The 57,671-nt window shown below is 65.9% G+C and carries 45 protein-coding genes and 1 pseudogene (1 of these 46 running past the window's edge); 20 read left to right on the top strand and 26 right to left on the bottom strand.

What is annotated here, in order from left to right:
• The 6 genes from GJ700_RS28315 to GJ700_RS28290 form a co-directional block, all read left to right on the top strand.
• On the top strand, positions 1 to 2,193 hold the 3' portion of the coding sequence (locus GJ700_RS28315) for an ATP-binding protein (RefSeq protein WP_229507305.1). It extends 1,746 nt beyond the left edge of the window; the window shows 2,193 of its 3,939 coding nt (coding positions 1,747–3,939); the start codon falls outside the window, past its left edge; its stop codon occupies positions 2,191 to 2,193.
• Positions 2,194 to 2,280: 87 nt separating this feature from the next.
• Positions 2,281 to 3,525, top strand: a complete 1,245-nt coding sequence (locus GJ700_RS28310; RefSeq protein WP_154380358.1) for an efflux RND transporter periplasmic adaptor subunit — start codon at positions 2,281 to 2,283, stop codon at positions 3,523 to 3,525.
• Positions 3,522 to 4,253: an ABC transporter ATP-binding protein gene (locus GJ700_RS28305; protein ID WP_154380357.1), complete on the top strand. Its 732-nt coding sequence runs from the start codon at positions 3,522 to 3,524 to the stop codon at positions 4,251 to 4,253. Before GJ700_RS28310 ends, GJ700_RS28305 begins: the two co-directional genes overlap by 4 nt.
• 5 nt (positions 4,254 to 4,258) lie before the next feature.
• Positions 4,259 to 5,416: an ABC transporter permease gene (locus GJ700_RS28300; protein WP_154380355.1), complete on the top strand. Its 1,158-nt coding sequence runs from the start codon at positions 4,259 to 4,261 to the stop codon at positions 5,414 to 5,416.
• A complete protein-coding gene (locus GJ700_RS28295) occupies positions 5,416 to 6,594 on the top strand; it encodes an ABC transporter permease (RefSeq protein ID WP_154380353.1) in 1,179 nt (392 codons plus the stop codon). Before GJ700_RS28300 ends, GJ700_RS28295 begins: the two co-directional genes overlap by 1 nt.
• A gap of 132 nt (positions 6,595 to 6,726) precedes the next feature.
• Entirely contained in the window at positions 6,727 to 8,388 is a 1,662-nt protein-coding gene (locus GJ700_RS28290; RefSeq protein WP_229507304.1) for a diguanylate cyclase, read from the top strand.
• A 29-nt stretch (positions 8,389 to 8,417) separates the two neighbouring features.
• Here the strand turns inward: GJ700_RS28290 and GJ700_RS28285 are convergent, their stop codons facing one another.
• From GJ700_RS28285 to GJ700_RS28255, 7 genes are all read right to left on the bottom strand, one after another.
• A complete protein-coding gene (locus tag GJ700_RS28285) occupies positions 8,418 to 9,593 on the bottom strand; it encodes an FAD-dependent oxidoreductase (RefSeq protein ID WP_154380351.1) in 1,176 nt (391 codons plus the stop codon).
• A 12-nt stretch (positions 9,594 to 9,605) separates the two neighbouring features.
• Positions 9,606 to 11,375 carry a flavin monoamine oxidase family protein gene (locus GJ700_RS28280; RefSeq protein ID WP_154380348.1) on the bottom strand — a complete coding sequence of 590 codons (1,770 nt, stop codon included), beginning with the start codon at positions 11,373 to 11,375 and terminating at the stop codon, positions 9,606 to 9,608.
• Positions 11,376 to 11,454: 79 nt separating this feature from the next.
• Positions 11,455 to 13,107 (bottom strand): methyl-accepting chemotaxis protein, encoded by a 1,653-nt coding sequence (locus GJ700_RS28275; protein ID WP_154380346.1) that lies wholly within the window; start codon positions 13,105 to 13,107, stop codon positions 11,455 to 11,457.
• A gap of 48 nt (positions 13,108 to 13,155) precedes the next feature.
• Positions 13,156 to 13,611: a cache domain-containing protein gene (locus GJ700_RS28270; RefSeq protein ID WP_154380344.1), complete on the bottom strand. Its 456-nt coding sequence runs from the start codon at positions 13,609 to 13,611 to the stop codon at positions 13,156 to 13,158.
• 261 nt (positions 13,612 to 13,872) lie between these two features.
• Entirely contained in the window at positions 13,873 to 14,514 is a 642-nt protein-coding gene (gene maiA, locus GJ700_RS28265) for a maleylacetoacetate isomerase (RefSeq protein WP_154380342.1), read from the bottom strand.
• Position 14,515: 1 nt separating this feature from the next.
• Positions 14,516 to 15,538 (bottom strand): fumarylacetoacetate hydrolase family protein, encoded by a 1,023-nt coding sequence (locus GJ700_RS28260; RefSeq protein WP_154380340.1) that lies wholly within the window; start codon positions 15,536 to 15,538, stop codon positions 14,516 to 14,518.
• The gene (locus tag GJ700_RS28255) at positions 15,535 to 16,080 is read right to left on the bottom strand and encodes a VOC family protein (RefSeq protein ID WP_154380338.1); all 546 of its coding nucleotides are present in this window, start codon (positions 16,078 to 16,080) and stop codon (positions 15,535 to 15,537) included. Before GJ700_RS28255 ends, GJ700_RS28260 begins: the two co-directional genes overlap by 4 nt.
• 102 nt (positions 16,081 to 16,182) lie before the next feature.
• Here GJ700_RS28255 and GJ700_RS28250 point away from each other — a divergent pair, with 102 nt between their 5' ends.
• From GJ700_RS28250 to GJ700_RS28240, 3 genes are all read left to right on the top strand, one after another.
• Positions 16,183 to 17,091 carry a LysR family transcriptional regulator gene (locus GJ700_RS28250; RefSeq protein ID WP_154380336.1) on the top strand — a complete coding sequence of 303 codons (909 nt, stop codon included), beginning with the start codon at positions 16,183 to 16,185 and terminating at the stop codon, positions 17,089 to 17,091.
• Positions 17,092 to 17,191: 100 nt separating this feature from the next.
• Positions 17,192 to 17,803: an FMN-dependent NADH-azoreductase gene (locus GJ700_RS28245; protein ID WP_154380334.1), complete on the top strand. Its 612-nt coding sequence runs from the start codon at positions 17,192 to 17,194 to the stop codon at positions 17,801 to 17,803.
• Positions 17,804 to 17,883: 80 nt separating this feature from the next.
• The gene (locus tag GJ700_RS28240; RefSeq protein ID WP_154380332.1) at positions 17,884 to 18,465 is read left to right on the top strand and encodes a gamma-glutamylcyclotransferase; all 582 of its coding nucleotides are present in this window, start codon (positions 17,884 to 17,886) and stop codon (positions 18,463 to 18,465) included.
• Here GJ700_RS28240 and GJ700_RS28235 read toward each other — a convergent pair.
• Positions 18,462 to 19,592: a PA0069 family radical SAM protein gene (locus GJ700_RS28235; RefSeq protein WP_154380330.1), complete on the bottom strand. Its 1,131-nt coding sequence runs from the start codon at positions 19,590 to 19,592 to the stop codon at positions 18,462 to 18,464. The genes GJ700_RS28240 and GJ700_RS28235 overlap by 4 nt on opposite strands.
• 171 nt (positions 19,593 to 19,763) lie before the next feature.
• Between GJ700_RS28235 and GJ700_RS36320 the strand changes: the two are divergent.
• From GJ700_RS36320 to GJ700_RS28205, 7 genes and pseudogenes are all read left to right on the top strand, one after another.
• A pseudogene (locus GJ700_RS36320) lies at positions 19,764 to 20,798 on the top strand (MCP four helix bundle domain-containing protein); the annotation flags it as partial.
• A 15-nt stretch (positions 20,799 to 20,813) separates the two neighbouring features.
• Positions 20,814 to 22,217 (top strand): methyl-accepting chemotaxis protein, encoded by a 1,404-nt coding sequence (locus GJ700_RS36315; RefSeq protein ID WP_371868180.1) that lies wholly within the window; start codon positions 20,814 to 20,816, stop codon positions 22,215 to 22,217.
• 83 nt (positions 22,218 to 22,300) lie between these two features.
• Positions 22,301 to 22,504, top strand: a complete 204-nt coding sequence (locus GJ700_RS28225; protein ID WP_154380326.1) for a type II toxin-antitoxin system VapB family antitoxin — start codon at positions 22,301 to 22,303, stop codon at positions 22,502 to 22,504.
• Entirely contained in the window at positions 22,501 to 22,881 is a 381-nt protein-coding gene (locus GJ700_RS28220; protein WP_371868169.1) for a type II toxin-antitoxin system VapC family toxin, read from the top strand. The genes GJ700_RS28225 and GJ700_RS28220 overlap by 4 nt, the downstream gene beginning before the upstream one ends.
• Positions 22,882 to 23,060: 179 nt before the next feature.
• Positions 23,061 to 23,648 carry a DUF2760 domain-containing protein gene (locus tag GJ700_RS28215; protein ID WP_154380324.1) on the top strand — a complete coding sequence of 196 codons (588 nt, stop codon included), beginning with the start codon at positions 23,061 to 23,063 and terminating at the stop codon, positions 23,646 to 23,648.
• Positions 23,645 to 25,495, top strand: a complete 1,851-nt coding sequence (locus GJ700_RS28210) for an Hsp70 family protein (protein ID WP_371868168.1) — start codon at positions 23,645 to 23,647, stop codon at positions 25,493 to 25,495. Before GJ700_RS28215 ends, GJ700_RS28210 begins: the two co-directional genes overlap by 4 nt.
• Positions 25,496 to 25,506: 11 nt before the next feature.
• The gene (locus GJ700_RS28205) at positions 25,507 to 28,320 is read left to right on the top strand and encodes an Hsp70 family protein (protein ID WP_154380322.1); all 2,814 of its coding nucleotides are present in this window, start codon (positions 25,507 to 25,509) and stop codon (positions 28,318 to 28,320) included.
• Here the strand turns inward: GJ700_RS28205 and GJ700_RS28200 are convergent.
• The 9 genes from GJ700_RS28200 to GJ700_RS28160 all read right to left on the bottom strand — a co-directional run bounded on the left by GJ700_RS28200 (position 28,317) and on the right by GJ700_RS28160 (position 37,949).
• Positions 28,317 to 28,970, bottom strand: coding sequence for a tRNA-uridine aminocarboxypropyltransferase (locus GJ700_RS28200; RefSeq protein WP_154380320.1), 654 nt, complete (start codon positions 28,968 to 28,970; stop codon positions 28,317 to 28,319). The two genes, GJ700_RS28205 and GJ700_RS28200, sit on opposite strands and share 4 nt — an antisense overlap.
• A gap of 28 nt (positions 28,971 to 28,998) precedes the next feature.
• Positions 28,999 to 30,600, bottom strand: a complete 1,602-nt coding sequence (locus GJ700_RS28195; RefSeq protein WP_154380318.1) for a methyl-accepting chemotaxis protein — start codon at positions 30,598 to 30,600, stop codon at positions 28,999 to 29,001.
• Between the two features lie 84 nt (positions 30,601 to 30,684).
• On the bottom strand, positions 30,685 to 31,725 hold the full coding sequence (tssA, locus tag GJ700_RS28190) for a type VI secretion system protein TssA (RefSeq protein WP_154380316.1): 1,041 nt from the start codon (positions 31,723 to 31,725) through the stop codon (positions 30,685 to 30,687).
• Positions 31,726 to 31,736: 11 nt separating this feature from the next.
• Entirely contained in the window at positions 31,737 to 34,361 is a 2,625-nt protein-coding gene (gene tssH / locus GJ700_RS28185) for a type VI secretion system ATPase TssH (RefSeq protein WP_154380314.1), read from the bottom strand.
• On the bottom strand, positions 34,358 to 34,816 hold the full coding sequence (gene tssE / locus GJ700_RS28180; protein WP_154380312.1) for a type VI secretion system baseplate subunit TssE: 459 nt from the start codon (positions 34,814 to 34,816) through the stop codon (positions 34,358 to 34,360). The genes tssH and tssE overlap by 4 nt, the downstream gene beginning before the upstream one ends.
• A gap of 26 nt (positions 34,817 to 34,842) precedes the next feature.
• A complete protein-coding gene (locus GJ700_RS28175; protein ID WP_154380310.1) occupies positions 34,843 to 35,334 on the bottom strand; it encodes an Hcp family type VI secretion system effector in 492 nt (163 codons plus the stop codon).
• A 27-nt stretch (positions 35,335 to 35,361) separates the two neighbouring features.
• Positions 35,362 to 36,852: a type VI secretion system contractile sheath large subunit gene (gene tssC / locus GJ700_RS28170; protein WP_154380308.1), complete on the bottom strand. Its 1,491-nt coding sequence runs from the start codon at positions 36,850 to 36,852 to the stop codon at positions 35,362 to 35,364.
• Between the two features lies 1 nt (position 36,853).
• A complete protein-coding gene (gene tssB, locus GJ700_RS28165; RefSeq protein WP_154380306.1) occupies positions 36,854 to 37,354 on the bottom strand; it encodes a type VI secretion system contractile sheath small subunit in 501 nt (166 codons plus the stop codon).
• A gap of 19 nt (positions 37,355 to 37,373) precedes the next feature.
• On the bottom strand, positions 37,374 to 37,949 hold the full coding sequence (locus tag GJ700_RS28160) for a hypothetical protein (protein WP_154380297.1): 576 nt from the start codon (positions 37,947 to 37,949) through the stop codon (positions 37,374 to 37,376).
• Between the two features lie 177 nt (positions 37,950 to 38,126).
• Between GJ700_RS28160 and icmH the strand changes: the two genes are divergently transcribed.
• Positions 38,127 to 38,873 (top strand): type IVB secretion system protein IcmH/DotU, encoded by a 747-nt coding sequence (gene icmH / locus GJ700_RS28155; protein WP_154380295.1) that lies wholly within the window; start codon positions 38,127 to 38,129, stop codon positions 38,871 to 38,873.
• Positions 38,874 to 38,885: 12 nt separating this feature from the next.
• Here icmH and GJ700_RS28150 read toward each other — a convergent pair whose 3' ends face one another.
• The 5 genes from GJ700_RS28150 to GJ700_RS28130 all read right to left on the bottom strand — a co-directional run bounded on the left by GJ700_RS28150 (position 38,886) and on the right by GJ700_RS28130 (position 46,171).
• Entirely contained in the window at positions 38,886 to 39,620 is a 735-nt protein-coding gene (locus GJ700_RS28150) for an OmpA family protein (RefSeq protein ID WP_154380293.1), read from the bottom strand.
• A gap of 14 nt (positions 39,621 to 39,634) precedes the next feature.
• On the bottom strand, positions 39,635 to 43,315 hold the full coding sequence (tssM, locus tag GJ700_RS28145) for a type VI secretion system membrane subunit TssM (RefSeq protein WP_154380291.1): 3,681 nt from the start codon (positions 43,313 to 43,315) through the stop codon (positions 39,635 to 39,637).
• 81 nt (positions 43,316 to 43,396) lie between these two features.
• Positions 43,397 to 44,131, bottom strand: a complete 735-nt coding sequence (locus GJ700_RS28140; protein WP_154380289.1) for a M15 family metallopeptidase — start codon at positions 44,129 to 44,131, stop codon at positions 43,397 to 43,399.
• Positions 44,132 to 44,188: 57 nt separating this feature from the next.
• Positions 44,189 to 44,944: an alpha/beta fold hydrolase gene (locus tag GJ700_RS28135; protein ID WP_229507307.1), complete on the bottom strand. Its 756-nt coding sequence runs from the start codon at positions 44,942 to 44,944 to the stop codon at positions 44,189 to 44,191.
• Between the two features lie 27 nt (positions 44,945 to 44,971).
• The gene (locus tag GJ700_RS28130) at positions 44,972 to 46,171 is read right to left on the bottom strand and encodes an MFS transporter (protein ID WP_229507303.1); all 1,200 of its coding nucleotides are present in this window, start codon (positions 46,169 to 46,171) and stop codon (positions 44,972 to 44,974) included.
• A gap of 151 nt (positions 46,172 to 46,322) precedes the next feature.
• Here GJ700_RS28130 and GJ700_RS28125 point away from each other — a divergent pair, with 151 nt between their 5' ends.
• On the top strand, positions 46,323 to 47,486 hold the full coding sequence (locus GJ700_RS28125) for a citrate synthase (protein WP_195764036.1): 1,164 nt from the start codon (positions 46,323 to 46,325) through the stop codon (positions 47,484 to 47,486).
• Positions 47,487 to 47,489: 3 nt separating this feature from the next.
• Here the strand turns inward: GJ700_RS28125 and GJ700_RS28120 are convergent, their stop codons facing one another.
• From GJ700_RS28120 to GJ700_RS28110, 3 genes are read right to left on the bottom strand one after another with little or no spacing between them, the layout of a single operon-like run.
• Positions 47,490 to 48,293, bottom strand: coding sequence for a ParA family protein (locus GJ700_RS28120; RefSeq protein WP_154380281.1), 804 nt, complete (start codon positions 48,291 to 48,293; stop codon positions 47,490 to 47,492).
• Between the two features lie 43 nt (positions 48,294 to 48,336).
• Positions 48,337 to 49,026: a response regulator gene (locus GJ700_RS28115; protein WP_154380279.1), complete on the bottom strand. Its 690-nt coding sequence runs from the start codon at positions 49,024 to 49,026 to the stop codon at positions 48,337 to 48,339.
• 8 nt (positions 49,027 to 49,034) lie between these two features.
• Positions 49,035 to 50,699 (bottom strand): ATP-binding protein, encoded by a 1,665-nt coding sequence (locus tag GJ700_RS28110; protein WP_229507302.1) that lies wholly within the window; start codon positions 50,697 to 50,699, stop codon positions 49,035 to 49,037.
• Positions 50,700 to 50,829: 130 nt separating this feature from the next.
• On the opposite strand from GJ700_RS28110, the gene GJ700_RS28105 reads away from it, so the two are divergent.
• On the top strand, positions 50,830 to 52,470 hold the full coding sequence (locus tag GJ700_RS28105) for a cytochrome C (RefSeq protein WP_229507301.1): 1,641 nt from the start codon (positions 50,830 to 50,832) through the stop codon (positions 52,468 to 52,470).
• A 79-nt stretch (positions 52,471 to 52,549) separates the two neighbouring features.
• On the opposite strand, the gene GJ700_RS28100 is transcribed toward GJ700_RS28105, so the two are convergent.
• Entirely contained in the window at positions 52,550 to 55,771 is a 3,222-nt protein-coding gene (locus tag GJ700_RS28100) for a DUF748 domain-containing protein (protein WP_154380277.1), read from the bottom strand.
• 108 nt (positions 55,772 to 55,879) lie between these two features.
• On the opposite strand from GJ700_RS28100, the gene GJ700_RS35075 reads away from it, so the two are divergent.
• On the top strand, positions 55,880 to 57,671 hold a 1,792-nt coding region (locus tag GJ700_RS35075), incomplete at its 3' end, for a hypothetical protein (protein ID WP_195764035.1).

The raw sequence follows: 57,671 nt of genomic DNA, 5'->3' as shown, positions 1-57,671 counted from the left end.
CACGGCGCCATCACCGTGCAAAGCGAGCCTGGCAAGGGTACCTGCTTCACGGTGAAGATCCCCGTCGGCCGCGACCACCTGCGCGATGACCAGATTACGCTGGCCCCGGCAACGCCCACCAGCAGCGCCGTGCACAGCTTTGCCTCGGAAGCGGCGCGCTGGCTGCCGGACCATGGCTACCCGCCGCTGTCCCCGCCCCAGCCACTGTTACAACCCGTGTTGCCGCCGGTGTCATCCGAACCGCTGGCCGACGCCACCGCCGTCACGGCCGCCGTGCTGGCCAAGGCCGCCGCGCTGGCGGAGACCGACCATATCATCGTGGCGGACGACAATGCCGACATGCGGCTGTACCTGCACCGCCTGTTGAGCGAGCGCTGGCGCGTCACGCTGGTGGCCAATGGCCGCGCGGCGCTGGAATGCGCGCGTGCCGATCCGCCCGGCCTCGTCATTTCCGACGTCATGATGCCGGAACTCGATGGCTTCGGCCTGATCGCCGCGCTGCGCGCCGACCGCCGCTTGCAGGACACGCCGATATTGCTGCTGTCCGCCCGTGCCGGCGAAGAGGCGCGCATCGAAGGCATCCATGCGGGCGCCGACGATTACCTGGTCAAGCCCTTCTCGGCACGCGAACTGCTGTCGCGCACGGAAGCGCAACTGATCCGCTACCGTTTGCGGCAACTGGACAAGGCCCATTCGCACCGCATGGCGGCCGTCTTCGAGCAGGCGCCGATGGCGATCGCCATCCTGCGCGGCCCCGGCCTCGTGATCGAATTGATGAACGACCGCTTCCGCGAACTGGTCAACGGCCGCGAAGGCACGGGGCAGCCCGTGCGGCTGGCCTTCCCGGAATTGCAGGGCCAGGGCGTGCTGGAGGAACTGGAACAGGCCTATGCCAGCGGCCGCGCGCAAGTGCTCAACACGCGCCGCCTATGGCTGGCGCGGGGGCCGCGCGGCGAACTGGAAGAATGCCATTTCGATTACGTGCACCAGCCGGTGCGCAACGCGGCCGGACGCGTCGACCGCGTTGCCGTGGTGGCCTATGAAGTGACGGAGCTGGTGCGGGCGCGCCGCGCGGCGGAAGTGGCGAACCGCGCCAAGGATGAATTCCTCGCCATGCTGGGTCATGAATTGCGTAATCCGCTGTCGCCGATCCTGGTGGCGCTGGAACTGATGAAGCTCAAAGGCATCGACCATGTGCTGCGCGAACACGCGGTCATCGAACGCCAGGCACGCCACCTGGTGCGGCTGGTCGACGACTTGCTCGACGTGGCCCGCATCGCGCAGGGCAAGGTCGTGCTGCGGCGTGAACGCGTGGAACTGGCGCCGCTGGTCGCGCAGGCGGTCGAAACCATCAGTTCGCTGCTGGAAACGCGCAACCACCGCCTGACGGTCGACGTGCCCGCGCAGGGCATGGCACTGGATGCGGACCCGGTGCGCTTCACGCAAGTGCTGTCGAATTTGCTGACCAACGCCGCCAAATACACGAACCGCAATGGCAGCATCACGGTGCGCGCCGTGGCGGACAATGGCGATTGCGTGCTGCGCGTGGCCGACAATGGCATCGGCATCGAGCCGGACATGCTGCCCCGGCTGTTCGACCTGTTCGTGCAGGAACACCAGGCGCTGGACCGTGCGCACGGCGGGCTGGGACTGGGACTGGCCATCGTGCGCAGCCTGGTATCGCTGCATGGCGGCACGGTATCGGCCCACAGCCCCGGTCCGGGCCAGGGCAGCGTGTTTGAAGTCCGGCTGCCGCTGGCCTCCGGCGCCGTCGGCACCCTGCCTCCCACGGCCCTGCCGGCGACGGCCGCGCCGCGCCTGCCCGACGGCCAGCGCCTGTGCATCATGCTGGTGGACGACAATACCGACATGCTCGACGCCCTCGCCGAATTGCTGGCGCTGCACGGGCATGACGTGCATGCGCTGTCCGATCCGGCCAGCGCGCTGAAGGAAGCGGAACGGCTGCAACCGGACCTGGCCATTCTCGACATCGGCCTGCCCGGCATGGATGGCTACGAACTGGCGGCCGAACTGCGCCGCCGTCCGCAACTGGCGGGCCTGCGGCTGGTGGCGCTGACCGGCTATGGCCAGGCCGCCGACCAGCGCCGCTCCGCCGCGGCGGGTTTCAGCGCCCACCTGGTCAAACCCGTCCACCCGGACCAGCTGGCCGCGCTGATCGCCTCGCACACCTGAGCGGGTCCTCCGCTTGACCCTGGGCGCTTGCATCCGGGCCGGATTTGCCTCACCATCGTGCGACCAGCCCACCGCCAAGAGGCGCTCATGACCGAACCGCCGCAGCTCGCCAAACTGAAAATCGACCGCAGCGCTGCCCTACCCCGCCCCGGTCGCCACCGCTGGCTGAAAATCGGCCTGGCGCTTGCCGCGGCCGGCGCCATCGCTGCCCTCTTCGCCTCGCGCGCCGGCGGCAAGCCGGAAGTGGACGTCGTCACGATCTCGCTGGCCTGGCCGTCGCAAAACCTGACCCTGCTGAACGCCACCGGCTACGTGGTGGCGCAGCGCAAGGCCGCGCTGTCGTCGAAAGCCACGGGGCGGCTGGAATGGCTGGGAGTACTGGAAGGGGCCAGGGTGAAAGCAGGCGACGTGCTGGCCCGGCTGGAAAGCCGCGACCAGGAAGCCGCGCTGGCGCAGGCGCAAGCCAATATCCAGGTGGCGCAGGCGAACCTGGAACAGGGCCGCGCGGAACTGGCCGATGCGCAGCAGGCGAACCAGCGCGCCCATGAATTGCTGGCGCAGCGCTTTATCGCCGCCGCCACGGCCGATGCCGCGCAGGCGCGCTACAACAAGGCCCGGGCGGCGGTGGCGGCGCAAAAAGCCGCCATTGCCATGGCACAGGCCGGCGCGCAGGCTGCGCAGGCGGCGCTGGAGCAGACCCGCATCCGCGCGCCGTTCGACGGCGTGATCCTCACCAAGAACGCCAACGTGGGCGACAACATCACGCCGTTTTCATCGGCCGCCGACAGCAAGGGCGCCGTGGTCACCATCGCCGACATGGAAACGCTGGAAGTGGAAGCGGACGTCTCCGAATCGTCGCTGGCGAAAATCCGCCCGGCGCAGCCGGCGGAAATCCAGCTTGACGCCTTTCCCGACCTGCGCCTGGCAGGGTCCGTGTCGCGCATGGTGCCGACCGTCGACCGCAGCAAGGCGACCTTGCTGGTCAAGGTGCGCTTCGATGACCGCGACGCCAGGATCTTGCCCGACATGAGCGCGAAAGTCGCGTTCCTGTCGCAACCTGTGCCGGCCGCCGACCGCGCGCCCGTGCTGGCCGTGCAGCCCGCCGCGCTGGCCACGCGCGATGGCAACACCGTGGTGTTCATCGTCGCCGACGGCAAGGTCAGGCAGGTGCCGGTGACGGCCGGCCGCAAGGTGGGGGAACTGGTGCAGTTGGTACAGGGTCCGCAACCGGCGGGCGCGGCCGGCGCCGTCAAGGCCGGCGACAGGGCCGTGCTGAAACCCGGTCCGCAATTGCGCGACGGCCAGGAAGTGCGCCTCGCAGGCAAGCCATGAACGCGCGGGACGGACAGGCAGAAACCCCGGCGGCGCCGCTGATCCGCATCGCCAACCTGGTCAAATCCTACCGGCGCGGCGGGCAAGTCGTGCCCGTGCTGACCGGCATCACGCTCGATATCGCGGCAGGCGCCTTTACCGCGCTGATGGGTCCGTCCGGCTCGGGCAAAAGCACGCTGCTGAACCTGATCGCGGGCATCGATAAGCCCGATTCAGGCCTGCTGCAAGTCAATGGCCTGGACATCGCCGCCATGTCCGAGTCCGCGCTGGCGCACTGGCGCGCCGCCAACGTCGGTTTTGTTTTCCAGTTCTATAACCTGATGCCCGTGCTGACCGCCTTTGAAAATGTGGAATTGCCACTGCTGTTGACGGGCCTGTCGCGGCGCGAACGGCGCGAGCGGGTGGAAATGACCTTGGCCCTGGTGGGTCTGGCCGACCGCATGGACCATACGCCGAACGAACTGTCGGGCGGCCAGCAGCAGCGGGTGGCGATTGCCCGCGCCATCGTCACGGACCCGATGCTGATCGTGGCGGACGAACCGACCGGCGACCTGGACCGCCAGTCCGCCGCCGACGTGCTGACCCTGCTGCGCCGCCTGAACGATGAACTGGGCAAGACCATCGTCATGGTCACGCACGATGCCCACGCGGCGGCGCAGGCGCGCACCATCGTGCACCTGGATAAAGGAGAGTTGATTGCCGGAGGCGCTGCCGGCGCCATGGGTTAGCCGCCATGTATTTACTGCGCCTGATTTCCCGCAACGCACTGCGCCACAAGCTGCGCACGGCGCTGACGGTCCTGGGCCTGGTGGTGGCGACCCTGTCGTTCGGCCTGCTGCAAACCGTGGTCGGCGCATGGTACGCCGGCGCGGAAGGCGCCTCGAACACCACGCTGGTGACGCGCAACGCCACGTCGCTGGTGTTCCCGCTGCCGCTGGCCTACCAGGCCCGCATCCGTGGCGTCGACGGCGTGACGGGCGTCGGCTATGCCAACTGGTTTGGCGGCGTCTACAAAGACCCGAAAAACTTCTTCGCGCAATTCGCCATTTCCGGCCAGAGCTACCTGGATATCTACCCCGACTACCTGTTGCCGGACAGCGACCGCACCGCCTTCCTGCGCGACCGCAAGGGCGCCATCGTCGGCCGCAAGCTGGCCAACGAATATGGCTTCAAGGTCGGCGATACGATCCCCATCCGGGGCACGATCTACCCCGGCCAGTGGGCGTTCACGATACGGGGCATTTATGACGGCCGCCAGCCGTCGACCAACACGGCCACCATGTTTTTCCACTGGGACTATGCCAACGAAGGCTTGAAGAAAATCTATCCGCGCCGCGCCAACCAGGTCGGCGTCTACGTGGTGCGGATCGCCCGCGCCGAAGACGCGGCGGCCGTGTCGCAAGCCATCGATGCGCAATTCGCCAACTCGCTGGCGGAAACCCTGACGGAAACGGAGAAGGCATTCCAGCTGGGATTTGTCGCCATGTCGGAAGCCATCGTGGCCGCGATCCGCGTGGTGTCGTTTGTCGTCATCGTCATCATCATGGCGGTCATGGCGAACACCATGGCCATGAGTGCGCGCGAGCGGCAGGCGGAATACGCGACCCTGAAAGTGCTGGGCTTCGGCCCCGGCTACCTGGCAGCGCTGATCATCGGCGAAGCCCTGTTGCTGGCGCTGGTGGGTGCGGCGGGCGGCATCGCGCTGCTGTTTCCGCTGGCGGCCACGATCGCCGCCAACCTGGGCACGATGTTCCCTGTCTTCCAGGTGGCGCCCGCCACGCTCGCCATGCAGGTGGGCACGGCGCTGCTGGTCGGGCTGGTGGCGGGCCTGGTCCCCGCCGTGCGGGCCGCGCGCATGCGCATCCTGGACGGCTTGCGGAGCATCGGATAATGAAGATTCCCCTGCCCTACATTGCCCGCAACCTGTGGGCGCGCCGCCTGACCACGGCGCTGACGGCGGGCGGACTGGCCCTGGTGGTATTCGTGTTCGCCACCGTGCTGATGCTGGACGAAGGCTTGCGCACCACGCTGGTCACGACGGGCGAATACGACAACGTCGTCATCACGCGCCGCTCGGCGGAAACGGAAGTGCAAAGCGGCATCGACCGCAACATGGCCAATATCGTCGCCAGCCACCCGGCCATCGCCCGCGATGCGCAGGGCATGCCGCTGCTGTCGAAGGAAACCGTGGTGCTCATATCGCTGGCGCGGCGCGGCAGCGGCGACACACCCGGCAAGGCGTCCAATGTCGTGATCCGGGGCGCCGGTCCGCAGGGGTTCGTGCTGCGGCCACAGGTGCATGTCACCGCCGGGCGCATGTTCCGGCCCGGCGCATCGGAAGTCATCGTGGGCGGCGGCATCGCGCGCCGCTTCGCCGGCGTGGCCATCGGCGACCGGCTGCGCTTCGGCCAGCGCGAATGGACCGTGGTGGGCTGGTTCGATGCGGGCAACAGCGGCTTCGATTCGGAAATATGGGGTGACGCCGACCAGCTGGTGCAGGCGTTCCGGCGCCTGGCATGGTCGTCGATGGTGCTGCGGCTGGCCGATTCCGCCCGTTTCGACCAGCTGAAAGGCGACGTGGAAAACGATCCGCGGCTGACCGTGGAAGCGCGGCGGGAACAGACGTTTTATGCGGACCAGTCGCGCGCCCTGTCGAATTTCATCAGCATCCTGGGGCTGGCCTTGTCCGTGATCTTTTCCATCGGCGCCATGATCGGCGCGACCATCACCATGTATGCATCGGTGGCCAGCCGTACGGCGGAAATCGGCACCTTGCGCGCGCTGGGTTACCAGCGCCGGCATATCCTGGCGGCATTCCTGCTGGAAGCCATGCTGCTGGCGCTGGCGGGCGGCGTCGCGGGTCTCGCGTGCGCTTCACTGATGCAAATGCTGTCGTTTTCCACCACCAACTTCCAATCGTTCGCGGAACTGGCGTTCGGGTTCCGACTGACACCGCTGATTGCCGCTAAAACCCTGCTGTTTGCACTGCTGATGGGCTTTGTCGGCGGCTTCCTGCCTGCGCTTCGCGCCGCGCGCATGAAAATCGTCGATGCGCTGCGGGCCGCCTGATATAAGTCATGCTACACTTTCCGCCCTGCCCGCCGTCAAGGGCTGCTGCCCCGATTTCCATTCATGCAACCGACCTTGCCACGCCTTGCCATGCTGCGCTGTTTGCGCAGATCACCGCGTAGCCTGCCGCGCATGGTGCAATTCGCCTGCGTCCTGCTGTTGATGCTGGCGCAAGCCGGCCATGCCGCGGCGGCCGGCGAAGAACGCAAGGTACTGGTGCTGTATTCGATGGGGTCGGATACCACGTCGCCATGGCAACGGCTGGTCCACAAGGGGCTGTACGACGAGCTGGAAAAAAAAGAATGGGGCGACGTACCGACGATTTTTGAAGAGCACTTCGACGCCACCCGCGTTGGCAGGCAGCCGGCGCTGGACAGCATGGCCCCTTACCTGCGCACCAAGTATGCACAGGTCAAGCTGGACGCCGTGGTCACGGAAAACAACCTGGCCGCCACCTTCCTCAACAGCCACCCCGACCTGTTCCCCGGCGTGCGCCGCTACTACGTCAACCATGGCCGCAAGGGCTGGCGTCCCCGCGATGGCGAAGCGCTGGAAGTGCCGCACGACTATGGCCGCATGCTGGGCGTGATCACGCGCGTGGCGCCGTCGACCAGGCGCATCGTGGTGGTGGGCGACAAGACACCGCGCGTGCAGGAATGGATCGCCGGTGCGCGCGAGGCGGCCCGTTCGTATGGCGAGCGGCTGCAAATGGAATACTGGGATAACCAGAGTTTCGACGACCTGTACCGCCGCGCCTCGCTGCTGCGGGGCGGCACGGCGATCCTGATGTTCGCCACCTATGCCGACAGCACGGGCAGCGCGGCGCTGCCGTCCGACATCGCGCGCAAGCTGGCCGGCGTCGCGCAGGTGCCGATCTTCACCCACGTGGAATCGCTGATCGTGCCGGGTGTCGCTGGCGGCTATGTGCTGAGCGGCGAAGCGATCGGCCGCACCGTGGCCCAGGTGCTGCAGGGCCAGCAGGCCGACATGAGCAACGTTCAGCGCTACGTGTTCGATTACCGCAGTATCGAGCGCCATGGCCTGATGCATATTCCGCAGGGGGCGCTGATCCTGAACCGTCCGCAGGGCACGTGGGAACAGTACCGCTGGCAAATCCTGCTGGGCGTGGGTGTGGTCCTGGCCGAAGGCGTGCTGATTGCCGCGCTGGTGGTGGCCCTGCGCGCGCGCCGCCGCGCCATGCACACGCTGAACGCGGAGCGCAACAACCTGGAAGACCGGGTGCTGCAGCGCACGCTGGAACTGTTGATGGCCAATACCAAGCTGGACCAGCTGGCCACCACGGACCCGCTGACGGGCATCGCCAACCGCCGCCGGATGACGGAGCACATCGGCAAGGAACTGGAACGGGTACGGCGGCTGCGCCACCCGCTGGCGCTGATGATGGTCGACATCGACCACTTCAAGCGCATCAACGATACCTATGGCCACGACGCGGGCGACCGGGCCATCGTCGCGGTGGCCCATATGCTGACCGGCGACCTGCGCGCGATCGACCTGGTGGGACGCTTCGCCGGCGAGGAATTCGTGCTGCTGATGCCGGAAACCGACCTGGAAACCGCCGGCCACGCGGCAGAGCGGCTGCGCGAAGCGGCATCGCGGCTGGTGGTGGAAGTCGACGGCGGCCTGACCATCGCGCTGACCATCAGCGTGGGCGTGGCCGCGTCGCGCCCGCAGCAGGCGCCGGATACCGCGTCGTCGCTGCTGGTGCGGGCGGACAAGGCGCTGCACCGCGCCAAGCAGGAAGGCCGCGACCGGGTGGTGCTGGAAGCGTAATCCGCCGCCGCCCGGCCCCGATGCGGAATTCAGGCCTTGATAATGCCCTCCCGCTTGATGCTGAACTCGCTGATGTCGTACGGCGTCTTGCCGGTGGTCGCCAGTTGCATCAGGATGCGCCCGAACAGCGGCGTGAACTTGAACGCCCGGCCGGAGTCGCCCGACAGCACCGCGACATTGGGGTAGCCCGGCAAGGTGTCCAGGATCATCTGGCCATCCGCGCTCATGGTGTACAGGCAGGTGGCCGCGTCGTGCGGCGTCGGATCGACGCCCCGGAAGCGGGTCACGAGAAAATCGCCGATCTGCTTGAGGGTGCGCGGGTCCGGTTGATAGCTGCACTGGCTGGGATCGGTGTAGTGCTGGTTCGAGAATTCGCACGACGCCTTGATGTAGCCGGGCCGCTCCAGCGGCGGGAAACCGTAGAACTGCAGCGGCTTTTGCTCGCTGTCCTCGCCGAACTCGAACCACATCGGCCACGGCAGCGACGGATCGACGCGGAAGTACGCCACGTTCATCTGCCAGATGCTCAGGTTGAGCTGAATCCCGAATGGCGCGAACACCTGGTTCGACCACGCGCTGGGCGCCATGATCAGGCTGCTGGCGGTGAAACGCCCCCTGGGGGTGTCGATGGTGTAGCTCTGCGCCCCCGGCTTCGGATCGACCACGCGCGCCGGACATTCGGACAGCAGCGTCGCGCCTTTTTTGATCGCGAAATCGTGGAAGGTGCGCAGCGATTGCTGCACTTCCGTGGTCGCGCTGCTGGCCTGGTTCAAGCCCCAGTAGCCGTCCGGCAGCTCGCGGAACATCGGATAGTTTTCAAACAGGCCGGCGCGGTCGTATTGCTGGAACGGGATGCCCAGCGCCGTCATGGTTTCCTGGCACTGCAGCAATCCGCCCTCGGCCGACGCTTCCGTGTTCTTGCCGTAAAACAAAAGGCCGTTGCGCTTGAGCAGCTGGACGCCGGTATCCTGCTCGATCTCGTTCCACAGCGCCAGCGAACTTTCCGCCAGCATCGCCGAATTCGGCTCGGAATACATCACGCGGAACATGCGCGAATAACCGTCCGAACTGCCCTTGTCGTTATAGAACACGTTTTTCTCGAACAGCACGGTCTTCTTGCCGGCCGCCGCCGCGTAATACGCGGCCGACAGGCCGATGGTGCCGCCGCCGATGATGGCGACGTCGTAATGGTTGTCCTGGTCCATGCGGGTCTCCGGTCAGAATGCGTTGGGCGTATCGCGCAGCAAATAGGTTTTGAAGGGTTCGTCGTCGCCAGGCTTGACCGGTGGTGGCGTCAGCAGCGGATACAGGTCCGGCAAGCCGGCAATGCGGGGCACGCCGAATTTATCCTCCAGCACCGACTCGGCCGTGCACAGCGCGCCTTCCACCCAGCCCTGCTGGTTCGAATAGGCTTCGCCGCAAATGAAGACCGGCCAGTCCGGCAGCGGCTGGCGCACGCTGCGCATCACGTCCGACGCCTTGTAGTGCGCGGCCCAGGCATGGAAGCCGGCGCCGTACGGTGCTTGCGTCCAGTCCTGGTAGTAGGCGCCCACGCGCTCGGACGGTTCCGGCTCCTTGCCATCGACCTTGAACGATTTTTTCAGCATGCCTTCGGCCATGCGGCACATGCTTTCCGGCGCCGGCGCGCCGCCTTTGGCCGCGGTCATCGACCACGATGGCGGCAGCGCGTGCACCTTGCCGCGCTCCAGCACCGACCAGAAGCTGGCGCCCTGCATGTCGCAGTACGATGCCAGCAGCAGCGCGCGCTGGTCGCCGGGTGCGCCGCCGTGTTCGGCCTCGGTGCCGAAATCGTACGTCATGCGCAGTGGCATGTCGGTGATGGTGGGGCCGCGGTAAAACAGTTCCGGATCCCACCAGCGCTTTTCGTACGCCATGAATAATTTGTAGGCCGGCTGCAACAGCACCGACTGGATATTCCACTGCACCGGCGCCGCATTGAAGAACGGCGTGTCCTGGTCCAGCAATTCCAGGCTGTGGCGCGGCATGGCCAGCACCAGGTACGACGTGCTGAAACGGCCGCGCAGGCTGGCGTCGGCGGTTGCCGCCACTTCGCCGGTCAGGCGCCCGCCGGCGTCGCGGTCGAAGCGCACCAGGCGCGTGCCGCCATAGATGGGCACCGGCGCGGGACCTTGCGTGATGCGTTGCGCCAGGGTCGCCGGCAGCGTGTGGAAACCGTCCTTGAAGCACAGGTATTTGGGGGTGACGGAGAAGTCCGTCAGCATGTAAGGCATGGCTTCGGCCGCGTTCCAGTTGATGGTGTTGGAGTTGTAGCCGCCGCCGTCCCAGCAGTAATCGTAGCCCTCGTTGCTCAGCACCTGGTACAGCAGGTTCCAGAACCCGACGTTATACAGGGCGGCATTGTCGTACACGCCGCTGGCGTCGCTGTAGCGGAAGTTTTCCTTCACCCACTGCCAGTTCGCGTCGGTATAGCTCAGCGCATCGGGACCGACCACCTTGGTGATGGCGTAATTGAACAATTCATTCGGCGTCTTCTTTTTTTCCGCGTCCTCGAGGTTGTACGGCACCGGTTCGCCGTTGCGGATGGCCGCCTCGTCCAGGCGCTCGCCGCGCAGCGTGAACTGGCTGTTGGCGGTCATGTCGAACGGGCCGATGTCGCCTTCCAGGTCCAGGTCCCTGATCACCAGGTTGAGCAACTGGTGGCTTTCCGTAAAGCGCATGCCGCCCAGTTCGGCCGGCACGTTGTCCATGCCATCGATGATGACACTGTCCAGCCGCCCGCCCACGCGGTCGCTGAACTCGACGATACCGATCTTCAGCCGCTTGTCCGGCCGCGCGTCGGCCAGCTTTTTCAACTGCGGGCTTTGCAAGCCGTCGTTTTGCAGGCGCCAGGCCGTGTACAGGCCGGCCATGCCGGCGCCCGCGATCAGCACGTCGAAGTCTTCGCCATTGGGAAGTAGCGCCTTGGATTTGATCGCCAATTCCGGAACGTGGCGGATTAAGCTCATGTTGCCTCCATGGTTGGTAGGGACGTAGAGAACCAGGGCGGGCCCGCATGGGCCGCCCCGGGTACAGCGGAAAGGGGAATTACGTTGCGGTCAGCCGTTGCCGCTGGCTGTCGCGGCCGGCGGACGGCTTGCCGCCCTGACGATTGCCGCGCGCGGCATGCAGCGGCGTGACGCTGGCCTTGTGGTCGCCGAGGTTGAAGACGCGCACGACGCGTTCCAGGCTGTCGGCCATTTCCTGCATGGACATTGCCGCCGCACTGGCTTGCTCGACCAGCGCGGCGTTCTGCTGCGTGCCCTCGTCCATCTGCGTGACGGTATGGCTGATCTGTTCGATGCCGCTGGTCTGCTCGCGGCTGGCATTGGCGATTTCACCCATGATGTCGGTCACCTTTTGCACGCTGGTGACGATCTCGCTCATGGTCTTGCCGGCTTCGCTGACCAGCTGGTTGCCCGCTTCGATCTTGGCCACCGACCCATCGATCAGGGATTTGATTTCCCGCGCCGCCGCCGCCGAACGCTGGGCCAGGTTGCGCACCTCGGTCGCCACCACGGCAAAACCCCGCCCCTGTTCGCCGGCGCGGGCCGCTTCGACCGCCGCGTTCAGCGCCAGGATATTGGTCTGGAACGCGATGCCATCGATGACACCGATGATGTCGACAATCCTGTAAGCCGATTCGTTGATCGCGCCCATGGTATCGACCACCTGCGCCACCACCGCCCCGCCCTTCACGGCGACTTCCGACGCCGACAGCGCCAGCTGGTTGGCGTCCTTCGCGCTACCCTCGTTTTCGTGCACGGTGCGGGTCAGGGCTTCCATCGAACGCACCGTTTCTTGCAGCGCACTGGCCTGCTCATCCGTGCGGCCGGCCAGTTCCTGGTTGCCGCTGGCGATCTGGCTCGATGCCGACGAAATCGTCTCGGTGCCGCTGCGCACTTCGCGCACCACATCCACCAGGTTCTGGTTCATCAGGCGCAGCGCCGCCATCAATTCACCGGTTTCATCCTTGGAATGGACTTCGATGGCGGACGACAAATCGCCCTCCGCCACGCGCTTGGCGACGGACACCGCGAAATCCAGCGGGCGCACGATGCCGGCCGTGATGGCGCGTGCCAGCAACAAGCCGATGACGACGGCCGCGGCGCCGATCGCAATCAACAGGTATTGCAGTTGTTGCGCCGAGCGCTCGCCGGCGTCGAGCACTTCGCGCTCCTCGTCCTTGTGCACCTTGACCAGCGCGTTGATCTCGCCCAGCAGTTGCAGGTACAGCGGATCGACTTTGCCGGCGATGATGCTGGTCGCCGCATCGGTATTGAACGCCAGGGCGGCCGTGATGGCGTCGGCGGTCGGCTTTTCCAGCGCCGCTTCCAGGCGCGCGATATTGGCAAACACTTTCTTGCCCTCTTCCGACACGCCCAGGGCGATCAGTTTGTCGCGCGCGGCGGCGGCGATTTTCGCCTGCTCGCGGATCTTGGCCTCTTCCTTGTTCATGGGCCCGACGTCGGTCTGGATACTGATGCTGCGGGCCGCCACCACGCCTTCCAGCTTGGCCGCCTTGAAGACATTGGTCAGCTCGAACTTGGCGCTGCTGACATTGATTTTCTCGCGCAGATCCCGGCGGTTTTTGCTGCTGACAGTGTCGTTAATGGCAATCAGCACCACCAGCAAGCCGAGCAGGACGCCGAAGCCGACTTTCAGGCGCGTTCCAATCTTTAAATCATTGAGATTCATCATTATCCGCTTTCAGAAAGTAAGCCACAGTCGACGCCTGCCCTGAATCCGTCAGGTTTTGTAGATACCCACGCTGATAATGAGGTTGTCGACTTTTTCCAGATAAGTCGATTTGTTTTCCACTTCCTTGGTGGTCTTGTTCGGCCATTTGTAATCGACCCAGCCTTTACCCTTGGCATTGGCGACGTCGATAAAGCCGCGCACCATCTGGAAACCCGACGCATCTTTCAAATCCAGCAAGTTTTTGCCGATTAATTTGGCGTTACCGCCATGCGCCACGCATTTGCCATCGAGGTCGTGGATAAACACGTACAAGTCGCCTTTGACGAACTGGCCGCTTGGATTGTTGACTTCGGTAAAGGTCTTCTCCGTGCCGTTCGATTTCATGAACGTCACGACTTTTTTCACCATCGCGATGGCTTCGTCCGCCGTTCCCCGCTCCGCGGCGGATGCGTTCAAGCCCAGAAACACCATGCTCATGACAAGCCAGCCAATCAGTTTTTTCATCGTCGTTCCTTATCCGTGAGGGAAAATGCGCCTGAAAAAAAATACGCCGCGCCCATGTTGTGAAAATGAAATTTCGCAGTAGCAAACATTACCCAAAATTAATAGATGATGTCAATAAACTGTGAACTTCCATGCGAAATAACAGGCGCGACTGACACTATCGTCAGGATTTCCCTATTACGAAATAATAGTAACCAACGACTTTTTAAAATAAACCCCGCGGAGTTATTCCGCGGGTGGAGGAAGATTTAAAGCGGGGATTTATTCCGCGTCCGGCTGGCGCGAAGGATGGGCGGCCTGGAAGGCAGGCAATTCGGAACAATTGGCGGCAATGCGCACGATCTGCGGATACGGCGCCAGGTCCACGCCAAAGCGCTGCGCATTGAACACTTGCGGCAACAGGACGCAATCGGCCAGCGATGGCGTATCGCCATGGCAGAACCGTCCCGCCTTGCCGTCGCCCAGCAGCGCTTCGAACGACGCCAGTCCCAGCTTCATCCACTGGTGCATCCACTCTGTCTTCGCCTCGTCCGAAATACCCAGGGTGCCCGTCAGGTATTTCAGCACGCGCAAATTCGACAACGGATGCGTGTCGCACGCGATGGTCTGCGCCAGCGCGCGCACGCGGGCACGGTCGGCGGGCGCGGCCGGCAACAGCGGCGTTTGCGGATGCACTTCTTCCAGGTATTCGATGATGGCCATCGATTGCGTGATGGTGGCACCGTCATCCTGCAAGGCCGGCACCAGCGCGGCGGGGTTGATGCCGCGGTACGGTTCGCCCAGTTGCTCGCCGCCGTTTTTCAGCAGGTGCACAGGCACCGCCTCATACGGCAGTCCCTTCAGGCCCAGCGCAATGCGGACGCGGTAAGCGGCCGAACTGCGGAAGTACGTGTAGAGTTTCATCTCAGCCCCGTTCGCGGTAGTGCGCCACCGTCTGGTCGATGACACCGAACACGGACGCGCCGGTGGCGTCGTTCATTTCGATGCGCACGGTATCGCCGAACTTCAGGAAGCCCGTTTGCGGCTTGCCGCCTTCAATGGTTTCATACATGCGTACCTCGGCCAGGCAGCAATAGCCCACGCCGCCATTGGCGATCGACGAGCCATGCAGGCTGCCCTGCTTGTTCGACACCGTGCCGGAACCAATGATGGTGCCCGCGCCCAGTTCACGCGTTTGCGCGGCGTGCGCCACCAGTTGCGCAAAGCTGAACGTCATGTCTTCGCCTGCATTCGGCTTGCCGAACGGCTGGCCGTTCAGTTGCACCAGCAGCGGCAAGTGCACCTTGTTGTCGGCCCAGGCGTCGCCCAGTTCGTCCGGCGTCACGGCCACCGGCGAAAACGCGCTGGCCGGCTTGGAATTGAAGAAGCCGAAGCCCTTGGCCAGTTCATTGGGAATCAGGTTACGCAGCGATACGTCGTTGACCAGCATGACGAGGCGGATCGCCTTCGCCGCCTCGTCCGGCGTGGCGCCCATCTTGACGTCGCCCGTCACCACGGCCACTTCCGCTTCCAGGTCGATGCCCCATTCTTCGGTCAGCGCGAAGATGTTGTCGCGCGGGCCCACGAAACTGTCGGAACCACCCTGGTACATCAACGGGTCCGTGTAGAACGAGGCCGGCACTTCCGCATTGCGGGCGCGGCGCACCAGTTCCACGTGGTTGATGTAGGCCGAACCGTCGGCCCACTGGTAGGCGCGCGGCAGCGGCGAATGGGCCGCGGTCTGGACGAACGGCTGCGCACCGGCCACCGTGCCGGCATTCAGTTGCGCGTACAGGTCCGCCAGTTGCGGCGCCGCGCTATCCCAGTTGTCCAGCGCCGCTTGCATGGTTGGCGCAATGGCGGCGGCGGAAACGTAGCGCGACAGGTCGCGGCTGACGATGACGAGGGCGCCGTCGCGGCTGCCGTTTTTCAGGGTGGCGAGTTTCATTGTGCGTTTCCTTCAGGTGCGGGTGCATGCATCCAGGCGGCGTGCTTGGGTGCGCGTTTGGTTTTGGACCACTCTTCGAGCATGTCCCATTTGACGTCGTCGAGCTTTTGCATCATTTCCGGCGTGCCCGTGTTGGCGGCCAGTTCCAGGCGGTGGCCGTTCGGGTCGAAGAAATAAATCGACTTGAAGATCGTGTGGTTGACGGGGCCCAGCACGTCGATGCCGGCCGCCACCAGGCGTTCCTTCGCGGCCAGCAATTCATCCATGCTGCCCACTTCCAGCGCCAGGTGCTGCACCCAGGCCGGGGTGTTGGTGTCGCGGCCCATTTCCGGCTGCGTCGGCAATTCGAAGAATGCCAGCACGTTGCCGTGGCCGGCGTCCAGGAACACGTGCATGTAGGGATCCGGCGCCTTGGTCGACGGCACTTCGTCTTCGGCGATGGCCAGCACGAAGTTCATGTTCAGGTGCTTGACGTACCACTCGACGGTTTCTTTCGCGTCCCTGCAGCGGTATGCCACATGGTGGATTTGCTTGATTTTCATGGTGGGGCCTCCTTGGTATGCAAGCATTAAACCGTGGATTCAGATATCATACAAACAGTATTTTTTAATCGATTTATTGGATTTTCTAATGAATCCCGCTATATGAATCCCACCTTACGCCAGATGCGCGCGCTGGTCGCCATTGCCCGCACCGGCAGCTTCACCCTGGCGGCCGAGCAATTGCACGTGACCCAGTCCGCCCTGAGCGGCCAGATCAAGGAACTCGAGCAAGTGCTGGGTGTCAAGGTCGTGGAGCGCAACACGCGGCGCGCCCAGCTGTCTGAAGTGGGACGCGACCTGTATCCGCTGTTCGACAAGATGCTGCAAGACCTCGATGGCGCCATGGCCGACATCGCCAGCCGCAAGGCGTTGAAAAAGGGCCTGGTGCGGGTGGCGGCGCCGCAAATGATGGCGTGCACGCTGTTGCCGGAAGCCATAGCCGCCTACCGCGCCACGCATCCGGAAGTGCAGGTGAAACTGGTCGACTGCCCCGTTGAAAATGTGTCGGGCCGCGTGTTTTCCGGCGAAGTGGATTTCGGCATCGGCCCGGAACGGGACCCGGCGGCGGAAATCGCGGCCCAGTTATTGTTCGACATGCCGTTCGTGCTGGTCTTTCCCGCCGGCCATCCGTTGCAGGGCCAGGACAAGGTCACGTGGGCCGACGTCGAGCGCTACCCGCTGATCGCGCTGCAGGGCCAGTTCACGGAGCGCTTGCTGCGCGACGTGCCGCTGCACCCGTTCAACGAAGTGACATTCATGACGACGGCGCTGGCCATGGTCAATGCCGGCCTGGGCGTGGCCGCCTGCATCCCCTATGCGGCGCCGATGGCCAGGCTGTATGGCTTGCAGATGCGTTTATTGCAAGAACCGGAGCTGACACGGCGCTTCTTTGTCTATACCAAGAGCACCCGCTCGCTGTCGCCGGCAGCGGAAAGTTTTGTGGCTTTTTTGTTGCAATTCATGGTGGGTCACGAATGGAACCGGGCTGGAACTGGTATGCTGAACAAGTGACAATTATCCCGCCAGTGGAATACAGCTTTCCATTTTTGGGCTTTGTTCGCGCGCAGTTGACGGTGTACCCTCCCCGCTCAACCCGGTAAATGGCCAGCTCATGAATATCCTGCACATCGATTCTGCCTGCCTTGGCGACAATTCCGCGTCGCGCCAGTTGACTGCCGCGATCGTCGATGCGCTCAGGGTGCGGCACTGGGATGCCAATGTCGCTTACCGCGACCTGGGCGCCAGCCAGTTGTCCCACGTGACGGGCCCCCTGCTGCAAGTGCTGCGCGGCCAGTGGAACAGCGCCATTCCGCTCAACGATGAGTTGCAGGGCGAAGTCATGCTGACGGAATTGCTGCTGGCCGAATTCATGGTGGCGGACGTCATCGTGCTGGGCGCGCCCGTGCTGACGCTGTCGGTGCCGTCCACGCTGAAAGCGTGGCTGGACCGTATCGTACTGGAACAGCGCACGTACACCGTGGCGCCGAACGGCCGCACCACGGGTTTGGCGAAGGGCAAGCGCGTCATTGTCGCCTCCACCCGGGGCGGGCCGACGCTGGCGGGCATGAATGAATACCACACGGGTTACCTGAAGGCCGTCTTCGCCATGGTCGGCATCACGGACGTGCACGTGCTGGAAGCGGACAACCTGGCGCAGGGCTCGGCCGCAAGGGAACAGGCCATCGAGGCGGCCATGCAGCAAGCCGCGCTGCTGGCCGCGTAGGGCGGCTTTTACAAAGCCGCCGTGCTTGCGCAGCCACCAGCGCTGCCGCACAGTACAATAAGTTTTTTGCCGCGAAGTCTATGTCCGCCAACACCATTGCCATCAACCAGCAAATGGACCATTTCGATGGCCACCACAGTGTCTGGGTGTTCGGTTACGGTTCCCTGATCTACAAAGCCGACTTCCCCTACATGCAGCGGCGCGCCGCCAGCATCACGGGCTGGTCGCGCCGGTTCTGGCAAGGGTCGCATGACCACCGTGGCACGCCCACGGCGCCCGGCCGGGTCGTCACGCTGATCCCCGACCACGGCGCCGTGTGCCACGGCATGGCGTACCTGGTGTCGCCGGACGTGTTTGCCCACCTCGATTACCGCGAAAAAAACGGTTACCTGCGGCGTGTCATCGACATCGCGTTCGAAGACGGTTCCGACGACATGGCCGAAGGCGTGGTCTACATTGCACGCGAAGATAATGGCGCGTTCCTGGGCCCCGCCAGCGAAGCGGAGATTGCGCTGCAAATTGCCGGCGCCACCGGTCCCAGCGGCCCCAACAGCGATTACCTGACGCATCTGGCCGTCGCACTGCGCGAGCTGGGCCAGGACGACGCGCATGTCTTCGCCATCGAACAGCACTTGCTGGAACTGCTGGCCGCCAAAGATTAAAACAAGTCCAGCTGCCCGTTCCCTTTGGTTGCCACGGCCGGCACCGACAACGGCCGCCGGAACCGCCCGGCGTCGAGCTGGCGGAAGCGGATCATGCGGCGCTCCAGCCCCAGCTTGCGCACGGTCTTTTCCACCCGCTGTTTGATCAGATCCGCCCACACGCCCTCGCCATGCATGCGCTTGCCGAACTCCGCCTGGTAATCCTTGCCGCCCCGCATGTCGCGGATGCGGTTCATCACGCGTTGCGCGCGGTCGGGGAAATGCGCTTCCAGCCATTGCTGGAACAGCGGATTCACTTCCCACGGCAGGCGCAGCACGATGTAATTCACGTGCAGCGCACCGGCCTCGCACGCCGCTTCGATGACCCTTTCGATATCCGGTTCCGTCACGAAGGGGATGATGGGCGCGATGCTGACGCCGACCGGAATCCCCGCGTCCGTTAGCGTGCGGATGGTGCGCAGGCGCCGGGCCGGCGCGGCGGCGCGGGGTTCCAGCGTGCGGGCAATGTCGCCATCGAGCGTGGTGATCGTGATGGCGGCCGATGCCAGCCTTTTGGCCGCCATATCGGACAGCAAATCGATATCGCGCTCGATCAGCGACGACTTGGTGATCAATCCCACCGGGTGGTCGCATTCGTGCAGCACTTCCAGCACGCGGCGCGTGATCTTCAGGCTGCGCTCGCACGGTTGATAGGCATCGGTATTGACGCCCAGCGCAATCGATTCCGGCACATATGACGGCTTCGCCAATTCCTGCCGCAGCAGCTCGGCGGCATTGACCTTGGCAACGATGCGGGTTTCGAAATCCAGCCCCGGCGACATGCCCAGGTAACTGTGCGACGGCCGGGCAAAGCAATAAATGCAGCCGTGTTCGCAGCCCCGGTAAGGATTCAGCGACACATTGAACGGGATGTCCGGCGAACTGTTACGGGTCAGGATGGACTTTGCCATCTCATCGGTGACGTGCGTCTTGAATACGCGCGGCTCGTCATCGCCATGGTCCCAGCCATCGTCGAACTGTTCGCGCCCATGCACTTCATGGCGCCCCTGCAGGTTGCTGACCGCGCCCCGCCCTTTCTGCGCCTGCGGCGGCCCGGGCAGCCACTGCGCGGTTTGCCATTCGTCCATGACAGCCTCGGAGTACTGTATATAAAAACAGTATTTTAAGCCGCCCCTCTGTTGGAAGCAAGCGTCAGTTACAACGAACTTTAGATAGATTCTTTCCAAGCGCAGGGCGCATAATGGCCTCGCGGTATTGATCCAAATCACCTGCTATTTAACTTTTTCCAAGGAATCCCCATGCTGAAGAATCTCAAGATTTCGGCCCGCCTGGGCCTGGGTTTCGGATGTGTCGTGGTGCTGCTGTTGCTGGTGTCCTCCATCAGTATTTCCCGCCTTGCCGCCAGCAATGAACTGACCCGGCAGATCCTGGAAGACCGGTATGCGAAATTCCTGTTACTGGAAGATGCCTTGAAAAATTCCATCGATAACGGCAGGCAGGTGCGCAATATCCTGCTGGCATCCAGTGATGCAGAAATAGAAAAGTTCCGCCGCGCTGCGGAAACCAACCGCGGTGAAATCAACGAGGATTTGAACAAACTGCAAAAAGTCATCGTCCTGGAAAAAGGCAAGGTGATGCTGAAAGATATTTTGGATAAACGCGCCGTGCTCGATACCAGGTATGACCAGTTTTATACGCTGGCCAGGACCGACCGCAAGGCCGCCATTGAATATGTGAAAAACGATTTCGCGCCGGCCAACGAAGCATTCTGGCAAGCGCTGGAAGCGTTGGGAAAGTTCCAGTCTGAACTGATGGACAAGTCCGGCGACGAAGTGGCGGCCAGCTATGACGCCACCCGCACGCTGGTGGTTTCCCTGGCGGCCGGCGCCGTGCTGCTGGCATTGCTGATCGCCTGGCAGATCACGATGGGCATCATCACCCCGCTGAAAACCGCCGTGCAGGTGGCGGAGCGGCTGGAAGCGGGCGACCTGGATATGCATATTGACGCCACTTCCAAGGATGAAACGGGACAGTTGCTCAACGCCATGCGCAACATGGTGGCCAAGCTGAACCAGGTCATCAATGGCCAGAAGCAAGCCATCGAAGCGGCCAACCGGGGCGACTTCGCGATGCGCGTCGACTTGAACGGCTTGCAAGGGTTCCAGAAAGAACTGGCCGATGGCTTGAACCAGTTGATGGCCACCACCGGCGCCAGCGTGTCCGACGTGGTGCGCGTGATGGGGGCGCTGTCCGAAGGCGACTTGTCAAAAACCATTACCAAGGAATACCAGGGCGCATTCGATGAATTGAAACGCTATGCCAACAATACCGTCGGCAAATTGAACCAGGTGATCAGCGGCCAGAAGCAAGCCATTGCCGCCGCCAACCGGGGTAACTTCGACGTGCGGGTTGAGCTGGCCGGCTTGCAGGGCTTCCAGCAAGAACTGGCGGAGGGCTTGAACCAGCTGATGGCCACCACGGGCGCCAGCGTGGCCGACGTGGTGCGCGTCATGGGGGCGCTGTCCGAAGGCGACTTGTCGAAAACCATCGCCAAGGATTACGACGGCGCGTTCGATGAATTGAAGCGCTACGCCAACAATACCGTCGCCAAGCTGAACCTGGTGATCGATGGCCAGAAAAATGTGGTGGATGCCGCCAACCGGGGCGATTTCAATGCCCGTATCGACCTGGCGGGCATGCAAGGATTCCAGAAGGACCTGGGAGAAGGCTTGAACCGCCTGATGGTAACGACGGGCACATCGATCGAGGACGTGGTGCGCGTGATGGGCGCGCTGGCCGAAGGCGACTTGAGCAAGACCATCGACAAGCATTATGAAGGCAGCTTTGGCGAATTGAAGTCCTATGCGAACAACACGGTGGCCAAGCTGCTGCAAGTGGTGACGGAAGTGAACCACGGCGCCCAGTCGCTGGCCAGCGCCTCCGAGGAAGTGTCGGCCACGGCGCAATCGCTGTCGCAATCTGCCAGCGAACAGGCCGCCAGCGTGGAGGAGACCAGTGCGTCGCTGGAACAGATGACGGCGTCGATTTCGCAAAACACGGACAACGCGAAAGCCACCGACGGCATGGCGGCGCGCGCGGCGCAGGAAGCCACGGAAGGCGGCGATGCCGTCAATGCCACGGTGGCGGCCATGAAGCAGATTGCCACCAAGATCGGCATTATTGACGACATCGCTTATCAAACCAATTTGCTGGCGCTGAACGCGGCCATTGAAGCGGCCCGCGCCGGCGAACATGGCAAGGGCTTTGCCGTAGTGGCCGCCGAAGTACGCAAGCTGGCGGAGCGTTCGCAGGTGGCGGCGCAGGAAATTTCCGAAGTGGCGTCCGGCAGCGTGCAACTGGCGGAACGGGCCGGCCAGTTGCTGGGCCAGATGGTGCCGAACATCAAGCGCACGTCGGATCTGGTGCAGGAAATTTCAGCGGCATCGGAAGAGCAATCGTCGGGTGTTGCGCAAATCAATTCCGCCGTGCAGCAATTGTCGCAGACCACGCAGCAGAACGCGGCCAGTTCCGAAGAGTTGGCCGCCACGGCCGAGGAAATGAGCGGCCAGGCCGAGCAATTGCAGCACACCATGGGCTTCTTCAAGGTCAACACGCAGGTGCGCGGAACCGCGTTTACCTCCTCCCGCAAAGGCATCGCGCCCCGGGCGCCCGCGCGCAAGCGCAGCGAACCCCGCATGGTGGAGGGGGACGCCGATGGCGAAATGGACGAAACCCGGTTTGCCCGGTTCTAAATAGCCGGAGGCTGCCATGGCGGCAGTTGAGTGATGCCAGAATTGATGCATAATGGGATCAGTTTTGATGATGGGAAGCCGCCATGCGCACCACCGTAACCATTGATGACGAGCTGTACGAACAGGCGCTGGAAGTCGCTGATCCAGCAATGGATAAAGCCGACCTGTTCCGGGAAGCGATTAAGACCTTCGTCAGGGTCCAGGCCGCCAAGCGGCTGGCGTCGCTGGGCGGCATCATGCCGCAAATGGCGGACGTTCCCCGGCGCCGCGACGATCCAGCATCGTGAAGCGTGTCGTCGTCGACACCTCGGTGTGGGTGGCGCACTTTCGCGCACCTGACGCCGCCCTGGTTGCCTTGCTGGGACTCGACGCCGTCCTGCTCCATCCAATGATCGTGGGGGAGATTGCCTGTGGCACGCCGCCCACGCGCGCCCGCACACTCAAGGATCTGGCGCTGCTTCAGCAGGCTGAGCGCGCCAGCTTGCGGGAAGTAATGGACTTTATTGAGCGCGAAAAGCTGTTTGGCGCCGGATGCGGACTCGTGGACCTGATGATCCTGACCTCCACGCTGATGACGCCCGGCGCGGAACTGTGGACGCTGGACAAGCGCCTTGCCATGCTGGCGCAACGATTCCACATAGCGTACCGCCCCGCGCCGCACTAGCAAATTCCCGCCATCGCCGCCAAACCCGTTGCCGAAACTTCAGCATTGCCGCGTCAACTGGTATCATTCGAAGTAATTGCGGCGCTGCACAAGCGCCTGCCCCAGACTTCCAACCGCCGGCGTAGCGCCCTCTTTCTGGCAATTCAAGCAGCGGCCCGCCGGCCAAACCAGAGACAACGATGACCAATACGACCCAGTTGCCGTCTTTCGGCACGCGCATTGCGCTCGCGATCAGCGCCTTCTTCCGCACCCTCGGCAATGCCGAATACGCGGCCCGCATCCAGCGCCTCGATGAACCGATGGCGGCGCCAACGGTGGCCCCTACTCCAGCGCCCACCCCGGCCCCGACGCCAGCCCCGACCGCCGCTCCGGTGATCCTGCGCGAAGCCACGCCGGATGCCGCGCTGCAACTGCTGAGCTTGCTGCAACGCGAAGCCCGCCTGATCGATTTCACTCAGGAAAACCTGACCGGCTATGCGGACGCCGACATCGGTGCCGCCGCCCGCGTGGTGCATGAAGGCTGCGCCAAGGTATTGCGCGAACACTTCACGATCGAACCGGTCCGCTCGGAGGCGGAAGGGGCCCGCGTCACGCTGGAAGCGGGCTTCGACGCCGCATCCGTGCGCCTGACGGGCAACGTGGTGGGCCAGGCGCCGTTCAAAGGCAGCCTGTCGCACCGCGGCTGGCGCGCCACGTCCGTGCGCCTGCCGAAACTGGCGGAAGCGCATGATGCGAAAGTCCTGGCCCCGGCGGAGGTGGAACTGTGAGCGATCCTAAATACGCAATCGGTATCGATCTGGGTACCACGCACTCGGCATTGTCGTATGTCGACCTGGCCGCCAGCGATGGCGAAAAAACCGCGCAGACCGTGCTGGCCATACCCCAGTTGACGGCGCCGGGCACGGTGGAAGACTTGCCGCTGCTGCCCTCGTTCCTGTACCTGCCGCACCCCGATGAAATGGCGGCCGGCGAACTGGCGCTGCCATGGCAGGCGTCCGGCGACGGCCCCGTGGCCGGTGAAATGGCGCGCAGCCGTGGCGCCACGACGCCGATCCGCCTGGTGTCGTCCGCCAAAAGCTGGCTGTGCCACCCTGGCGTGGACCGCCGCGCCGCCATCCTGCCCAACGATGCGCCGGAAGAAGTCACCCGCGTGTCGCCTTTGGCCGCATCGACCCGCTACCTGACACACTTGCGCCAGGCGTGGGATGCGGCCCATCCGGACGCGCCGTTCGCCGAACAGGCCGTGACGGTGACGATCCCCGCATCGTTCGACCCGGCCGCCCGCGAACTGACGGCCGACGCGGCCCGCGCCGCCGGCTATGAAGGCCTGACCTTGCTGGAAGAGCCGCAGGCGGCGCTGTACAGCTGGATCCAGGGCAGCGAAGGCAAATGGCGCAAGGCCGTCAAGCCGGGCGACATCATCCTCGTGGTCGACGTGGGCGGCGGCACCAGCGACTTTTCGCTGATCGCCGTGCTGGAACGCGACGGCGTGCTGGAACCGCACCGCGTGGCCGTGGGCGACCACATCCTGCTGGGCGGCGACAACATGGACCTGGCGCTGGCCCACATGGTGGCGCGCAAGCTGGCCGCCAACGGCACCCAGCTCGACGCCTGGCAATTGCGCGGGCTGACCTATGGCTGCCGCGCCGGCAAGGAAGCGCTGCTGGCCGACGAATCCGTGCAAACGTGGCCGATCGTGGTGCCGAGCCGTGGTTCGAAACTCATCGGCGGTTCGATCCGCACGGAGCTGACGCGCGATGAAGTCGTGAATTTCATCGTCGAAGGCTTCTTCCCGAAGACCGACGCAGCCAGCCGCCCCGCCGTGCGCACCCGCGCCGGCCTGACGCAACTGGGCTTGCCGTATGCGCAGGATGCCGCCGTCACCAAACACCTGGCCGCGTTCCTGGGCCGCCAGCTGGGCGCCACCGCCGAACTGCAGGGTTACGAGGGCCGCCAGCCGGCGGAAGCCACGTTCCTGCACCCGACCGCCGTGCTGTTCAACGGCGGCGTCTTCAAATCCGGCCTGCTGGCGCAGCGCGTGATGGATACGCTGAACGACTGGCTGTACCTCGAAGGGTCGGAGCCGGCCCGCATGCTGGACGGCGCGGACCTGGACCTGGCCGTGGCGCGCGGCGCCGCCTACTACAGCTATGTGCGCCGCGGCGCCGGTGTGCGCATCCGCGGCGGCACGGCCCGTTCGTACTACGTGGCGGTGGAATCGTCGATGCCGGCCATCCCCGGCATGGAACCGCCGATCCAGGCGCTGTGCGTGGCGCCGTTCGGCATGGAGGAAGGCGGTGAAATCGAACTGCCGGGCCAGCAATTCGGCCTGGTGGTGGGCGAGCCGGTCAACTTCCGCTTCTTCGAATCGTCGACGCGCCGCCAGGACCAGATTGGCGAATTGCTGGACTTCTGGGGCCCGGACGAATTGACGGAGCTGAATGAAATCCAGATGACGTTGTCGCCGGAAGGCCGCCAGGCGGGTGAAGTGGTGCAGGTCAAACTGCACGCGCTGGCGACCGAGGCGGGTACGCTGGAATTGCTGGCGGTGGCAGACGATAATGGCCAGCGCTGGAAAGTCGAGTTCGACGTGCGCGCCACGGCGGCCGAATAACCGGCGCAGCCATGAAGCCCTACCTCGTCGCCATCGACCTGGGCACCACCAACACGGTGGCGGCCTATGCTGAACCGGGCTCGGAAGACGTCAAGCTGTTCGACATCGACCAGTTGACGGCGCCCGGTGAAATCGGCGCGGCGCCGCTGCTGCCGTCGCTGCGCTACCACGCGGCGGACGGCGAACTGGCGGCGGGTGAATTGCAGCTGCCGTGGCGGCAGGACGATGTGGCGGGCGTGGCGCAGGTGGCGGTGGGCCGCCTGGCCCGCAAGCTGGGCGCGCAAGTGCCAGGGCGGCTGGTGGCGTCCGCGAAAAGCTGGCTGTCGCACACCAATGTGGACCGCATGGCGCCTATCCTGCCGTGGGGCGCCGAGGATGGCGTGCCGAAAGTGTCGCCGGTGGCGGCCAGCGCCTCGTACCTGGCCCACGTCAAGGCTGCGTGGAACCTGCACTTCCCCAAGCATCCGCTGGACCAGCAGCAGGTGGTGCTGACCATCCCGGCGTCGTTCGATGAAGGCGCGCGCGCACTGACGCTGGAAGCGGCGAAACTGGCGGGGTTGCCGTCATTGCGCTTGCTGGAAGAACCGCAAGCGGCGTTTTACGACTGGCTGTACCGCCACAAGCCAACCCTGGCGCAGGACCTGGCGCAGTCGAAGCTGGTGCTGGTGTGCGACGTGGGCGGCGGCACCACGGACTTCAGCCTGATCCGGGTCGACGTCCAGGATGGCGAACCGGTGCTGACGCGGATCGGCGTGGGCAACCACCTGATCCTCGGCGGCGACAACATGGATCTCGCCCTGGCGCGGCAAGCCGAACTGCGCCTGAATGGCGGCAACGCCGATGGACAGCGCCTGTCGGCTGCCCGCATGGCGCAACTGGTGGAACGGTGCCGCGCCGCCAAGGAACAATTGCTGGCGGCCGATGCGCCGGACAGCCTGCCCGTCACCCTGCTGGGTAGCGGCTCCAAACTGATCGGCGGCACCCGCACGGTGGAATTGCAGCGGGCCGACGTCGAGCAACTGGTGGTCGATGGCTTCTTCCCGATGAATCCCGGGGCCGAAGCAGCGACGCGCTCGCGCGGCGGCATCGTGGAATTCGGCCTGCCGTATGCACAGGACCCCGCCATTACGCGCCACCTGGCGGCTTTCCTGGCCCAGCATGCACCGGCCGCGCGGGATGCGCTGGGCCTGCCGGCTGACGATACTGCGCTGCCCATTCCCGACACCTTGCTGATGAACGGCGGCGTGTTCCGCGCCGACGCGCTGGCCAAACGCCTGGAAGCCGTGCTGGCCGGCTGGCGCGGCGCGCCGCTGACCGTGCTGCACAACGATAATCCCGACGTGGCCGTGGCGCGCGGCGGCGTCGCCTATGGCCTGGGCAAGCAAGGGCGCGCGCCCACCATTGGCGGCGGTTCGGCCCGGTCGTATTTCCTGTTGCTGGACGATGGCAAGCACCAGGGCAGCCGCGCCGTCTGCCTGCTGCCGCGTGGCTTTGAATCCGGCGCGGAAGTGCGGCTGACGGACCGCACGTTTGCGTTGCGGCTGGGCCGCCCCGTGCGTTTTTACCTGGTGTCCACCACCGGTGGCGGCGGCCCCGCGCCGCAGGCGGGCGACCTGGTGGAGCTGGACCCGGCCGATTGCGTGCGGCTGCCGCCGATCGCCACCGTGCTGCGCGACAGCGGCGATGCGCAGGCGCGCAAGGAAATCCCCGTGCAACTGGGCGCCACCTTGTCCGAGGTCGGCACCCTGGAAATCCACTGCGTGGCGGCCGATGGCGGCGCGCAGGCCCAGCGCTGGCAACTGGAATTCCAGTTGCGCGGTTCGCAGGATGGCGAAGACGAAGTGGAGGAAGTCGTGCTTCCGCCCCGCGCAAAAGACGCGCTGGCCGCCATCGAACGCATCTTCGGCGCGAAGTCGCAGCAAGTCGACAGCAAGGAAGTGCGCCAGCTGGGCCGCCAGCTCGAACACTTGCTGGGCAGCCGCGAAAACTGGGCCATGCCCGTGCTGCGCCACTTGTTCGACACCTTGCTGGCGCGCGCCAAGGGCCGCCGCCGCTCGGCCGAACATGAACGCGCCTGGCTGAACCTGGCCGGCTATTGCCTGCGCCCCGGCTTTGGCGATGCGCTCGACGGCTGGCGCATCGAACAATTGTGGGCGCTGTTCGACAGCGGCGTGCAATACCACAAGGACAGCCAGGCCTGTTCCGAATGGTGGACCCTGTGGCGCCGTGTGGCGGGCGGCTTGCCGGTCGCCGCGCAACTGCGGCTACTGGACGATTTCGCGTTCAACCTGCAGGCCGACGAACAGGAACGGGGCAAGCGTCCCGTCACGCTGGTCAATGGCAGCGAAGAAGACATGCTGCGCCTGGGCGCGTCGCTGGAACGCATTCCTTCCGCCTACAAGGCGGAAATCGGCCAGTGGCTGCTGGAACAATTGCTGGCCGCGACCGGCCCGAAAGCCGATGTGATGCAGGGCCGCTACCTGTGGGCGCTGTCGCGCGTGGGAGCAAGGCAACCGTTCCACGGCAGCGCGCACGACGTGGCGCCGGTGGAAACCGTGGCGCAGTGGCTGGAAGCCATCCTGGGCCTGGACTGGAAAAAACTCGAACCCGCCGGCTTTGCCGCGGCCCACCTGGCCCGCATGACGGGCGACCGCACGCGCGACATCGAACCCGCGCTGCGCGAACAGGTATTGCGCAAACTGGAAGCCTCCCGCGCCCCGGCCGCCTGGAGCGCCATGGTGGCGGAAGTCGTGCAGCTCGACCAGGCCGTGGAAAAACGCATGCTGGGCGAAGCCTTGCCGCCAGGGTTGAAGTTGATCAGTTAGCCGTTGTTGTCGGCCATGGCCGCCGGATTCGGGAGGTAGTCGGCCTGTTGTTGTACGAAGCCATCGAACGCGTTGATCAGCGGCTTGTATTGTTCTTCGTTGTTTTCAACTTGTCCCAGCGCATACGCGACCGCTTCCAACGTCGACAACTGGTCCGGCGCATGGGCCTTGCGGATGCGGTAGTGGGAGGCGGGCATGTCGCGCAGCGGCAGGCGGGGCAGGCGTTGCAGCGCGGGGTTCAGGTACAGCATCTTGCGGCTCTTGCGCCATGTGGCGTCCAGCGCCACCAGCAGCAATTGTTCGGGCGCGCCTGCCCAGCCGGGATCGAACGGTGGTGGCGGCGCGATGCCCAGCGAGGCGTCACCTGGTGTGTCCGGGTACAGCAACACGGGGCGGCGCGGTCCCGCCAGCAAGGCCGCCAGCCCGGCTTCGTCGAATGTTTCCCCCACCGCCATCACGCTGCCGGGCAGGCACAAATGCAGCAGCCGCGCGCTGTTCTTCGCATTGTGCACTTCCATCGGGTGCTGCAGGATCAATATACCGGCGCGGCTGGCCACCGGTGTGGTCCAGCGGCAAATACAGGTGGCTTGCGGCCGCAGGCACGCGGCGCACATGGCGCGGCGCGCGCCGGTTGATGAAGTCAGCGTCATGCCGCGATTGTAACGGCTCCGGCGCCCCCTACGCCAGCGCAGGCAGATTGCCGGCGGAGCGCATTCCGGCCCGCATGGCGGCAATCTGTTGCGCGGTCAGCTTGAACACTGAGACCGACTGCGCCAGTTGCTCCGATTGCTGCTGCATGGCGGAAGCGGCGGCCGCCGCCTGCTCGACCAGCGCCGCATTTTGCTGCGTGGTCTGGTCCATTTGCGTGATCGCCTGGTTGATTTGTTCAATGCCGGTACGCTGCGCTTCGCTGGCCTCGGCAATGTCCGTCATGATGGCCGTCACCCGCGCAATGGCCGCGACGATTTCATCCATGGTTTGCCCGGCCGTGCTGGTCAGCGACGTCCCCGCGTCGACTTTTTCCACCGATTCCGCAATGAGTTCCTTGATTTCTTTTGCCGCCCCGGCCGACCGCTGCGCCAGCCCCCGCACTTCGGACGCCACCACGGCAAAGCCCCGGCCCTGCTCGCCCGCGCGGGCCGCTTCCACCGCCGCGTTCAATGCGAGGATATTGGTCTGGAATGCAATGCCATCGATGACGGCAATGATGTCGACGATACGGCGCGACGACGCGTTGATCGCGTCCATCATGTGCACCATGTCGCCCACCACGGCCCCGCCACGGCTGGCCGTTTGCGACGCCATATCGGCCAGCGCGCTGGCCTGGCGCGCATTCTCCGCATTGGCGCGCACGATGGACGTCAGGTGTTCCATCGACGAGGCGGTTTCCTGCAGCGAGCTGGCTTGCCGCTCCGTGCGGTTCGACAAATCCAGGTTGCCGGCCGCGATTTCACTGGTGGCGTCCGCCATGTTGTCGGCGCCGGTGCGCACCAGACCCACGATGTCGACCAGGTTGCTGTTCATGCTTTTCAGCGCATGCATCAACTGGCCTGCTTCATCGCGCGTCTGTACCACGATGTCGCTGGTCAAGTCGCCCGACGACACCGATTCCGCCACCCGCACCGCGTCGCTGATCGGTTGCGTGATGGTGCGCGTGATATACCATGCAAAGCCCACGCCCAGCGCCACCGCCGCAATGCCCAGCATCAGCAGCATATTGCGCCCGCTTTCATAACTGGCCTGGATATCGGCCGCCATCCGGTCGAGCCTGCGCCGCTGTTCGTCCGACAGTTTTTGCAGCGCGGCCAGGTAGACGATGCGCTTGCCCTCCATATCCGATTCGAACAGGCGCTTGCCCGTCTCCAGGTCGCTGTCGGCCTTGGCCTTGAATACCGCCTTGCGGGCATCCACGTACGCCTTGCGGCTGGCCAGGATGGCCTCGTACATCGCCTTGCCCTCCGCGTCCGGCAACAGTGCCGGCATGGCATCCTGGATTTCCGTCGCGCGGGCGGACGACGCCGCCATCATTTGCTCGAAATATTTCTGGTCGGCAGGATCCTGCACTTTCCACGCGGCGGACGTACGGGCGGCATTGACTTCCACCACCTTTTGCCACTCAGCAATCATGCGTTCGATGCGCACGTCATCCGCCACCAGGATATTGGTTTTCTCACTGGCGGATTGCATGCGAACAATGCCGATGACCGTCAACAATGCCAGCAACGACAGCACCACGGCGAAGGCAATTCCCAATCGCATGCCTATTTTCAGGTTCTTCATGACGGCTCCTTGTTCCTGCATGGTCATATGCAGTCTGAGCCGATCAGCGCCCCTGCGCAACTGTTAATCGTGCGCAACAGTTAATTACTCTTGCTGCCGGACTATTCCCAGCATTTCATCCACCTGCGCTAGCGCCCCGGGGTCTTTCACCACACTGCGCAGCCACACGTGCAGCGGCATCTCGCCCCAGTGCGCGGCCTTGTCCGCCAGGTAAGCGACGGGGCTGTGCGGTTCCGTGCGGCGGAAGTAGTCCGCCACCTGGCGCAATTGCGCCAGCGCCTGGCTGCGGCCTTGCAAGCCGCCAACCATTGCACTACCGGCAACCACTGGTGCTGCCCCGCCGCCATCGCAGTCCGCGCGGCTGTCCGCCACCGCAGACGCCAGCGGCTCGATGAAATCAATGACATTCAGGATCGCGTCGCGCGCAGCGCCGAACGCGGGGCCGTCCGCCCCCAGCTTTGCATCGACAATGGCTTGCAATTCAGCAAGTGCCTGCTGGCAATAGCGGACATCTTCCAGCAAGCGGTCATTGAATTGCGCGGTATTGCGGCGCCGCGCGGCATCCAGTTCGGGCAGGCCCGGCCCTGCCTCCGCATTGTCCGGCGTGCGCCATGGATCGTTGGTCCCCTGCGCGGCGGCATTCATGCGCTGGCGCGCCGCGTCGAAATCCGCCATGGCCACCGTGCCGTCTTCGCTGACCGGCATGTGCCGCACCAGTTGCGGCGTACGCGCCAGCAGCCAGGCCAGGTTGCCGCTGCGCTGTTCATGGCCGTCACTGTCGTCCGGCAACGGATACATGCCGTCCCAATAGCGCTCGCACAAGCCGGCCAGCAGCGCGAAGCCGTCGCCCAGGCCCCGGAAATGGCGCAGCTTGGCGTGCGCTTCGGCCAGCCAGACCGCCAGCCGCATATCCTTGCTGCGCGATTCGATCAGCGCGGCGCAGCGCGCCGCCACGAAATCCCAGTCCGCATCCTTCAGCGCCGCGACCCACTCGCCCTGCGCCAGCGACGGATCGTCCTGCGTGCGCGCGCGCACGATGTCGTCCACGTCGCTGCTGAACGATAAATCCTCGCCGCACGCCTGCTGCATGCTGACGGGTACCAGCAATTGCGCAATACTGAACATGGCCGTTCTCCTTAATCAAGGCTGTAGCTGAACTGTCCGTCAGCGGCAATCCCGACGCGGATGGCCGCCACGCCGACGCCGTCGGCCATGCGCGCCAGCAGCGCATCGGCCAGGCCCGGCAGCAAGGTCCCGTCGATGACGCGGTCGATATGGCGCACGCCGGCGTCCAGCTGCGCGCAGCGCGCCAGCAGCGTGTCCGCCACCGCCTTGTCCCACGCAAACGTCGCCGCATGCACGGCGTGCACACGCCGCGCCACCCGCGCCAGCCGCAGGCCGACGATGCGCTCCAGCACCTCGTCGGCAATCGGATAAAACGGCACCACGTGCATACGCCCCAGCAGCGCCGCCTTGAAGTGCTGCAGCAGTACCGGGCGCGCCAGCGCTTCCAGGTCGTCCGGCGACGGCAAGTCCAGTCCCTTCAAGCCCGCGCAGGCTTGCGCGATGGCGCCGCCGCCCGCGTTCGACGTCGCGATGATGACCGTATGGCGGAAGTCCACCGAGCGCCCTTCCCCGTCATCCAGCACGCCCTTGTCGAACACCTGGAAAAACAGTTCCGCCACGTCCGGGTGGGCTTTCTCGAATTCGTCCAGCAACAGCACGCAATACGGATTGCGCCGTACGGCTTCCGTCAGCACGCCGCCTTCGCCGAAGCCCACGTAGCCGGGCGGTGAACCCTTCAGGCCGGACACGCTGTGCGCTTCCTGGTATTCATTCATGTGGATGGCCACCACCTTGCGCTCGCCGCCATACAGCGCTTCGGCCAGCGCCAGCGCGGTTTCCGTCTTGCCGGTGCCGGACGGTCCCGCGAACAAAAACACGGCGCGCGGCTTGCCGGGATCGGCCAGTCCGGCCGCACCGCTTTTCAGGCGCTGGGCAACTGCGGCCATCGCATGCGGCTGCCCCAGGATGCGGGCTTGCAACGTGTCCTGCAGCGACCGCACCGCGCGCCATTCATCGGTCGCCATGCGGCCCAGCGGGATACCGGTCCACGCCGACGCCACTTCCGCCACGGCCAGTCCATCGACATCGAGCGGCGCCAGCGGTTCCGCGCCCTGCAACGCGGCCAGTTGGCCGTACAAGGCGGACAGCGGCATCGCGCCGGCCTGTTCCCCTTCGCGCTGCAATGCAATGGCCACGCCCAGCGCCTTTTCCTGTTCCCAGCGCGTGCGCCCCGCGTCGCAGGCGCGGCGCAAGCCATCCTGTTCTTCAGCCAGCGCGGCCATTCTTGCCTCGCCAGATTCGCTGCCCGCGCCCAGTTCGCGGTCCTTGCCCAGCGCACGGATTTCCATCGCCACGTGGTGCATGCGGGCGTACAGGCGCTCGATGCCGTCCGGCGGCGTGCTGCGCGCCAGCGCGACGCGGGCGCACGCGGTGTCGAGCAGGCTGACCGCCTTGTCCGGCAATTGCCGGCCGCTGATATAGCGGTGCGACAGCTTGACGGCCGCCACCACCGCGTCGTCGCGCACCGCCACGCCGAAATGGCGTTCCATCAGCGGCGCCATCGCGCGCAGCATGGCGCATGCCGTGTCTTCGTCCGGCTCTTCCACCTTGACCACCTGGAAGCGCCGCGCCAGCGCCGCATCCTTTTCGACATGCCGCTTGTATTCACTCCACGTGGTGGCGGCAATGGTCCGCAATTCGCCCCGCGCCAGCGCGGGCTTGAGCAGGTTGGCGGCGTCGCCCTGCCCCGCCTGCCCGCCCGCGCCGATCAGGGTGTGGGCTTCGTCGATGAACAGCACCACCGGGTGCGCGCTCTTGCGCACATCGTCGATCACGCTGTTCAGGCGCGCCTCGAATTCGCCCCGCACCCCGGCGCCCGCCTGCAGCAAGCCCAGGTCCAGTGCGTGGATCGCCACGCCGCGCAACGCTTCCGGCACGTCGCCCGCCACGATGCGCTGCGCCAGGCCCTCCACCACGGCGGTCTTGCCAACGCCCGCCTCGCCGGTCAGGATCGGATTGTTCTGGCGCCGCCGCATCAGGATATCCATGGCCTGGCGGATTTCACTGTCGCGCCCCACCACGGGATCGAGCTTGCCGTCGCGCGCCAGTTGCGTCAGGCTGGTGGTGTAGCGCGCCAGCGCGGACGTCTGCAATTGCGTGACGGGATCGGGCGCCGCCTCGCTGCCGCCGCCTGGTTCGGCCTGCGGGGCAGGCCATTCCTCCTGCGATCCCCGCGCATACTTGTCGAGGTTGTGTTTCAGTTCATCGACAGGGAAGCGCGCGAACAGCGGCGAGCCGCGCTGCGCCAGCTGTACCAGGCTTGGCTCCGTCAGCAACGCCAGCAGCAGATGGCCGCTGCGCACCAGGTCCGGCTGCGGCAGCGACAGCGACGCGATCAGCCACGCCTGTTCCAGCAATACCGGCAAATGGCGGGAAAACACGGGCGTGCGCGTGCTGCCGCTTTTAAAGCGCCCCACCTCCCGCCGCAAGTCCGCTTCCAGCTGGTCGACGGGAATGCCGCAGCGGCGCGCGATCGTCACGAAGTCGCAGCGCTCCTGCTCCAGCAACGCCAGGAACACGTGTTCCAGGTCCACTTCATATTGTCCCAGGCCGACGCATATGCTGGCGGCCCGCGTGGCCGCCACGCGCGACGTGTCGTTGAGTTTTGCGATCAGGGTTTTCAGGTTCAGTGTCATAGGGGTCCCCGCCGGTTGATCGAGTAACGCAAGGTCGATGGCTGCAGCACGGCGTCAAACGCGATGGCGCCGCGCTGCGTGGTGAGCAGTCCGGTAATCGTGATGCGGATACGGTTGACGGCGCCCGGCTCCGGCGCGACCTGCACGTCGACGCGGCGCAGCCGCGGTTCGTGCCGTTCCACCGCCGTGCGGATACAGCCGCAAATATAGGCGCGGTCCGCCGCGCTGCCGAGGCAGCAGCCGGCGAAGTCGGCCAGGCCGTAATTGGCGACCGACGCGGCGCAATGGGGATGGCCCCGCAACAGCCCGGCCGGCAGCGCCGCGCGCGTATTGAGCATATCTTCCAGGCTGCGCGCGACGGATTCCTTCAGCTGCGCCGGCGTCAGCACGGGACCGGCGCCGTGCAACAGGCGGTCCAGGATGCCGGCCGGTGTCACATGCGGTTGCGGGGCCATGATTCAAGCCTTGCTATGCCGGCCGCTTACGCGATCCGGTTGGCCGCCAGGTCCCAGCCGCCCGACGTATTGCCGCCGACGCCGCCGGTGATCTTTTGCTGCGTGTACTTCCAGCGCACCTTGGAAAACTTGAAGCCCACGTCTTCCGTCAGGATGTCGCCTTCCGACACGGCGGGCGACACGGCGCCGATCAGCACATTTTCAATTTCAATTTCAAAGTACTTGACCCGTTCGCCCTGGCCGTCCGCGCGCATGAATTCGAATTTGGCTTTCGGGATCGTCCGGCCCGCCGCGCAGGTTTGCAGCAGGATGGGCGACGCCAGGTCGGCCAGCTTGGAAATTACGATGTCGCGGTGTTCGCAGCGTTCGGCCGTGTGGCCGCCGCCAGTGGATGACGTGGCCGACTTGGGCTGTTCCACGCCCCACGAAACGGATTTGCATTCGATCCATTCCTTGTGACGCTCATCGGTGGATTCGCCCTTGATGCCATCGATGTGCAGGTAGACGTCTATCGCCATAGCTTGCTCCTTGAGTGGTAAGTGGGTTTAACGGTTGGTCGATTGCGGCAACTCCGCGACCAGTCGGAGGGAAACGGACAATTCGTCGAGCTGGAAATGGGGCCGCAGGAACGACACGGCACGGTACACGCCGGGCCGGCCCGGCACTTCGCTCACTTGCACGGACGCTTCCCGCAGCGGGTAGCGGGCCTTTTGTTCCTGGCTGGCGTTATCGTCCAGCAGCACGTAACGCATCAGCCAGCGGTTCAGGAAATCCTCCACGCTGGACGCGGCGGAAAAACTGCCGACCTTGTCGCGCATCATGGCCTTCATGTAGTGCGCGATGCGCGACACGGCAAAGATGTATTGCAGCTGCGACGACAGCACCGCGTTGGCATTGGCGCCCTCGGTGCTGTAGCGGCGCGCCTTCTGCGCCGATTGCGCGCCAAAGAACGCGGCATAGGACGTGTTCTTGCAATGCACCAGCGAGATGAAACCCAGGTCGCTGAGTTCCTTTTCGCGGCGGTCGGTGATGGCCACTTCGGTCGGGCACTTCAGCGCCACCTCCCCTTCGCCCGTCTTGAAGGTATGGGTCGGCAAGTCGTCGACCAGGCCGCCCCCTTCCACGCCGCGGATGGCCGCGCACCAGCCGAAATCGTCAAAGGCTTGCGCCAGCCGCGCGCCGAACGCGTACGCCGCGTTGCACCACAGGTACTTGTGGTGGTCGCTGCCGTCGACTTCCTCGACAAAGTGGAAGCCTTCGACCGTGGTGCCGTCGACCGGATTGAATGGCAGCCGCCCCAGGTAGCGCGGCAGCGCCAGTCCCACGTAGCGCGCATCTTCCGATTCGCGGAACGCTTTCCACTTCGCGTATTCCACCGTGTCGAACACCTTGGCCAGGTCGCGCGGCTTGCCCAGGTCGCCGTACGTTTCCAGGCCGAACAGTTCGGGCGCGGCCGACGCGATAAAGGGCGCGTGCGCGGCGGCCGCCACGTGCGACATCTGTTCGATGAAATACATGTCTTCCGGCTGGCGCGAAATTTCAAAGTCGCCCACCAGGGCGCCATACGGGGCGCCGCCGAACGTGCCGAATTCTTCTTCATAGACTTTCTTGAAAATGGCGCTCTGGTCGAATTCCAGCGCGCTCTGGAAATCCTTGACCAGTTCGCGCTTGTTGGCGTTGAGCATGCGGATACGGACGTTTTCGCCGCTGGCGGAATGGCGCACCAGGTAATGCAGGCCGGTCCAGCTTTGCTCCAGCTTCTGGAATTCCGGCGCATGCATGATGGCCGACAACTGCGATGAAATCAGCCGGTCCAGTTCCGCCACGCGCGCATCGATGGTGGCGCACAGGCTGGGCGACACCGTCACGGTCCCGTCCAGCACCTGCTTCACCAGCTCGGCAATGATGTCGCGCGCCCGCTCATGTTCCTGCGGCGATTTGGCCACGCGGCTTTCTTCGACGATGCGGTCCAGCAGGCCGCCCTGCTGCTCCATATTCTCAAGCGGCGCATCGAGCGCCTGCAATTGGGCTGACATGTCACACCTCCTTGCCGTCGTTGACCTGCGCGCGCAGGCGATCCGTATCATTGAGTACCTGCGCCAGCAAGTCTTCCAGCTTGTCATTGCCGGCCAGTTTGTTGCGCAAATCGGCCAGCTTGCCGCGCGCTTCCAGCAACTGGCGCAGCGGTTCCACTTGGCGTACCACGGCTTCCGGACGGAAGTCGCTCATGGCGCGGAAATCCAGTTCGACCGTGATGGCGCCTTCGCCGCCCAGCTTGTTCGGCGCATCGAAGCGCGCATGCGGCGCCACGCCGGCCAGCACTTCGTCGAAATTGTCCGCGTCGACACCGATGAAACGGCGTTCCTTCAGCCGTTTCACCGGCTGCGCGGGATTGCCGCCAAAGTCGCCGATCACGCCGACCACGAAAGGCAACTCCTTGCTTTCCATGGCATCGCCGATTTCCACGTCATAACTCATTTGCACGCGCGGCGCGCGCACCTTGGCGAGCCGCTTCTGGATGCCGTCACTGTTGGCCATTGCTGTTCTCCTGGGTGGATTACTTGAGGGTGCCGAAGGGATCGGCCGACCCGGTTTGCGCCGCCGACGACTTGGCCGGCGTGGCCCGTTTCACTGGAGCCGGTTTCTTCGCCGGCGCGGCAGGCGGCGCCGCCTCGTCGCCGACACTGCCGTGCAACTGGCGCGCCAGTTCCTGCGCTTCGCTGCGGGTCGCGCCGTGCAGGCTGTTTTGCGCCTGCAAGTCCGCATAGGCCGCGACCGACAGCCGCAAGCCGCTGGCGGCCAGCAGGCGGCCCGCCTGCGCGTCGAGCGGATCGCGCCGCAGCGCTTCCTGTGCGTGGACGATGGTGTCGGCATACTGGCCGCGCTCATACTTCAGCTGCGCCATCGCCAGCCACGGGCTTTTATCGGCCGGATAAGCGGTGGCCGCGTTTTTCCAGACCGCCAGCGCCCGCTCGGAAAGGCCTGCCGCCGCGGCGCGCTGCGCTTCCGCATGCAATGCTTCCAGCGACGGCGGCGGCGCCGGCGTGCGCGCAACGGGATCGTCCGCGGCGCAGGCGGACAGCAGCATCGCGCAGGCGGCGGCCAGGCCAGGGATCAGCATTCTCTTGGTCATGATGGACTCCTTTCATGGGGGTGCTGACCATCATGCGGGTGTGTCGCGGGGAAATAATTGCGATTGCGCAATTTCTCAACGGCATGCTTTTCGCAATGGACTGCCACCGTTGCGCAGCCGCAAGCTCGCGCTGTCGCCGTCCCGCTGTAATGAACCATCGACACACGGGGAGCGACCATGAGCACACGGATCGAACGCCGCAGCGCACAGCGCGAAGCACGCCTGCTGTCGCTGGCGGACTTGCTGCACGAAGGGTTTTACCTGCTGCACTTGCTGAAGCAGCGCCACGCGCCGGGCGAGCTGGAAGACTTCCAGCCGCGTATCGTGCGCATGCTCGACGACTTCGAAAAAGAAGCGCGCCGGCTGCACGCGCATGGCGACGATATCGAGGCGGCCCAATATGCGTATTGCGCGGCACTCGACGAAATCGTGCTGTCATCGGACTTCGGCCTGCGCGGCGCGTGGGAGCGCACGCCGCTGCAGCTGACGGTGTTTGGCGACCAGCTGGCGGGCAAGCATTTCTTCGACAAGCTCGAAGCGCTGCGCGGCAAAGGCGCAGTGCGCCTGCAAGCGCTGCAAGTGTTCCATATGTGCCTGCTGATGGGTTTCAAGGGCCGCTATGCGATGGATGACCGCGACCGGCTGGCGTGGATCACGGCCCGCCTGGGTGATGAAATCGCCCACATCAAGGGCAAGGGACGGGGCTTTGCGCCGCAGGCGGCCCGTCCCGATCAGGTGGCGCACCAGTTGCGGCGCGACGTGCCGCCATGGCTGCTGGCGTTGCTGCTGGTGTTGACGGCCGCCAGCGCTTACGGCGCCATGCAGTGGTCGCTGTTGCGCGAAAGCCGGCAGCGCATGGCTGTCCATGCCAACGTGGTGCAATTGCCGCCGCAGCCGGCCTCCCTGACGATCACGCTACCCTGAACCGCCGCGGCGTCACCCGGCCACCCTGAATTCGATCCGGCGGTTGCGCGCGCGGCCCTCCGCGCTGCCGTTATCGGCCACCGGCCGGTCCGGTCCCAGCCCCGACACCGCCACCGAAGCGGCATTCACGCCCTTGCCCACCAGGTAGTCGCGCACGGCCTGCGCCCGGGCCTGGCTCAGCGCGATATTCGCCATGCGCTGCCCCACGTTGTCCGTGTGCCCCGACACGTCGATTTTCGCGCCGTTCAATTTCAGGATGACGGCCGCCATCTCGTCGAGGATCGCCATCCCCGACGGCCGCAATGTCGCCTGCCCGCTGTCGAATTCAATGATGCGCTGCGCCAGCACGGCGTCCAGCATTTGCTGGCCCTGCGCCACGCGCAATTCCGTGCGCAGCGCATAGCCGGGCGCCATGGCGGCGGACAATTCCTTGCCTGTCTGCGCGCGCACGGCGTCGCTGGCCACTTCGCCGCGCACACTGACGGCGCTGCCCTCGACTTTCAGCTCGCCCTTGCCCACCGCCCTGATACCGGGTCCCAGCAGCTTTTGCACTTGCGCGTGCCAGCCGGGCGGCGCCAGCACGGGCCCGACGGTGATCCGGTCCGTGACGGCGCCCGCGCCATACAGCGTTTGCAGGCGCTGTATGATGGCGTCGCGCGTGGCGTGGTCCGGTACCGTGCCGGACGCCACGACCTGCGCACGGAGCGGCATGCAAAACAGCGCGGACAATATCAACGTGTGTTTCATGCTTCCTCCGAAACTCAAGGTTTGGACGCCGGGGCCACCGCCAGGGCAGTGGAATCGCGGCCGACGACCACGTCAGGCAATTTCAGGCCAACCAGGCCCTGCTTGCCCCTCTCTCCTTCCGTGCCGGATTCCGGGCTGCTGACCACCTTCAAATCCAGCGCCACCGTCACCCCGCCGGCACTCCAGCGCAAGCCGTGCACGCCGCCATCCTTGCGTTCGCGCACCGCCGCGTCGATCATGCGTTTCAGGCCGAACTGCCCCGCTTCATTGAACAATTCCACCGTGCGGCCATCCTTCGTGACCGCCGAGATGCGGGCGCCCGGCACGCCGCCTTCCGGTCCCGGATGCACCATGCCGTGCCACTGCGGCGCCTGTACTGCGGGCAGTTTGTGCTTCAATTGCTGGCCGTCGATTTCCACCGTGAACTCCGCCACGTCGGACGACGCCTGCGGCATCAGCTGGAACACGGTTTGCGCCGCGCCCTGCCCCATGCCGCCGGCGCCGGGCGGCGCGATCCATGCCGGCAATTGCGCCACCGCCTGCGGCGTCAGCGTGATGCCCATGTCCGCCCACGTGCGCGGCGCCAGCACGTCGCCGCGCCGCACGGCCAGCGGCCCGATCGTGGCCGCGACGAATTTCGCAATGACGCCGGACGGCCCGAAGAATTCGGCGATTTCGCCGGCGCCCGCTTCCACCCGCGCGCCCGGCGTGAACGGATATTTTCCCGCCAGCGCGCGGTTGAACGGCGCGGCCACCTGCTCTTGCCATGTCTTGTTGATTTCCCCTTCGGCCGGTCCCACCAGCGCGGCAAACACCTGCATCAGCGGCCGCACCAGCAATGGCCGCAGCACCAGCAATTGTTCCGGGTTGGCCCCGGCCAGCATTTGCTCGTCGATGTGGCGCAGCGCATCGGCCAGCTCGGAACCGCTGCCTTCCAGCGTTTGCCGCATCAGCAGGTGGGCGCCCGGACCCGCGTCGCCCTGGTTCCGCACCTGGATCAGGCGCGCACGCAGCTTCGACAGCGCCGCCACATAGCCCTGCGCCAGCGACGCGCCGTCGCCCTGCGCCGCGAACAGCCGACCCAGCAGCGACAGTTCGCGCGCAATCGCGCCCGGCGACACTACGGCGTCAGGCGATGCCGCCGACAACGGCATGGAGCCGCTCCATGCGGCCGCGCGCCGCCGCACTTCGCCCGCCATCCAGCCGGACCAGCTGCTGTCGCTGTTGGCCGGCAATGGGGCGTCCCACGCGGTCTGCTCATGCGCCACGGCCAGTACTTTCAATAACGGCGACAGTTGCGGGTCGCCCAGCCGCTGCATCGCCGCCGCGGCCCCCGCGACACCCTGCATGTCCGCCACCGCCACGCCCTGCAGGAATTGCCGCCAGTGTTCGATGTAATCCTTCTTGTAGCGTTCCACCAGCGCCTTGCGCACCTGCTCGGGACTGCCTTCCTGGCTCAGGTCATCTCGGTTGTCCGCCTTCAGCACCCAGTCGCGGCTTTGCAATTCGCCATTGGCCGCGTCCCGGATGGCGGCGTCCACATATTGCCGCCACGCTTCCCGCGTATACGCACCCGGCACCGCGTGGCTGCCCGCCACCAGCGCCTGGTCTTCCGGCCCCACGATGCGCGCCACCGTCATGGACGGGAAGCGCGTGCCGGCACGGGCGCGGATCGCCGCATATACGCGGTCGCGCGCCGGCATGCCCCGCACGGCCCCGCGCAGCGCATTGCGGGCCTGTTCCACCAGCGCCAGCCGGGGCGCGATGCGGGGCCACGCGGGGTCGGCCGATTGCGCCGTATAAAACGCCAGCAGGCGCTCCGCGCTGCGGATCATCTGCTCACGGGGCATGGCGCCCTGGCGCGATTCCAGCCACGCGCGCCAGTGCCGCGCGAGCTGGTCGTTCAGGTGCGCGCTTTCCGCGCGCGCGGGCTCGGCCAGCATCAGGTATGCCTTCAGCGCGTTATAGCCGTCATCGGCGGCGCTGCCCCCGGCAGCCTCGGCTCCCAGCGCGGCCAGTTGCGCTTCCAGGCTGACCGCCGCCGGCAACAGCATCACGTCGCGCGCGCCGCTGAAATACTCGTTGCGCAGCTTGCGTTCCAGCGCCTCGCCCTGGTACAGGCCCAGTCCTGTTTCCCACGGTGTGTCGCGGCGCAGCTTTTCCAGTTGCGCGATGCGCGCTTCCAGCACTTCCAGCGCCTCCAGCCGCGACTGCAAATCATGGCGTCCCGCCTGCAAGCGCTGCGCCTTGTCCAGGTCGGCCTGCACCTGCCCGATCAGGCGCAGGTTGGCCTGATACGACCACGTCCAGCCGGCCAGCAGCGCGCCCAGCACCAGCAGGGCCGCGCCAAACGCCACGTAGCGCAGCCGCATCGCATTGCGGCTCGCGTAGTGCGTGACCAGCGCGCGGTCGGCGAAGATCACGTCGCGGAACAATTGCAGCAGGAAGTAGCCGCGCTTGGCGCCGAGGTCGGGCCCGGGCTGCGCGCACGGTTGCGGTTCCTGCCACGCCAGCGCAAAGCGCTCGGCGATGCGGCGCGACTGGCTGTTCGGCGGCACGCCGTCGCGCAGCGCGCTGGCAAAGTAGAATCCCCGGAACACGAGGCCGTCCTGGAACGGGTTATCTTCAAACAATGCCGCCACAAAGGCGCGTGCGGCGGCCCGCAGCGCCATGAACTCCAGCGGGAAAGCGAGGACACCCGGCTCCGGCGCGCCGCAGCGCGGCTGCGCCAGGATCGCCACGCCCATTTCCTTGATGCCTTCCACCAGCCCGTCATAGGCATGATCGAAGAACGCCAGCACTTCGCGCACGGCGGCGCGGCGTTTATAAGGCATGGTGGCGCCCCACGCGCGTTCGCGTTCGCCGTGGTCGGCCTGCGCAAAGAATTCGCTGAAACCCGCAATGTGGTCGGCTTTGGTAAACAGCACGTACACAGGCGCAAACACTTCCAGCCGCTCCACCATGTCCTGCATGCGCAGGCGCAGGCTGCGCGCCAGTTGCCACGCGCCGTCCGGATCGCCGCGCAATTCGTCGACATCGACGGCCACCACCACGCCGTTCACCGGCGCGCGGGGCCGGTGCTTCTTCAGCAAATCCAGCAAGCCGCGCCATTCATCGCGGCTGCCCTCATCGGCCGCGTAGCGTCCCGCCGTATCGAGCACGATACCTTCGCGTGCAAAGTACCAGTCCAGTTGCGCCGTGCCGCCCGGCGCATGCTCCACTTGCCCCGCTTCGAACGGGAACTGCAGGCCGGAGTGGCGGATCGCGCAGCTCTTGCCCGCCCCCGCACTGCCGATCACCAGGCACCACGGCAACTCGTACAAGGCGCGCGCGCCGGCCAGCTTGCCCATCCGCGAACCGCGCAGCATGGCGACCGCATCCTGCACGCTGTTGCGCAGCGCCTGCGCGGCGGCGTTATCGGGCAGCGGCGGCGGAGACAGCGGCGCGTCCACCGGCGCCGCTGCGGATATTGCCGATGCGGCGGCGCCTTGCCGGCTTTCACGCCATCCGCGCCACCAGCGCCACAGCCGCCATGCGGCCCACGTCATCAACGCCAGCACGGCAATCAGACCGCCCCATAGCGCCGCGGCCCGCAGCGACTCGGCGCCCAGCACCGCATACGCGGCCAGCGCGGCAAAACACAGGATGGCAAGGTGGCGGCTGTCCGCCAGGAAGGTCCACAGTCGTCGCAACATGGCATGCCCGCTTGGAAGCGCCGGACCGGCGAGTGTCCAATGTTGCCAGTTGTCACATTCAGGCTACTTGCGTCAGCGCAATTAATTCCCAATGGCACGCAATTCAACGTGGCCAAAGTCCATCATGGCCCACCGCCCACCCCATTTCAACCCCACCGCTTCGGCGGTTTCGCCATACAGCCGGTAACCGCGCATGGCCCAGGGATCGCGTTCGGAAATCACCAGCTTGCCGCTGCGGACAAACGCACAATCGGCTGCCTGGCCAAACTGGTGGTAACTCTGGTAAGCGCGGGCGCTGGTCACGTGCGGCCCGGCGGCCGCCAGCTGGTCCTGCCGCTGCGGCGAGCGGTAGCCTTCCAGCAGCGCCATGTCATAGCCATGCTGTTCGCGCATGATGCGGAACACTTGCAGCAGGCGCTGGCTGAAACCATCGTCGAGCAGCGCCCAGTCGCGGCTGGCCCCGGCCAGCATGGGGCGCACCAGCGTCACTTCGGCCGTGGTAAAAGCCAGCGGCGGCAACGGCTGCGGCGGCGCCAGGTGTTCGCCGTCCAGCAATTGCGCCACTTGCAGGTTGACGGGGTGGTAGGCCTGCTCACCCGGCGATTCGTCACCACCGGCATCGGACACCAGCCATGCCGCGAGCGGCAAGCCGCCCAGCAGCGTGACGGATGCCACCGCCGCCGCTGCGTGGCGCGCGTGCAGGCGCATGCCGATGGCGCGGACCGCGAGCGCCAGTATGTCGCGCGCGGCGGGAAAAGCCAGCAAGGCGCCCGCCATGCCGGCGCACAGGAACAGCAGCAGCGAATACAGGACCATGGCGCACCTCCGTTGCCGCATCGTATGCGCGGCAACGGTGACGCACCCGGGCGCAGATCAAAGCCGGGAAATAAAGGCGGCCATGGCCGCCAGCGTGGCGTCCGGATTGTCAAGGTGCGGCGTATGGCCGCAATCCGGCAGCATGTGCTCCATCGCGCGCGGGGCACGCGATGCGATGGACGCCAGTTGCGCCGCCGTGCCGTACTGGTCGCCCTCGCCCTGCAGGGCCAGCACAGGGCATGCGATCGACGCCAGCACGCCTTCGATATTCCACTGCGAGAAAGCGGGCGTCAGCCACGTGTCGGCCCACGCGTGGAAGATGGCGCCGGTCTTGTCGCCGTGATAGCGTTCCAGGCCCCGCAGCTTGCCTGCTTCCCACGCATCGAGCGCGGTGCGGATGCCGGCCAGGGTGACGTCTTCGACGAACACGTGGGCCGCTTCCGTCAGCACGCCCAGCAAATTGGCCGGTTGCGCGGCGCCATGCAGCAGCGCGATGCTGCCGCCGTCGGAGTGGCCGATGACGATGTAGGGCCGCGCTGGCAGCAGGCGTTCCAATACCGCCGGCAATTCGATCAGCGTGTATTCGTGCAGGTAATGCACACTGCGCGCCCTGGTCAGTGGGTCGGACAGGCCGTAGCCCAGCCGGTCATACACCAGCCCCGGGCAACCGGCCAGTGCGCACAGGCGTGCGGGGAAATCTTTCCACATGGCCGTACAGCCCAGTCCCTCGTGCAGGAATACCAGCACGGGACGCTGTTGCGGTCCGTCTATCCATTCATAATGCAGGCGGCCATAGCCTTGCAGTTCCACCATCATGCCAGCTCCGAAATGACGATCCCGCTACTGTGCCATAGTTGCAGGAATGGCGCGGCGCAAACCGCATGCCGCGTACAGCAGCAGCACCGTGCCGGCCAGCGCCAGCGCCGGCGACACCCCCAGCCATTCCGCCACCACGCCCCATGCGGCGCTGCCCACGGTCTGTCCCAGCGCCATCGCCAGCAGGTAGACGGACAAGGTGCGGGCCCGCACCGACGATGGAAACGCGGATTGCGCGGCGCCGTTCAGGGTCGAGATCATCGCTGCCCACGCCATGCCGCCCGCCATCACCAGCGGCGCCAGCAGGGCCGGATGGCGCACCAGCGGCAACGTGGCCAGCATCGCGCCAAACAGCGCCAGCGAAACGGCCACCAGCACATGGCGCGGATAACGGACGCGCAACGCCGGCAGCACGAACGGCGCGGCAATGGCGCCGGCGCTGAGCAACGCCATCAGGCCGCCATACATGCCCGCTTCCCGCTGCAACACGTCGCGCACATACAGCGGCAGCAGCGCCATGAATGCCACCGCGCCAAACAGCGCACACGCGGTGTGGCGCAGCAGGCGGCGGTAGTCCGCCGCGCCGAACGCGGCACGCAGCCCGGCTCGGAAGGCGTCCATGCTGACGGTGGCGCCCGCGCGCGGCGCGTCCGGGCTGCGCTGCCATGCGTAATACACGGCCAGCAAGCCCGTCATCGACAATGCGGTAAAGGCAAACAGCGGCGCCGCGCCGCACCACGCGAACAGTGCGCCGCCCAGCGCCGGGCCGGCCGTGGCGGCGACGTTGTAGCTGAGGTTATTCAGCGTGGCCGCCGCCTCGACTTCGTCCGGCGCCACCAGCAGCGACGTGACGGCATGCCATGCGGGCCACATGAATGCCTGTGCCGTCCCCATCATGAACACCAGCGCCAGTACCGACCACGCGGACGCCTGCCCGCCGGCCGCCAGCACCGCCATCAATGCGGCGGCCAGCGCCCTGAACGCATTGACGGCCAACAGCAGCCGCGCGCGCGGCGCGGCATCGGCCACCACGCCGGCCAGCAAGCCAAACACCAGCATCGGCGCGCAAGCGGCCGCCTGCACCAGCGCCGTCATGTGGGACGACGGATCGCCGGATGCCACCAGCCACGCCGCCGCGAAGGTCTGCGTCCACGTGCCGAGATTCGACACCAGGCTGGCCAGCCACAGCTGGCGGAAGCGGGCATGCCGCAATGGCTGCAGCATGGGGATTTTGCGCGCGGAACTCGTTGCTGTATCAGGCGTTGCAACCCGGTTGAGCTTATGCATAGAATAATCTCCAGACAATGTGCAGCCAGTCTGGCGGTGCGTCGCCACGGGGTCAATCTTGATCCGGCGAATCAATATGAATAAATTTATGAACAAAACAATCACGGCGCGCGAAGCGGCGGCCATCCTCGGCGTCAGCCCCGCCACCCTGTATTCGTACGTAAGCCGGGGTTTGCTGTCGTCCAGCAGCGACAGTGGCGTCCGCGCGAAGCGCTATGCGCACGACGACGTGCTGCGCCTGGCCGCCCGGCGCGGCGACGGCAAGCGCGCCGGCCATGCGGTGGCGGCAGCATTGAGCTGGGGCGTGCCGGTGCTGGAAACGCGCATTGCGCACGTGGATGGCGGGCGGCTGTATTACCGGGGGACCGATGCGTGCCGGATGGCGGACCAGGCGACGCTGGAACAGGCCGCGACCTTGCTGTGGCAGCCGTGGCTGGGGGACGGCGCGGCGGGCAGCGCACAGCGCCCGGTCACGCCTGCGACCGGTAGCCAGGATGCGCTGTTCAAGGCAGCCTCCTCGCTGGCTCCGCTACCGCGCGCCATGGCGCTGCTGCCCCTGTTTGCCACCGAGGAGATGGAGGCCGATCCCATGGCGCTGCTGCGCCTGACGGCCAGCCTGCTATTGGGTACACCGGCCAGCGAACAGCCGCTGCACCAGCAAGCCGCCACTGCGTGGGGACTCGGCAGTGCGGCGGCCGACGTGCTGCGCGCCGCGCTGGTCGTGCTGGCCGACCATGAACTGAACAATTCCGCGTTCACCGTGCGCTGCGCGGCGTCGAGCGGCGCGGCGTTGCCGCTGGTGCTGTGCGCGGGCCTTGCCGCGCTGTCCGGCCCCGAGCATGGCGGCCACTACGCGTTGGCCAAGGCCGTGCTGCTGCGCGAAGCGGCGGCGCCAGGTAGCGCCGCCGTGACAGCGATGACACCGGGCTTTGGCCACCCGCTATACCCGGATGGCGATATCCGCGCCGCGTACCTGATGGCGAGGCTGCAAGCGCATGACGGCCCGGCGTGCGCGCCCTATGCGGCGCTGGCGGCGCGCGCCGGCGCCACGCCGCGGGCGCAGCCGAGCTCGGACTTCGCGCTGGCCGCACTGGAACTGGTGCTGGGATTACCGGACGGCGCCACGCTGGCGCTGCTGGCGATGGCGCGCACGGCGGGCTGGATCGCCCATGCGCTGGAACAGCGCGCCGATGGCCGCCAAATGATCCGGCCCCGCGCGCGCTATGTGGGAGAATTTGGCGGAGCGTCGTGAAGCTCAGCCGCGCTTGCGTTTCTTCGAGGCGGCGGCTTGCGCCGCTTCCAGTTCGTCGTACAGCGCTTCGAATTCCTGCGACAGCTTGTGGCGCGCATCCAGATGGATCATCGGCAGGCGGCGCTCGTGCGATTCGCGCACCTTGATGGAACTCGACAGTTTGCTGTTCAGCACCGGCAAGCCTTCGGCCAGCAATTCGTCGACCATGCGCTGCGGCAGGTTGGCGCGCGGCTGGAACTGGTTGACGATAATGCCTTCGATGTCCAGCGCCTGGTTATGGTCGGCCTTGATTTCACCCACATTGTTCATCAATGTGTACAGCGCCTGGCGCGAGAAATCGTCGCAGTCGAACGGGATCAGGCACGTGTCGGCCGCGATCAGCGCCGATTGCGTAAAGAAGTTGTAGGCGGGAGGCGTATCGATGAAGATTTCCTCGTACTCTTTTTCCAATTCGGACAGCGCGTCGCGCAGCTTGTAGATCTTGTGGCGCGATTCCAGCTTCGATTGCAGTTCGCCGATTTCCGGGTGCGACGGCACCAGTGACAGGTTGTCGAAACCCGTTTCATGCACATAGCCGCGCGCGGACAGCGAAAACACCATGAAATTCAGGGTTTGCTCGAAATAGCCCGCGATCGTGGGGGTGATCTCCTTGGCCGCCTCGCCCAGCAGGTAGCGGCTCGAATTGCATTGCGGGTCAAGGTCGATCAGCAGCGTTTTTTTGCCGCGGTTGGCCGCAATGGCGGCCAGGTTGACCGCGATGGTGGATTTGCCGACGCCACCCTTCTGGTTGAAAATCACTCGTTTCATCACGCACCTGCCCCGTTGGTCATTGTTGGTCCAGCGGGGGATTTTAGCAGAGTGGCAATTCGAATCTGTAGCCTACGCCATACACTGATTGCAGGCACTCTGCCGCCACCGGCCTGGCCGCCAGCTTGCGGCGGATGTTCTTGATGTGCGAATCGACGGTGCGGTCGCTGATGTCGCGCTGGTCTTCATGGGCCACATCGAGCAATTGCTGGCGCGAATACACGCGATCGGGGTGTTCGATCAGCTCAGCCAGGATACGGAATTCCACCGGCGTCAGTGTCAGCGCCGCCCCCGCGAGCAGGATGCGCATGCGGTCGCGGTCCACCGCGAACAGCGGCGCGGCCGCCTGCTGCGCCAGGGCGCCGGAGGCGCGCCGCAATTGCGCACGCACCCGCGCCACCACTTCGCGCGGGCTGAATGGCTTGCAGACATAATCGTCCGCGCCAGCGTCCAGGCCCAGCAAACGGTCCACCTCATCGACACGGGCCGTCAGCATGATGATGGGCGCCTGCGAAAACGTGCGCACGGCGCGGCACACTTCCAACCCGTCCAGCCCCGGTAAATTCAAATCCAGCAACACCACGTCCGCGCCGTCCGCGCGCAACGCGTCCACCGCCTGCGCGCCATCCATGATGCGGGTGGCGCGGTAGCCCGCCGCCTCCATGTAGTCGCCCAGCAGGGCCGAGATTTTCGCGTCGTCTTCGACGATCACGATGTGTGCTGCAGAGTCCATTCCATTCCTTATTGATTCGATACCGCCAGCAACGGCAGCGTGAGGCGGATGCGGATACCGCCGTGTTCGGACGGCAGCGCCACGATGGCGCCGCCATGCGCCTCCACCATCGCCTTGCAGATCGCCAGCCCCAGCCCGCTGCCGCCCCGCTCGCGCGTACGGGCCTGGTCGACCCGGTACAGCCGCTCGAACAGCCGCGCATGGGCGCCGGGCGGCACGCCGGGCGCGCTGTCGTCGACCGTGATTTCCGCCTGGTCCTGGCGGCCGTCATGCCGCATCCGCAACGCCAGCACGATCACACCGCCACGGTCCGTATAGCGGATACTGTTTTCCAGCAGGTTGACGATCACCTGCTCCAGCCGGCGGGCATCGGCGCTGACCATGACCGGCTGCGGCGGCAAGTCCCAGCGCAGCGCCAGTCCGGCGGCCGCCGCGCGCGGCCGGCAGCGTTCCAGCAACGGCAACAGCATGGGCTGCAATTCCAGCGTTTGCATTTCAAAATGCAGATCGCCCGTGTCGGCCAGCGCCAGCTGGTGCAAATCGTCCACCAGCTTGGTCAGGCGCAGCACTTCGCCATGCAGCGATTCCAGCGCATGCTGGTCCGCCTTGCGCACGCCATCGATCAGCGCTTCGATCTCGCCCCGGATCACCGTCAGCGGCGTGCGCAGTTCGTGCGACACGTCCGCCAGCATTTGCCGCCGCTGCGTTTCATTGCGCTCCAGTTCCTGCGCCATGCTGTTGACGTGCAGCGCCAGCTCGCCCAGTTCGTCGCGGCTCAACACCGGTGCGCGCGCGGCCAGTTCGCCCCGCGCCAGCCGCGCCGTCACGCCGTGCAGCGCGGCCACGGGACGCAGCATGTGGCGCGCCAGTCCCACCGCCAGCGCCATCGCCGCCAGCAGCAGCGCGCCGGACAACAGCAGGATGTCGCGCGTTTGCGTGCGCAGGAAATTGGCCGCGGTCGCGTTCTGGCCGCCGGCCTGGCGCAACAGCAGCAATTGTACGGTGCCGACCTTGCGGCCGTCGACCATGATGGGGCGCTCGATGCCGGGCGGCGGATTGCGCGGCCCCATCAGCGACTCGCCATATTCATCCTTGACCGTCAGGCGCGCGGCAAACGCCATCGGGTCCTGGATCTCGCGGGGACGGGGCGGCCGGGGCGCATCGTCGCGGCGCGGCGGACGCTCGCCGTCGGCGCGGCGCGGCGGGCCATAGGCATTGCGGCCATTGTCGCGGGGCGGCCCGCGCCCTTCCGGATCGTCGGGCGGGCCCAGGCGCTGGCCGTCGCGCGCCTCCGGCCGGTCCGGCGGCCCATCGGCGCCGCGCCCGCGTTCCCGCTCACGCCCGGCTTCCCGGTCGCGGCGCCGTTCGCCCGGCGCATCCGGCTCCATCTGCAACTGCGGGGCCATCTGGTCCAGCACTTCCCGCAGGGCGCGCGGCCGGTGGCGCAGCCATTCGAAATCGCCTTCGCGCCGGTAGCGCTCCGCCAGCAGCTTGCTGACCTGGTCCAGGTCCTGTTCCTGCATCTCGTTCAGGTAAGCGATAAAGCCCCGCTGCAGGTTGGCATTGGTCAGCCACGCCATCGTGCCGATGCACAGGATAACGATAGCCGCCACCGCCAGTGCGATCTTGCGCGCAATGGTCAGGCGGACGACAGGTGGCTGGAGAGGGCTCATGCCGCCATCATACCTGCCGAATGTGCAGCAAATGTGCAGGCGTGGCGGAATTTTCCCGCGCGGGTTTCCTCCATTTTTGCTCCATATTCCGGGTCCACGATGTTTCCTGTCAGAACTTATCAAGGAGACCATGATGCGACCCACCCAACGATACGGCGCGCTGCTTCCCGGCTTGATTGCCGCGATGCTGGCCAGCGTACTGGCCGGCTGCGGCGGCTCGGCGGACCAGGCCAGCGTGGCGGCGGCCCGCCAGGGCGGCGCTCCGGCGGCCGAGGCGCTGTCCGATGCCAGCGCCCCGGCCACCGCTGAAGCGGATACAAGCGTGACGGCAAGCGCAGATACCAGCGCCGACACGGCCGGCGCCACGCGCCGCGTTGCGCAGGGCGCACCCGTACCGCCATCGCCGCAACCCAACGCGGACGGTACCGCGCTGACAACCACGGCATCGGGCCTGATCGACACGTCCAACGCCTTCTTCACGCCGATGGGCAATGGCCGCAGCTGCGCCAGCTGCCACGCTGAAAACAGCGGCTGGAGCGTGACGCCCAACCGACTGCAACAGCGCTTTGCCGTCAGCGCCGGCGCCGACCCGGTATTCCGCCCGGTCGATGGCGCCAACAGCCCGAACGCACCGGTCGCCACGCTGGACCAGAAACGCGTGGCCTACAGCATGCTGCTGACCAAAGGCTTGATCCGTGTGGGGCAAGCCATGCCCGCCAACGCGGAATTCTCGCTGGTGCGCACCGACGATCCGTACGGCTACGCCAGCGCCAAGGAATTGTCGCTGTTCCGCCGCCCGCTGCCATCGACCAACCTGAAATTCGTCAGCACCCTCATGTGGGACGCGCGTGAAACCCGCACCGTGGCCGCCGGTACGGCCGGCGCCAGCTGCATCCTCAATGCCAATCCGGCGCTGTGCTACGCCACCGTCGACAGCGGCTTGCTGACGCAGGCCAGCGACGCCGTGCGGGGCCACGCGGAAGCGGCGCGCGAACTGACTGCCGCCGAACAGCGCGCCATCGTGAATTTCGAAGCGGGCCTCGTCACCGCGCAATCGACCAGCGCTACCGCCGGCAGCCTGACCGATGCGGGCGCCACCGGCGGCCCTGCCGCGCTGTCGGCACAAGCGTTTTATTTCGGCATCAATGACCTGGAAGCGGGCGACTACCGCACCCGCGCCACCTTCAACCGCAACGCGATGTCCATGTTCGGCGCATGGCGCAACCTCGATGCGCCGCCGCGGCCGGCTCCGGGTCAGCGTCCGCCGGCACAACCGGCGCAAGCGACCGCGCAAAACGTGGCGCGCGCTTCGATCGCGCGGGGCGAGCAATTGTTCAACAATCGCCCCTTCACCATCAACCGCGTGGCCGGCTTCACGGACCAGCTGCGCGTGCCGAACCGCGTCACCTGTTCCAGCTGCCACAGCGCGCCCAATGCGGGCAGTCATTCGACGCCGCTGCTGGTCGACATCGGCGTGGCCGACGCGCGCTTCCGCACGCCGGACATGCCGCTGTACACGTTGCGTAACAACGTGACGGGCGAGACGGTCGACACCACCGATCCGGGCCTGGCGCTGCAAACGGGCCGCTGGCGCGATATCGGCCGCATGAAAGTGCCGACCCTGCGCGGCCTGGCGGCACGGGCGCCGTATTTCCACAATGGTTCGCAGGGCGACCTGGCCGGCGTGGTGCGGTTCTATGACCGGCGCTTCCAGATCGGCCTGACGCAGCAGGAAGTGGCGGATCTGAGCGCGTTCCTGCGGGCGCTGTAATCGCACATGGCGGTTTCCGCCTTGCGGAAGCCGCCATGCATGCAGACAGCGGGCAAACCGAATGTGATACGTACGCCGCTCAACGCAACGTAAACTCCGCCTTGCAGGCTCCCTCCTTCGCGGCGGTCAGGAACATGCGTTCGGCCGGCACCCCATGCTTCATCAGCCAGTCTTTCGCCGACTGCGCCCGCTTGTGGGCCAGCGCAGTCAAGTCATCGTCATCGATGACGATGGCGGCCAGCATGGCTTGCTCCATTTCCGCCGGCGGCACCGACTTTTGCAGGCCCAGCGCATTGCGCGGCTTGGGCAGCGGTTCGGCGGCATAGGCGCGCGCCAGCAGCGCCGGGCGCTCCTCCGCCGTCACCGTCACGCCGCCATCGGGCGCGCTCTTGTTTTTCGCTTGCAAGTCGCGCTGCTTCACCGTGCGCAGCTTGCGCTCCAGCGCCAGCTGGCGCAGCGCGCCCGTGTCCGTGGCCGGGTCATAGCGCCCGCCGATGTCGAGTTTCAGGCCGGGACGCTCATTCAATGCGCGGGCCAGCGGCGCCAGCTTTTCCTCGCCCGCCGGCGCCACGCTGGCGTGCCCCGCCTCGAATGCCAGCGCCGCCATGTCTTCGCCACTGCCCCCGAACAGCGATGCAATGAAAGTGAACGGCGCCGTCACGGTTTTCATCACCGCGTTGCCAATCACCTTCATGATGATGCCGCCCAGCGAAAACTGCGGGTCGTCCAGCGAGCCGCCGATCGGCACGTTGATGTCGATCACGCCGTTACGGTCGGACAGCAGCGCCACCGCGAGGCCCACCGGTAACCTGGTGGCGTCCGGATTCGTGCTTTCCTTGCCGAACGTAAGCTGGTCGAGGATCAGGCGGTTTTCCGCCGTCAGCTTGCGGTCGTCCAGCTTATACGCCACTTCAAACGACAGCTTGCCCTTTTCAATGCCATAGCCGACGTACTTGTCCGCATAGGCCGACAGCGCCGCCAGTTCCATGCCGCGCACGTCCGCCTTCACATCCAGGTATAAGTCCTTGCGCAGCGGCTGCACCTTGCCGCCAATCGACAGCGGCGCGCTGTTGACGTTGCCCTTGATGTCCACGTTGGCCAGCGACGATGGATCGGACGTCAGTCCGGTCACCGTGCCGCCCAGGTCTTTCAGGTTGGCCGTGTAATTGGGCTTGATGAAGTTGTCCGTGAAGCGCACGCGCCCGCCGGACAATTGCAACTGGCCGATGCGGATCGGCGGCATCGGCGACGATGCCGCCGGCACCGCGGCCACCTTCGTATCCGGCTTGCCGGGCGTGGCCCTGGCGTCGCCGCGCTGCGCCACGGGCTGCTGTTTCGCATCCTGCGCGCGGTTCTTCGCATCGGTCAGGCTGCGGTCTTCATTGGCAGCCGTCCGCATCACGTCCTGCACGTTGATACGGCCATTCGGATCGATAATCACACGCGCAAAGAAATCGGACAGCGCAACCTTGTCAACACTGAGCGCGAACGGTGCCAGCTGCACATCCATGCCGCCAAACGCCAGCGATTTCCAGCTGAGGAAGTCCGCATCGTTCAGCCGGTCGACAGTGGTCAACCGGTCGACGCTGGCGTCGCCCTTGTAGCCCCCCTTGATGGCGCCGCCCTGCTCCGCCAGTTTCAAGCGCCCCCTGGTGGACACGGCCGCTTGCGCCACGCGCAGATTCACGTGCTCGGCGATCAGCGCCTGCAGCGGCTGCAAATCCAGGTTCTTCAATTCCAGCGCCAGGTCCGCATCCAGCGGCGCGGCAGCCAGGCTGCCGCTGACACCGAGCTTGCCGCTGCGGTTGATGGTGGCAGCCAGTTCGATCTCGCTGCGCGACGCCGGGGCGTTCGACCAGCCCTTCACCATCAATTGCAGCGGCGACAAGGCCAGCGCCAGCGGCTGGCCGCGGCTCGCATCGTCCACGTTGACGCTCCAGCCCTGCACCGCGATTTTTCCGACCTGTACCTGGTAAGGCTGGTCGCCGCCCGCGGCGGGAGCGGCAGCCGCCGGCGCCTCGGCCGTGCGCGCGCCCTGCGCGTAGGTCAGCGCCGCGCCGCCGGACACCGCTTCGCCGACCGCCACCATGCGCTTGCCGGTGTCGACGGCGATATCGCGCACGTCCAGGTCGAAGCGCTGCACGCCGGCTTTCAGCGCGCTGTACGGCGCGGCGTCGGCATAGCGCAGCGCCGCGTTGCGGATCGCCACTTCCTTCACCGCCACCAGGATCGGCGCCGGCTTGTCCTTCGCCGGCGGCGCGGCAGGAGACGACGAAGCGGCAGATGCCGGCGGCAGCAAACGGTCCAGGTTCAACTGGCCGCCCGCATCGCGCAGCAGCGCCGCATCCAGCCCGTCGAGGCCGATCTTTGCAATCGCATAACGGCCCACCAGCGGATCGAGCTTGTCCAGCTTTGCCGACAGTTGCGTGAATTTCAGTACGGGCGCGCCATCGGCGCCCCGCAGGTCCACGTTCGACAGTGCCGCGTCGCCGCCCAGCGCCAGCGACGACGCACCGGCTTTCGGCTGCACGAAACTGGCCGTCAGGCGCGCATCCAGCCTTGCCGTCGGCAACTTGAACGCAGGCTTGAATGGCAGGTAACCCAGCAAGGGCGCCAAGTCCAGCTTGTCCAGCTTCAGTTCCGCCGCGAATTCGCGCTGTTCCGCATAGGGTTTCGCCTTGCCCTGGATGTGCAGCGGCGCGCCATCGATAGTGGCCGACAGCAGCGGTTCGACATAGACATTCACGTCGGCCGGCATCGACGAAATGAAGGGCAAGCCCAGTTGCAAGCCTTCCACCTTGTGCAGTGCGCGCGCCGGCTTGTCGTCGAAGGCAATGCGGCCATTGGCCAGTTCGATGTTATTGACGGAAAACAGCGCCGGTTCCTTCGACGGCGGCTGGGCCGCCATCCATTGCAGGATGTCATCGATGCTGTATTGGCCGTTATCGCCACGCACCAGGTGCACGTAGGGCGATTGCAGTTTGACTTTTTCCACCACCGGCGCGAGGCGCCGCAGCGATTGCCACGACAGGCCGGCTTCGAAGGCGTCGAAGGACACGAATACGGCTGAGCCGTCCGGCTCCATCAGTTTCACGTCGCGCAGCGCCGCCGTCAGCTTGAACGGGTTGAATTCAACCTGGCCGATGGCCAGCTTGCGGTGGAACTGTTGCTGCGCCATTTTTTCCGCCTGCGATGCCACAATGGCGGGGACGGCAAAAAAACCCACTGCCGCATAGGTGGCGGTCAGGGCGGCGGCAATGCCGCCGGCGATGGCGAGCTTCCGCAGAATTTTCGACTTCATGTTGTTCTTCTTGTGTTGGTTGATGGCAATACACTACCATTGTACAGGGGCGGCGGCGCTGTCCCGCGCACTGACACCTGTCCCCGTAACTGTTTCCGGAGCCCGACCTTGGCCAATTTAGTGATGAAATGCGGCAAGCCGCGCATCCTGTTTACCCTGCTGGCGGCGCTGTCGGCCGCTCCTGCCTGGGCCGCCGGCTTCCCCATCGCCACCTCCGGCGACGGACAATGGGTATTCCGCACCGATGCCCGCAACCAGTTGCACCGCAGCGCGGCGGGCGGCGCCACCACCGATTCCACGGTCGCGCTGCCGGTCCAGGCGCAGGCTTTGTCGGCCAGCGCGGACGGGCGCACGGTGGCGTACACCAGCCGCCATGCACCGGGCTGTATCGGCCTCGCCACATTCGGCGATGGCCGCAGCCATGGCGGCAAGGCCACGTGGCTGCGGCTGGACGGCGCCGTCGGCGGTCCCGCCTGCGTGTCGCAGGCCGGCCCCGGCCCGGCGGCGATGCCGATGGCAATGTCCGGCGACGGCAAGCGCATCGCGCTGGGCGGCGCCCAGGTACGGGTGCTGGAATTGCCGGGGATGCGCAATACGCTGACCATCCCCACCGGCGGCGACGCCGTACTGGAATTGCGCTTTATCGATGAGAGCCGCAAGCTGCTGGTGGCGCAGCGCGCCGCCAACGGCGAACTGCGATTCGCCACCTGGGACATCGGCCGCCGCGAATTGTTCAGTTATCAGCGCGTCGCCGCCCCGGCCGGCCCCGCGTCCAGTTATGCCTGGCATTTTGCCGAAGCCACGGGCGACCTGTGGCTGGTGCCGCCGGCCGGCGCCATCACGTCCGTCAACCTGGGCACGGCGCGCGGCAAGAAAGCCAAAGCCGCCGCGCCACAAGCCGTGACGCCGCTGGCCGTCAACGTCAAGCAATGCGGCCGCCAGCGCGGCGCGGCGCCATTGCATGCCGCCGATGGCGGCTGGCAGGCATCGGCCGCCGATCCCCGTGGCCGCTGGCTGGCCACGGTCACGCGCGAAGCCGATGACACGGGCCGCCGCAACCGCTCACGCCTGACCGTGCAGGATGCCCGCAGCGGCCGCATCGTCACGGAGCGGCTGGTGGAAGGCGACCTGCAAGCGCTGGCGCCATCGGCCAACGGCAACATGCTGTACGGCGTGCTGGGTGTGCCGGTACAGGATGGCGTGCAGCGGGCCGGCTTTGCCCAGCCGGACGGCGGCCAGTTGCTGGCGTTCGACCTGGCGGCCGACCTGGGCGCGGCGGCCCAGCAGCCGGATGCGCCATGGGCGGCGCGGCGCTGTCCGATCGAGGATGAAGCGCCGCAGGCGCGCGACATCGCGCAGGATTTGCAGCCGCCGGAAGCGCAATACACGGTCACCCTGCCGGCCGATGCGCCCGATATCAGTGGCCGCTTGTGCCACGGCGACGAATGGTGGCATCCCGGTATCGCCAGTGAGCGGATCAAACAGTGGGGTGTGGGATCCGACGGCAAGGTCTGGGTCGACCGCGTCAACCAGCTGGAACGGCTGGACAAGGATACCGGCCAGGCTGCCGGCCGCATCACGACGCCGCGCACGGACAAGGTGTGCAGCATTCCCCTGTATGACGCCCAGCAATTCCTGCTGTGGCAAGGCGATTCGGTCAGCCTGCGCGGCTTCACGGGCGGCGCCACGACGATGCTGGTCAACAAGCCGGGCTGGCATGCCGACAGCGTGGTGCGGCTGGGCGACAAGCTGGGCGTGCGCTGGGTGAAGGCGGAGCCGCCGGCCAGCCTGGCGATCCTGCCAGTCGCCGCACCGGTGGCGCCACCGGCCGCCAATCCGGGTGCGCCGGCTGCGCCGGCCGCCGCAGCGGCGCCGGCCGCAGCCCCCCCTGCCGCATCGG

Origin of the sequence: Pseudoduganella rivuli (assembly GCF_009674485.1) — a bacterium.
Classification (GTDB): domain Bacteria; phylum Pseudomonadota; class Gammaproteobacteria; order Burkholderiales; family Burkholderiaceae_D; genus Rugamonas; species Rugamonas rivuli_B.
Note: the sequence above shows the minus strand (reverse complement) of the source record. Positions and strands in the feature narration are given on the sequence as shown.

Coding starts and splice junctions, on each gene's coding strand:
- GJ700_RS28310 (WP_154380358.1), top strand. CDS start 2,281: ATGACCGAACCGCCGCAGCTCGCCAAACTGAAAATCGACCGCAGCGCT.
- GJ700_RS28305 (WP_154380357.1), top strand. CDS start 3,522: ATGAACGCGCGGGACGGACAGGCAGAAACCCCGGCGGCGCCGCTGATC.
- GJ700_RS28300 (WP_154380355.1), top strand. CDS start 4,259: ATGTATTTACTGCGCCTGATTTCCCGCAACGCACTGCGCCACAAGCTG.
- GJ700_RS28295 (WP_154380353.1), top strand. CDS start 5,416: ATGAAGATTCCCCTGCCCTACATTGCCCGCAACCTGTGGGCGCGCCGC.
- GJ700_RS28290 (WP_229507304.1), top strand. CDS start 6,727: ATGGTGCAATTCGCCTGCGTCCTGCTGTTGATGCTGGCGCAAGCCGGC.
- GJ700_RS28285 (WP_154380351.1), bottom strand. CDS start 9,593: ATGGACCAGGACAACCATTACGACGTCGCCATCATCGGCGGCGGCACC.
- GJ700_RS28280 (WP_154380348.1), bottom strand. CDS start 11,375: ATGAGCTTAATCCGCCACGTTCCGGAATTGGCGATCAAATCCAAGGCG.
- GJ700_RS28275 (WP_154380346.1), bottom strand. CDS start 13,107: ATGATGAATCTCAATGATTTAAAGATTGGAACGCGCCTGAAAGTCGGC.
- GJ700_RS28270 (WP_154380344.1), bottom strand. CDS start 13,611: ATGAAAAAACTGATTGGCTGGCTTGTCATGAGCATGGTGTTTCTGGGC.
- maiA (WP_154380342.1), bottom strand. CDS start 14,514: ATGAAACTCTACACGTACTTCCGCAGTTCGGCCGCTTACCGCGTCCGC.
- GJ700_RS28260 (WP_154380340.1), bottom strand. CDS start 15,538: ATGAAACTCGCCACCCTGAAAAACGGCAGCCGCGACGGCGCCCTCGTC.
- GJ700_RS28255 (WP_154380338.1), bottom strand. CDS start 16,080: ATGAAAATCAAGCAAATCCACCATGTGGCATACCGCTGCAGGGACGCG.
- GJ700_RS28250 (WP_154380336.1), top strand. CDS start 16,183: ATGAATCCCACCTTACGCCAGATGCGCGCGCTGGTCGCCATTGCCCGC.
- GJ700_RS28245 (WP_154380334.1), top strand. CDS start 17,192: ATGAATATCCTGCACATCGATTCTGCCTGCCTTGGCGACAATTCCGCG.
- GJ700_RS28240 (WP_154380332.1), top strand. CDS start 17,884: ATGTCCGCCAACACCATTGCCATCAACCAGCAAATGGACCATTTCGAT.
- GJ700_RS28235 (WP_154380330.1), bottom strand. CDS start 19,592: ATGGACGAATGGCAAACCGCGCAGTGGCTGCCCGGGCCGCCGCAGGCG.
- GJ700_RS28225 (WP_154380326.1), top strand. CDS start 22,301: ATGCGCACCACCGTAACCATTGATGACGAGCTGTACGAACAGGCGCTG.
- GJ700_RS28215 (WP_154380324.1), top strand. CDS start 23,061: ATGACCAATACGACCCAGTTGCCGTCTTTCGGCACGCGCATTGCGCTC.
- GJ700_RS28205 (WP_154380322.1), top strand. CDS start 25,507: ATGAAGCCCTACCTCGTCGCCATCGACCTGGGCACCACCAACACGGTG.
- GJ700_RS28200 (WP_154380320.1), bottom strand. CDS start 28,970: ATGACGCTGACTTCATCAACCGGCGCGCGCCGCGCCATGTGCGCCGCG.
- GJ700_RS28195 (WP_154380318.1), bottom strand. CDS start 30,600: ATGAAGAACCTGAAAATAGGCATGCGATTGGGAATTGCCTTCGCCGTG.
- tssA (WP_154380316.1), bottom strand. CDS start 31,725: ATGTTCAGTATTGCGCAATTGCTGGTACCCGTCAGCATGCAGCAGGCG.
- tssH (WP_154380314.1), bottom strand. CDS start 34,361: ATGACACTGAACCTGAAAACCCTGATCGCAAAACTCAACGACACGTCG.
- tssE (WP_154380312.1), bottom strand. CDS start 34,816: ATGGCCCCGCAACCGCATGTGACACCGGCCGGCATCCTGGACCGCCTG.
- GJ700_RS28175 (WP_154380310.1), bottom strand. CDS start 35,334: ATGGCGATAGACGTCTACCTGCACATCGATGGCATCAAGGGCGAATCC.
- tssC (WP_154380308.1), bottom strand. CDS start 36,852: ATGTCAGCCCAATTGCAGGCGCTCGATGCGCCGCTTGAGAATATGGAG.
- tssB (WP_154380306.1), bottom strand. CDS start 37,354: ATGGCCAACAGTGACGGCATCCAGAAGCGGCTCGCCAAGGTGCGCGCG.
- GJ700_RS28160 (WP_154380297.1), bottom strand. CDS start 37,949: ATGACCAAGAGAATGCTGATCCCTGGCCTGGCCGCCGCCTGCGCGATG.
- icmH (WP_154380295.1), top strand. CDS start 38,127: ATGAGCACACGGATCGAACGCCGCAGCGCACAGCGCGAAGCACGCCTG.
- GJ700_RS28150 (WP_154380293.1), bottom strand. CDS start 39,620: ATGAAACACACGTTGATATTGTCCGCGCTGTTTTGCATGCCGCTCCGT.
- tssM (WP_154380291.1), bottom strand. CDS start 43,315: ATGTTGCGACGACTGTGGACCTTCCTGGCGGACAGCCGCCACCTTGCC.
- GJ700_RS28140 (WP_154380289.1), bottom strand. CDS start 44,131: ATGGTCCTGTATTCGCTGCTGCTGTTCCTGTGCGCCGGCATGGCGGGC.
- GJ700_RS28135 (WP_229507307.1), bottom strand. CDS start 44,944: ATGGTGGAACTGCAAGGCTATGGCCGCCTGCATTATGAATGGATAGAC.
- GJ700_RS28130 (WP_229507303.1), bottom strand. CDS start 46,171: ATGCTGCAGCCATTGCGGCATGCCCGCTTCCGCCAGCTGTGGCTGGCC.
- GJ700_RS28125 (WP_195764036.1), top strand. CDS start 46,323: ATGAACAAAACAATCACGGCGCGCGAAGCGGCGGCCATCCTCGGCGTC.
- GJ700_RS28120 (WP_154380281.1), bottom strand. CDS start 48,293: ATGAAACGAGTGATTTTCAACCAGAAGGGTGGCGTCGGCAAATCCACC.
- GJ700_RS28115 (WP_154380279.1), bottom strand. CDS start 49,026: ATGGACTCTGCAGCACACATCGTGATCGTCGAAGACGACGCGAAAATC.
- GJ700_RS28110 (WP_229507302.1), bottom strand. CDS start 50,699: ATGAGCCCTCTCCAGCCACCTGTCGTCCGCCTGACCATTGCGCGCAAG.
- GJ700_RS28105 (WP_229507301.1), top strand. CDS start 50,830: ATGATGCGACCCACCCAACGATACGGCGCGCTGCTTCCCGGCTTGATT.
- GJ700_RS28100 (WP_154380277.1), bottom strand. CDS start 55,771: ATGAAGTCGAAAATTCTGCGGAAGCTCGCCATCGCCGGCGGCATTGCC.